Origin of the sequence: Oerskovia sp. Root22, assembly GCF_001429135.1 — a bacterium.
GTDB lineage: Bacteria > Actinomycetota > Actinomycetes > Actinomycetales > Cellulomonadaceae > Oerskovia > Oerskovia enterophila.
In genome coordinates, this window is sequence record NZ_LMIL01000009.1 from 510,518 (window position 1) to 567,268 (window position 56,751).

52 protein-coding genes and 6 tRNA genes (1 of these 58 running past the window's edge) are annotated in these 56,751 nt (G+C 71.8%); 33 read left to right on the forward strand and 25 right to left on the reverse strand.

All coding sequences use genetic code 11. The features are described from left to right. Positions 1-734 precede the first annotated feature (734 nt). From ASE15_RS12730 to ASE15_RS12750, 5 genes are all read right to left on the reverse strand, one after another. Positions 735-809 (reverse strand) — tRNA-Val (locus ASE15_RS12730). A gap of 47 nt (positions 810-856) precedes the next feature. Beyond that, positions 857-927 (reverse strand) — tRNA-Cys (locus ASE15_RS12735). A gap of 36 nt (positions 928-963) precedes the next feature. Then, positions 964-1,035: transfer RNA gene (locus ASE15_RS12740), tRNA-Gly, on the reverse strand. Positions 1,036-1,092: 57 nt separating this feature from the next. Then, positions 1,093-1,163: transfer RNA gene (locus tag ASE15_RS12745), tRNA-Cys, on the reverse strand. A 36-nt stretch (positions 1,164-1,199) separates the two neighbouring features. Then, positions 1,200-1,271 (reverse strand) — tRNA-Gly (locus ASE15_RS12750). A 250-nt stretch (positions 1,272-1,521) separates the two neighbouring features. Here ASE15_RS12750 and ASE15_RS12755 point away from each other — a divergent pair. The 3 genes from ASE15_RS12755 to ASE15_RS12765 all read left to right on the forward strand — a co-directional run bounded on the left by ASE15_RS12755 (position 1,522) and on the right by ASE15_RS12765 (position 3,960). Further along, positions 1,522-2,736, forward strand: coding sequence for a chorismate-binding protein (locus ASE15_RS12755; protein ID WP_082618421.1), 1,215 nt, complete (start codon positions 1,522-1,524; stop codon positions 2,734-2,736). Between the two features lie 4 nt (positions 2,737-2,740). Next, on the forward strand, positions 2,741-3,610 hold the full coding sequence (locus ASE15_RS12760) for an aminotransferase class IV (RefSeq protein WP_056763586.1): 870 nt from the start codon (positions 2,741-2,743) through the stop codon (positions 3,608-3,610). Between the two features lie 278 nt (positions 3,611-3,888). Continuing rightward, positions 3,889-3,960, forward strand: a tRNA-Val gene (locus ASE15_RS12765). A 130-nt stretch (positions 3,961-4,090) separates the two neighbouring features. On the opposite strand, the gene ASE15_RS12770 is transcribed toward ASE15_RS12765, so the two are convergent. The 4 genes from ASE15_RS12770 to ASE15_RS12785 form a co-directional block, all read right to left on the reverse strand. Beyond that, the gene (locus ASE15_RS12770) at positions 4,091-5,536 is read right to left on the reverse strand and encodes an MATE family efflux transporter (RefSeq protein WP_056763588.1); all 1,446 of its coding nucleotides are present in this window, start codon (positions 5,534-5,536) and stop codon (positions 4,091-4,093) included. 100 nt (positions 5,537-5,636) lie between these two features. After that, a complete protein-coding gene (locus ASE15_RS12775; protein WP_056652197.1) occupies positions 5,637-6,083 on the reverse strand; it encodes a MarR family winged helix-turn-helix transcriptional regulator in 447 nt (148 codons plus the stop codon). 285 nt (positions 6,084-6,368) lie between these two features. After that, a complete protein-coding gene (locus ASE15_RS12780) occupies positions 6,369-7,382 on the reverse strand; it encodes a hemolysin family protein (protein WP_056652194.1) in 1,014 nt (337 codons plus the stop codon). Beyond that, positions 7,379-8,791 (reverse strand): hemolysin family protein, encoded by a 1,413-nt coding sequence (locus ASE15_RS12785; protein ID WP_056652192.1) that lies wholly within the window; start codon positions 8,789-8,791, stop codon positions 7,379-7,381. The genes ASE15_RS12780 and ASE15_RS12785 overlap by 4 nt, the downstream gene beginning before the upstream one ends. A gap of 260 nt (positions 8,792-9,051) precedes the next feature. On the opposite strand from ASE15_RS12785, the gene ASE15_RS12790 reads away from it, so the two are divergent. Further along, entirely contained in the window at positions 9,052-9,738 is a 687-nt protein-coding gene (locus tag ASE15_RS12790) for a DNA alkylation repair protein (protein WP_200955957.1), read from the forward strand. A gap of 48 nt (positions 9,739-9,786) precedes the next feature. Next, positions 9,787-10,679 (forward strand): IS5 family transposase gene (locus tag ASE15_RS20410; protein WP_369800610.1). Its coding sequence is split into 2 segments (ribosomal slippage): positions 9,787-10,170 and positions 10,173-10,679, totalling 891 coding nucleotides; the frame shifts between segments, so codons are not numbered across the junction. Between the two features lie 333 nt (positions 10,680-11,012). Here ASE15_RS20410 and ASE15_RS12800 read toward each other — a convergent pair. The 3 genes from ASE15_RS12800 to ASE15_RS12805 form a co-directional block, all read right to left on the reverse strand. Next, the gene (locus ASE15_RS12800) at positions 11,013-11,501 is read right to left on the reverse strand and encodes a hypothetical protein (RefSeq protein WP_056652183.1); all 489 of its coding nucleotides are present in this window, start codon (positions 11,499-11,501) and stop codon (positions 11,013-11,015) included. A gap of 405 nt (positions 11,502-11,906) precedes the next feature. Then, positions 11,907-12,287, reverse strand: a complete 381-nt coding sequence (locus ASE15_RS21215) for a hypothetical protein (protein ID WP_200960553.1) — start codon at positions 12,285-12,287, stop codon at positions 11,907-11,909. Between the two features lie 41 nt (positions 12,288-12,328). Next, positions 12,329-13,216: an AMP-binding protein gene (locus tag ASE15_RS12805; RefSeq protein ID WP_056763590.1), complete on the reverse strand. Its 888-nt coding sequence runs from the start codon at positions 13,214-13,216 to the stop codon at positions 12,329-12,331. A gap of 203 nt (positions 13,217-13,419) precedes the next feature. On the opposite strand from ASE15_RS12805, the gene ASE15_RS12810 reads away from it, so the two are divergent. From ASE15_RS12810 to ASE15_RS12820, 3 genes are read left to right on the forward strand one after another with little or no spacing between them, the layout of a single operon-like run. Beyond that, positions 13,420-15,669, forward strand: coding sequence for an MMPL family transporter (locus ASE15_RS12810; RefSeq protein WP_082618422.1), 2,250 nt, complete (start codon positions 13,420-13,422; stop codon positions 15,667-15,669). 1 nt (position 15,670) lies between these two features. Continuing rightward, positions 15,671-16,960 (forward strand): sensor histidine kinase, encoded by a 1,290-nt coding sequence (locus tag ASE15_RS12815; protein WP_056763592.1) that lies wholly within the window; start codon positions 15,671-15,673, stop codon positions 16,958-16,960. Next, the gene (locus ASE15_RS12820) at positions 16,957-17,628 is read left to right on the forward strand and encodes a response regulator transcription factor (RefSeq protein WP_056652173.1); all 672 of its coding nucleotides are present in this window, start codon (positions 16,957-16,959) and stop codon (positions 17,626-17,628) included. The genes ASE15_RS12815 and ASE15_RS12820 overlap by 4 nt, the downstream gene beginning before the upstream one ends. Here the strand turns inward: ASE15_RS12820 and ASE15_RS12825 are convergent. Next, positions 17,606-19,024 (reverse strand): MFS transporter, encoded by a 1,419-nt coding sequence (locus ASE15_RS12825; protein ID WP_056763594.1) that lies wholly within the window; start codon positions 19,022-19,024, stop codon positions 17,606-17,608. The two genes, ASE15_RS12820 and ASE15_RS12825, sit on opposite strands and share 23 nt — an antisense overlap. Positions 19,025-19,101: 77 nt before the next feature. Between ASE15_RS12825 and ASE15_RS12830 the strand changes: the two genes are divergently transcribed. Further along, complete coding sequence (locus ASE15_RS12830) at positions 19,102-19,794, forward strand: helix-turn-helix domain-containing protein (protein WP_082608973.1); 693 nt, start codon at positions 19,102-19,104, stop codon at positions 19,792-19,794. Between the two features lie 76 nt (positions 19,795-19,870). Here ASE15_RS12830 and ASE15_RS12835 read toward each other — a convergent pair whose 3' ends face one another. The 3 genes from ASE15_RS12835 to nrdD all read right to left on the reverse strand — a co-directional run bounded on the left by ASE15_RS12835 (position 19,871) and on the right by nrdD (position 24,466). Then, positions 19,871-21,463 carry an exo-alpha-sialidase gene (locus ASE15_RS12835; RefSeq protein ID WP_056652168.1) on the reverse strand — a complete coding sequence of 531 codons (1,593 nt, stop codon included), beginning with the start codon at positions 21,461-21,463 and terminating at the stop codon, positions 19,871-19,873. A 128-nt stretch (positions 21,464-21,591) separates the two neighbouring features. Further along, the gene (nrdG, locus tag ASE15_RS12840; RefSeq protein ID WP_056652165.1) at positions 21,592-22,167 is read right to left on the reverse strand and encodes an anaerobic ribonucleoside-triphosphate reductase activating protein; all 576 of its coding nucleotides are present in this window, start codon (positions 22,165-22,167) and stop codon (positions 21,592-21,594) included. Between the two features lie 7 nt (positions 22,168-22,174). Further along, positions 22,175-24,466, reverse strand: a complete 2,292-nt coding sequence (gene nrdD, locus ASE15_RS12845) for an anaerobic ribonucleoside-triphosphate reductase (RefSeq protein ID WP_082608972.1) — start codon at positions 24,464-24,466, stop codon at positions 22,175-22,177. Between the two features lie 355 nt (positions 24,467-24,821). On the opposite strand from nrdD, the gene ASE15_RS12850 reads away from it, so the two are divergent. Together ASE15_RS12850 and ASE15_RS12855 are read left to right on the forward strand one after the other, a co-directional pair. After that, positions 24,822-25,442 carry a putative glycolipid-binding domain-containing protein gene (locus tag ASE15_RS12850; protein WP_056652161.1) on the forward strand — a complete coding sequence of 207 codons (621 nt, stop codon included), beginning with the start codon at positions 24,822-24,824 and terminating at the stop codon, positions 25,440-25,442. A 94-nt stretch (positions 25,443-25,536) separates the two neighbouring features. Next, positions 25,537-26,124 carry a DinB family protein gene (locus ASE15_RS12855; RefSeq protein WP_056652158.1) on the forward strand — a complete coding sequence of 196 codons (588 nt, stop codon included), beginning with the start codon at positions 25,537-25,539 and terminating at the stop codon, positions 26,122-26,124. A gap of 129 nt (positions 26,125-26,253) precedes the next feature. On the opposite strand, the gene ASE15_RS12860 is transcribed toward ASE15_RS12855, so the two are convergent. Then, entirely contained in the window at positions 26,254-27,249 is a 996-nt protein-coding gene (locus ASE15_RS12860; protein WP_082608971.1) for a DMT family transporter, read from the reverse strand. 33 nt (positions 27,250-27,282) lie between these two features. On the opposite strand from ASE15_RS12860, the gene ASE15_RS12865 reads away from it, so the two are divergent. Next, the gene (locus tag ASE15_RS12865; RefSeq protein ID WP_056652156.1) at positions 27,283-27,897 is read left to right on the forward strand and encodes a TetR/AcrR family transcriptional regulator; all 615 of its coding nucleotides are present in this window, start codon (positions 27,283-27,285) and stop codon (positions 27,895-27,897) included. A gap of 72 nt (positions 27,898-27,969) precedes the next feature. Here the strand turns inward: ASE15_RS12865 and ASE15_RS12870 are convergent, their stop codons facing one another. Then, the gene (locus tag ASE15_RS12870; RefSeq protein WP_235534398.1) at positions 27,970-28,560 is read right to left on the reverse strand and encodes a DUF1349 domain-containing protein; all 591 of its coding nucleotides are present in this window, start codon (positions 28,558-28,560) and stop codon (positions 27,970-27,972) included. Positions 28,561-28,722: 162 nt separating this feature from the next. After that, positions 28,723-29,118 carry a DUF2255 family protein gene (locus tag ASE15_RS12875; RefSeq protein ID WP_056652151.1) on the reverse strand — a complete coding sequence of 132 codons (396 nt, stop codon included), beginning with the start codon at positions 29,116-29,118 and terminating at the stop codon, positions 28,723-28,725. Positions 29,119-29,341: 223 nt separating this feature from the next. Here ASE15_RS12875 and ASE15_RS12880 point away from each other — a divergent pair, with 223 nt between their 5' ends. Next, the gene (locus ASE15_RS12880) at positions 29,342-30,010 is read left to right on the forward strand and encodes a DinB family protein (protein ID WP_056652147.1); all 669 of its coding nucleotides are present in this window, start codon (positions 29,342-29,344) and stop codon (positions 30,008-30,010) included. A gap of 27 nt (positions 30,011-30,037) precedes the next feature. Here ASE15_RS12880 and ASE15_RS12885 read toward each other — a convergent pair whose 3' ends face one another. Then, the gene (locus ASE15_RS12885; protein ID WP_162259133.1) at positions 30,038-30,889 is read right to left on the reverse strand and encodes a DUF4184 family protein; all 852 of its coding nucleotides are present in this window, start codon (positions 30,887-30,889) and stop codon (positions 30,038-30,040) included. A 307-nt stretch (positions 30,890-31,196) separates the two neighbouring features. On the opposite strand from ASE15_RS12885, the gene ASE15_RS12890 reads away from it, so the two are divergent. From ASE15_RS12890 to ASE15_RS12985, 20 genes are all read left to right on the forward strand, one after another. Continuing rightward, positions 31,197-31,403, forward strand: a complete 207-nt coding sequence (locus ASE15_RS12890; protein WP_056652140.1) for a hypothetical protein — start codon at positions 31,197-31,199, stop codon at positions 31,401-31,403. A gap of 130 nt (positions 31,404-31,533) precedes the next feature. After that, positions 31,534-33,534 (forward strand): threonine--tRNA ligase, encoded by a 2,001-nt coding sequence (thrS, locus tag ASE15_RS12895; RefSeq protein WP_056652137.1) that lies wholly within the window; start codon positions 31,534-31,536, stop codon positions 33,532-33,534. Positions 33,535-33,615: 81 nt separating this feature from the next. Beyond that, complete coding sequence (locus tag ASE15_RS12900; protein WP_056652340.1) at positions 33,616-34,182, forward strand: HIT domain-containing protein; 567 nt, start codon at positions 33,616-33,618, stop codon at positions 34,180-34,182. Next, positions 34,183-34,833: a phosphatidylinositol phosphate synthase gene (gene pgsA, locus ASE15_RS12905; RefSeq protein ID WP_056652134.1), complete on the forward strand. Its 651-nt coding sequence runs from the start codon at positions 34,183-34,185 to the stop codon at positions 34,831-34,833. Between the two features lies 1 nt (position 34,834). Beyond that, positions 34,835-35,821, forward strand: a complete 987-nt coding sequence (locus ASE15_RS12910; protein WP_056652129.1) for a phosphatidylinositol mannoside acyltransferase — start codon at positions 34,835-34,837, stop codon at positions 35,819-35,821. After that, positions 35,818-37,035: a glycosyltransferase family 4 protein gene (locus tag ASE15_RS12915; RefSeq protein ID WP_056652125.1), complete on the forward strand. Its 1,218-nt coding sequence runs from the start codon at positions 35,818-35,820 to the stop codon at positions 37,033-37,035. The genes ASE15_RS12910 and ASE15_RS12915 overlap by 4 nt, the downstream gene beginning before the upstream one ends. Then, positions 37,032-37,703, forward strand: coding sequence for a hypothetical protein (locus ASE15_RS12920; RefSeq protein WP_056652122.1), 672 nt, complete (start codon positions 37,032-37,034; stop codon positions 37,701-37,703). The genes ASE15_RS12915 and ASE15_RS12920 overlap by 4 nt, the downstream gene beginning before the upstream one ends. Positions 37,704-37,838: 135 nt before the next feature. Then, entirely contained in the window at positions 37,839-38,765 is a 927-nt protein-coding gene (gene pdxS, locus ASE15_RS12925) for a pyridoxal 5'-phosphate synthase lyase subunit PdxS (protein WP_369800599.1), read from the forward strand. Between the two features lie 33 nt (positions 38,766-38,798). Then, positions 38,799-39,434 carry an NUDIX hydrolase gene (locus ASE15_RS12930; RefSeq protein WP_082608968.1) on the forward strand — a complete coding sequence of 212 codons (636 nt, stop codon included), beginning with the start codon at positions 38,799-38,801 and terminating at the stop codon, positions 39,432-39,434. A gap of 181 nt (positions 39,435-39,615) precedes the next feature. Beyond that, positions 39,616-40,266 (forward strand): pyridoxal 5'-phosphate synthase glutaminase subunit PdxT, encoded by a 651-nt coding sequence (gene pdxT / locus ASE15_RS12935; protein ID WP_056652335.1) that lies wholly within the window; start codon positions 39,616-39,618, stop codon positions 40,264-40,266. 7 nt (positions 40,267-40,273) lie between these two features. Further along, positions 40,274-41,032 carry a YebC/PmpR family DNA-binding transcriptional regulator gene (locus tag ASE15_RS12940; RefSeq protein WP_056652119.1) on the forward strand — a complete coding sequence of 253 codons (759 nt, stop codon included), beginning with the start codon at positions 40,274-40,276 and terminating at the stop codon, positions 41,030-41,032. Between the two features lie 86 nt (positions 41,033-41,118). After that, entirely contained in the window at positions 41,119-41,682 is a 564-nt protein-coding gene (gene ruvC / locus ASE15_RS12945) for a crossover junction endodeoxyribonuclease RuvC (RefSeq protein WP_056652116.1), read from the forward strand. A 167-nt stretch (positions 41,683-41,849) separates the two neighbouring features. Next, complete coding sequence (gene ruvA, locus ASE15_RS12950) at positions 41,850-42,497, forward strand: Holliday junction branch migration protein RuvA (protein ID WP_056652113.1); 648 nt, start codon at positions 41,850-41,852, stop codon at positions 42,495-42,497. A 52-nt stretch (positions 42,498-42,549) separates the two neighbouring features. Then, positions 42,550-43,623, forward strand: a complete 1,074-nt coding sequence (gene ruvB / locus ASE15_RS12955; protein WP_369800611.1) for a Holliday junction branch migration DNA helicase RuvB — start codon at positions 42,550-42,552, stop codon at positions 43,621-43,623. A gap of 116 nt (positions 43,624-43,739) precedes the next feature. Next, positions 43,740-44,159, forward strand: coding sequence for a preprotein translocase subunit YajC (yajC, locus tag ASE15_RS12960; protein ID WP_056652107.1), 420 nt, complete (start codon positions 43,740-43,742; stop codon positions 44,157-44,159). 130 nt (positions 44,160-44,289) lie between these two features. Beyond that, positions 44,290-46,044 carry a protein translocase subunit SecD gene (gene secD / locus ASE15_RS12965; protein ID WP_235534401.1) on the forward strand — a complete coding sequence of 585 codons (1,755 nt, stop codon included), beginning with the start codon at positions 44,290-44,292 and terminating at the stop codon, positions 46,042-46,044. Continuing rightward, on the forward strand, positions 46,044-47,162 hold the full coding sequence (gene secF, locus ASE15_RS12970; RefSeq protein WP_056652101.1) for a protein translocase subunit SecF: 1,119 nt from the start codon (positions 46,044-46,046) through the stop codon (positions 47,160-47,162). Before secD ends, secF begins: the two co-directional genes overlap by 1 nt. A 5-nt stretch (positions 47,163-47,167) precedes the next feature. Next, the gene (locus ASE15_RS12975) at positions 47,168-47,740 is read left to right on the forward strand and encodes an adenine phosphoribosyltransferase (protein ID WP_056652098.1); all 573 of its coding nucleotides are present in this window, start codon (positions 47,168-47,170) and stop codon (positions 47,738-47,740) included. A gap of 56 nt (positions 47,741-47,796) precedes the next feature. Then, positions 47,797-50,112: a bifunctional (p)ppGpp synthetase/guanosine-3',5'-bis(diphosphate) 3'-pyrophosphohydrolase gene (locus ASE15_RS12980; protein ID WP_056652096.1), complete on the forward strand. Its 2,316-nt coding sequence runs from the start codon at positions 47,797-47,799 to the stop codon at positions 50,110-50,112. Between the two features lie 118 nt (positions 50,113-50,230). Then, the gene (locus ASE15_RS12985; RefSeq protein WP_056652094.1) at positions 50,231-51,337 is read left to right on the forward strand and encodes an ATP-dependent DNA ligase; all 1,107 of its coding nucleotides are present in this window, start codon (positions 50,231-50,233) and stop codon (positions 51,335-51,337) included. A gap of 89 nt (positions 51,338-51,426) precedes the next feature. Here ASE15_RS12985 and ASE15_RS12990 read toward each other — a convergent pair whose 3' ends face one another. From ASE15_RS12990 to ASE15_RS13010, 5 genes are all read right to left on the reverse strand, one after another. Beyond that, positions 51,427-52,512, reverse strand: coding sequence for an aminoglycoside phosphotransferase family protein (locus tag ASE15_RS12990; protein WP_235534402.1), 1,086 nt, complete (start codon positions 52,510-52,512; stop codon positions 51,427-51,429). 107 nt (positions 52,513-52,619) lie between these two features. Beyond that, a complete protein-coding gene (gene ligD, locus ASE15_RS12995) occupies positions 52,620-53,711 on the reverse strand; it encodes a non-homologous end-joining DNA ligase (protein ID WP_056652090.1) in 1,092 nt (363 codons plus the stop codon). A gap of 4 nt (positions 53,712-53,715) precedes the next feature. Further along, positions 53,716-54,402: a hypothetical protein gene (locus ASE15_RS13000; protein WP_157257651.1), complete on the reverse strand. Its 687-nt coding sequence runs from the start codon at positions 54,400-54,402 to the stop codon at positions 53,716-53,718. Positions 54,403-54,507: 105 nt separating this feature from the next. After that, positions 54,508-56,271, reverse strand: coding sequence for a DUF349 domain-containing protein (locus tag ASE15_RS13005; protein WP_056652085.1), 1,764 nt, complete (start codon positions 56,269-56,271; stop codon positions 54,508-54,510). After that, positions 56,268-56,751, reverse strand: partial view of a peptidylprolyl isomerase gene (locus ASE15_RS13010; RefSeq protein ID WP_056652081.1) — the 3' portion only. The gene runs 233 nt beyond the window's last position; only the last 484 of its 717 coding nucleotides appear in the window; its start codon lies beyond the right edge, outside the window; its stop codon occupies positions 56,268-56,270. Before ASE15_RS13010 ends, ASE15_RS13005 begins: the two co-directional genes overlap by 4 nt.

Here is a 56,751-nt window from a genome sequence, read left to right on the forward strand (position 1 = left end):
GCGACCCTCACCTTGGCAAGGTGATGCTCTACCACTGAGCCACGTCCGCACTGCCGAACCTCGACCGGATCTCTCCGGCGTTTTTCGGCGCGTCACAGACTCTAGCCGAAAGATGGGGCAAGAGTCCAAATCGCCCCAGGTCAGTGCGTTGCGCGGCCGGGGCGGGGGTCGTGGGACGTGGCGAGAGCGAGGGGGCCGACCTGAGGGCCCCGGGCGGTCGCGTGTCGGGCGTCGCGTGGCCGGCGAGCGAGCGGGCGTACTCGGTTTCGCCAGGGTCGGCGTGATCTCGGGGGCTCCCGATGTCCGTGCCCGCGTCGTGGGGCTGCTGCTCGAGCTGGGTCGAGCGCGTGTCGACGAGGGCAAGGGGCGCGAGCCCGTGGATGGATCGAAGGTCACCGATCGGAACGGCGAAGGCCCCGAGAACCCGACGTCGGAAGGGGCCGTGGTCACGCGGCCGCCCGTGGCGCCGCTGGTGCGGCGGCCTGCTCGTGCGGTCCCTGTGCTGGTGGCGTGTCGTGCTGGCCCGCATCGGGCGCGCGTGGTCGGGCCCGTGGGACGTGGGGTGGGGGGCGGTGCTGTGCCCGCGTCGCACGGGTATGACAAAAGGCCGTCCCGGGTGGGACGGCCTTCGTGGTGGTGGGCGATACTGGGATCGAACCAGTGACCTCTTCCGTGTCAGGGAAGCGCGCTNGGGGTATGACAAAAGGCCGTCCCGGGTGGGACGGCCTTCGTGGTGGTGGGCGATACTGGGATCGAACCAGTGACCTCTTCCGTGTCAGGGAAGCGCGCTACCGCTGCGCCAATCGCCCAGGGCTGTTCTGCGAGAGAACAGCACAAGGGATACTGCCTTGCTGAGAGGTGGAGATGGGATTCGAACCCACGTGCACGGCTTTGCAGGCCGCTGCCTCGCCTCTCGGCCACTCCACCAGGGACTCGAACCCGACAAGTCCGRAGACTTATCCGAGCGGACGACGGGATTCGAACCCGCGACCCTCACCTTGGCAAGGTGATGCTCTACCACTGAGCCACGTCCGCACTGCCGAACCTCGACCGGATCTCTCCGGCGTTTTTCGGCGCGTCACAGACTCTGAGAGGTGGAGATGGGATTCGAACCCACGTGCACGGCTTTGCAGGCCGCTGCCTCGCCTCTCGGCCACTCCACCAGGGACTCGAACCCGACAAGTCCGAAGACTTATCCGAGCGGACGACGGGATTCGAACCCGCGACCCTCACCTTGGCAAGGTGATGCTCTACCACTGAGCCACGTCCGCACTGCCGAACCTCGACCGGATCTCTCCGGCGTTTTTCGGCGCGTCACAGACTTTAGTAGACGAGAGCGCTGGGCGTCCAACCGGACCAGGGCTTGCACGCGGCTCGGTAGCGTTGTGGGGTGCCAGCACTCCGAACCAGATTCCCCAGGACCCGCGCCGTTCCGCGGTTTCCTGACGCTCCGTCGGCTCGGATCGAGGTGGCGGAATGAGGCGCGGGTCACGCTCTCGAGCGGCGCAGGGTGTCTCGGAGATGCCCGACGCGCAGCGCTCTGACCTGCGCAGGGACGGATCTGACCCCGCGCTGGGCGGACCTGGCGTGGCGCCGGCGGTCGGTCCCGAGGGGAACGAGGGCTCCGATGCGAGGGGGTTCGCGTCGTTCGCCGGCCGCCACGGTCTCGGGGCCGTCGAGTGCATCGACCTCGCGGTCGACGCCGCCCGTCTCGCCGAAGGGCTGTGGTTCGTCGTCGCCGACTTCGAGGATCCCGCGCACGGGGGGCGCGCGCGGGCATGGCGCTTCGCCGACCACGAGGCACGCGACCACGGGGCGACCGGAGAGGACCTCCCGGCGCGCGTGGCGCCGTCGGGCCGCGAGGGCGCGTGGCGCGGGCCCCACCCCGACACCTGGCGCAGCTCGCTGTCCCGCGACGAGTACCAGGCCGCCGTGGCGGCCGTCCGCCACGCGGTGCACGAGGGGGACGTCTACCAGGCCAACATCTGCCGCGTGCTGGCTGCCCCCCTGCCCGCGGGCGAGAGTGAACCCGACGCGCGGGCGCTCGCCCGGATCCTCGCCGCGGGCAACCCCGCTCCCTACGCGGGCGCGATCCACGTGCCCGCGGCGAGCGGGATCGAGCCCGTGTGGGTCGTGACGGCCTCGCCCGAGCTGTTCCTGCGGCTCGAGGGCGGTGTGCTCTCGTCGGGCCCCATCAAGGGGACTGCGGTCACCGCGGACGGGCTGCGCGAGAAGGACCGCACCGAGAACGTCATGATCACCGACCTCGTGCGCAACGACCTGCAACGCGTGAGCGCACCCGGCTCGGTCGAGGTCACCGACCTCCTGGCCGTCGAGGCGCACCCCGGACTCGTGCACCTGGTCTCGCGCGTGCAGGGGCGTGTGCAGGTCGCCCAGGACGCCCCCGGTGGTCTGTGGGGGCAGGTGCTGACGGCGACGTTCCCGCCCGCGTCGGTCTCCGGTGCGCCCAAGTCCTCGGCGCTGCGGATCATCTCCGAGCTCGAGCGTGGGCCGCGCGGCCCCTACTGCGGGGCGGTCGGCTGGGTCGACGGCGACACGGGCGAGGCCGAGCTGGCCGTCGGTATCCGGACGTTCTGGTGGGCCGACGACGAGCTGAGGTTCGGGACCGGGGCAGGCATCACGTGGGGCAGCGACCCTGCCGAGGAGTGGGAGGAGACAGAGCTCAAGGCCGCGCGGCTCGTCGCGCTCGCCTCCGGCCAGGCTGCGGCAGACTGAGGTCATGTCGATCGTCGTGTGGGTGGATGGGTCCTTCGTCGAGCCGCGGGAGCGGGCGCTGAGCGCGCTCGACCACGGGGTGACCGTGGGGGACGGGATCTTCGAGACGTGCGCCGTGTACGGCGGGCAGGCGTTCGCGCTGACCCGTCACCTGCGGCGCCTGGGCCGGTCCGCGGCCGGCATGGGCCTGCCCGCGCCGGACGAGGCGCGCATCCGCGACGGGGTCGCGCAGGTCCTGGCCGCCGCGGGGGAGAGCGCGGGGCGCCTGCGCATCACGGTCACGGGCGGGTTCGGTCCCATGGGGTCGGGGCGTGAGGACGGCGAGGAGACCATCGTGATCGCCGCGGGTCCCGCGTCGCCCGGCCCGACCTCGCAGGCCGTGCGCTCGCCCTGGGTGCGCAACGAGCGCTCGGCCGTGGCCGGGCTCAAGACGACCTCGTACGCCGAGAACGTGGTCGCGCTCGCCGACGCGGTCGCGCGCGGGGGAGACGAGGCGATCCTCGCCAACACCGTGGGCGAGCTGTGCGAGGGCACGGGAGCCAACGTGCTCGTCGAGGTCGGCGGTGAGCTCCTGACGCCCCCGCTGTCGTCGGGCTGTCTCGCGGGCATCACGCGCGAGCTCCTCCTCGAGTGGGCCGCGGAGGACGGGCTGCCCGTCCGCGAGGCCGAGCTCCCGTTCTCGGTCCTCGACCGGGTCGTGGCTCCAGGGCCCGACGACGGAGCCTCCTCCGGCGTGGGCCTCGCCCTCGCGGGGAGCGTGCGCAACATCCAGCCCGTGGTCGCGCTCGACGGCGTCGCGGTTCGAGCCGGCGAGCTGTCGCTCGCGGCGCGTGAGCTGTTCGACCGCCGGCGGCGGGAGCGCATGGACCCGTGACGGGGTCGGGAGCGCGATGCTGGGGTGAGGTCACGCGGTGCGTGCACGCCGGTGGCGGCCTGCCGGGGTCGACTGCCCGCCCGCTGCGGGCGTGCCCGCGGACCGTGAGAAGCTGCTGAGGCCCGGAAACAGGCCGTTGCGTGACCGGCGGCGCTACGCTGGGGGAGTCCCGTCGAGGCGGGCTGGGAGGCCGGTCCGGAGGCCAGTTCGCGATCTGGGTCGAAATACGGCTAATATCTTCCAGGACGCACGGCCCGACCGAGAGGTTGAGTCGCAGCGGGCGATTGGCGCAGTGGTAGCGCGCTTCGTTCACACCGAAGAGGTCACTGGTTCGAACCCAGTATCGCCCACCGAAAGAGAAGGCCCCTGACCAGCGGAAACGCTGGCCGGGGGCCTTCTGCGTACGTGTGACGTACGAGTCGCGTGCAGAAGGTTCGGCCCGAAAGCACGACAGGCGACTCGCCCTGGTGGGAGACACGGTCAGGCCGCGGCGGGTGCGAGAGACTGCTCGGCGCGCTCTGCGCTGCCCGTGACGAGCCCACGATCGATCGCTCGCCGGGACGCGAGCCACATCACGACCGCGACCAGGAGCACGGCCGACTCTGAGACGGTCAGTGACCAGACGATGCCCGAGAGCCCGAACCAGAGGTTCCCGAGGATCACGATCGGGATGAAGAGCACGCCCTGCGCCAACGAGATCACGATCGCCGGGGTGGCGCGCCCCGTGGCCTGGAAGAGCGAGGTGAGGAGTCCGGTGAACCCGTTCATGACCATCGCGACGAGCTGTGCCGTGAGGATCGTGACGCCGATCGCGAGCATCGACGGGTCGGCCGAGAAGGCGGAGAACAGTGGCCCACGGAAGGCGAGCACGGTCGCCGCCGAGACCAGGGAGATACCGCCCACCGCGAGCGCGGAGACGCGCACGGCCGAGCGGAGACGGTTCCGGTCCCCCTTGCCGTACGCGTAGGCGAGCAGCGGGAGGACGCCGAGCGTGATGCCCATGACGAGGAACTCGGGCACCTGGGCGATGCGGACCGCGACGCCCATGGCCCCGAGCGCGCTGTCACCGTAGGCGACGGCGAGGTTGTTGAGCACCAGGGACGTGACGATCAGGAAGGAGGCCTGGAGCAGCTCGCTCACGCCCACGCCGAAGACGGGCTTGAGCACGGCGGGGGAGAGCGTGAACCACCGTGGAGCGAGGCTCATGTGCTCGCTGTTGCGTTGTAGCCAGCGGACGAAGTAGGCGACGAGGCCGAGGTTCGACAGGCCCATCGCGAGGGCCGCGCCGGCGACGCCCTGGTGCAGCACGAGGATGAGCAGGACGTCGAGCACGACGTTCGCGACCGTGGAGCCGACGAGCCCGATCATGACCTGACGGGCGGCGCCCTCGGCGCGCACGAGCTGTTCGAGGCAGAACGCCGCGGTCAGCACCGGCACGAAGGCGAGCATGACGCCCACGTACGAGCTCGTCGCGGGCACGGCGGCGGCATCCGCGCCGAGGAGCGACACGAGAGGGTTCAGCAGGAGCAGACCGAGGCCGCCGAACACCGCCCCGGCGACCACCGACCCCCAGACGGCGAACGACGAGACGTGCTTGATCTCGCCCGCCGTCGCGGGATCGCGGTCCACCGCGCCGAGCATCCGGGAGACGAGCGCGCCGCCGCCGACGCCGAACACGCCGCCGATCGCCATGACGAGCCCGAGCAACGGCGTGCCGAGCGTGATCGCGGCGAGGAGAGCGCTGTCGTGCAGCGAGCCGATGAATCCGGCGTTGATGACGTTGTAGACGGCGCCGACGATCATCGCGGCCGCCATGGGCACGCACAGGTGCACCAGGGCGCGGACGATGGGCGCGGAGGCGAGGTACCAGTGGTTGGTGCCGACGTCGTCCGTCGTCACCGTGGGGTCTAGGGTGTTCGAGCTCATGACGGCTCCTTTCGGGCAGGTTCGATGGCGCGGCGGCGGACACCGACGCGGCGAGTTGGGGCTGGTCGATCTGTGGGGTGGGGCGGCGGTGCCCTCGTGGCTACGAGCGGGTGGGCTGCGGCAGCTCCGCGGTGATCTTCGTGAGCAGGGCGAGCAAGGTGGCCCGCTCCTCGGGGGTCAGCGGGGCGAGGATCGTCTCGTCGGCCTCGGCCATCGCGACGTCGAAGCCGGCGATGAGCTCGGTTCCCGCCGGAGTGGCGAAGACACGCTTGCGGCGTTCGTCACCGCTCTGCGTGCGGCGCTCGATCAGGCCGCGGCGCTCGAGCCCCTGCAGGAGGCTCGAGACGCTCGCGGCGCTCGTGCGGCTGACCTCTGCGATGTCGCGCTGGATCGCCCCCGGGTTCTGCACGAGGTACCCGAGCACGAAGGCCTGCTCGTGGCTGAGGTCGCGCTCGCGGATCCAGTCCTCGCCGACCTTGCGCTGCGCCCATCCGATCCACCGGACCAGCTCGAGACTGCTGGAGAGTCTGATGCCCTGTTCGCTCATGGTTAGAACACTAACTGTTTGATCTCTAACCGTCAACCATCGAACTGATGGCTCGTACGCTTCCCGCCACCGGGCCCGACGGCGGCGACCTCCCTGACGAACGGCTGACGGCGTCGGACAGCGGCGAGACCTTCCCGGTCCACCTGACGGCGTCCCGAGGCATCCGAGGCATCCCGGAGGCCCGGCAACCGGGCTGCGCGCGACGACGGCGCCCCACCCGGTGCTTCGACCGGGTGGGGCGCCGTCGTCAGGCAGGGCGTCCGGCGCCGAGCAGGGCGCCTCGTGTCAGGCCGCGGCGACCTCCCGCGGGAAGAGCCGCGCCATGACGTCCGACAGCGCGATGACCCCGGCGACCGAGGCGCCGTCGGTCACCACGGCGAGGTGGTTGCGGGTCTCGCGCATCTGGGCGAGAGCCGCGTAGACGGGCACGGACCGTTCGAGCGTGAAGGGCGGCCGCATGAGCTCGGCCGCGGGACGGTCGAGGCCCACGTCGAGGGTGTCGCGCACGTGCACGACCCCCGAGATGCTGGTGTCGTCCCCGAGCAGGATCCGCAGGTGGCCGGACGCTCGCGTGGCCTCCTGCACGTCGTGGACGGTGGCGTCGAGCGGGACCATGGTGGGCCTGCCCTGACCTGTGAGCAGGTCGCCCACGGTGAGGGTCTGCAGGTCCAGTGCCCCCGAGAGCTGGGCGAAGTACGCCGGGTCCAGGGCGCCGACGTTGGCCGAGTGCTCGACGAGGTGACGCAGGTCGTCGGCGCTCTGGCCCGAGGCGATCTGCCCCGTCGGCTCGACGCCGACCTTGACCAGGCACCAGTTGGCCATGTTGTTGAGCCCTGTGAGCAGGGGGCGGGTCAGCCACATGAAGCCGCGCATGGGGATGGCCAGCAGCGTGGCCGAGGTCTCGGGGTGAGCGATGGCCCACGACTTGGGGGCCATCTCGCCGACGACCAGGTGCAGGAACGTCACGATGATCAGCGCGAGGACGAACCCGGCGGCGTCCGCGACCCACAACGGGGCGCCCCACGCCTCGAACGCGGGCGTGAGCCAGTGGTGGACGGCCGGCTTGGTGATGGCGCCGAGCGCGAGCGTGCAGGCCGTGATGCCGAGCTGCGACCCGGCGAGCAGCACGGTCAGCTCGGTCGAGCTGCGCAGCGCGGCCCGCGCCGAGCGGCTGTTGGGGGCGGCGTCCTCGAGGCGGTGCCGCTTGGCGGCGAGCAGCGCGAACTCGACGGCGACGAAGAACGCGCTGAGCGCGATGATGACGACGGTGATGGCCACGACGACCCAGGGGTTGCTCATCGTTCGCCCTCCTCGGTCTCGGGCGCCGCGTCAGGCGCGGCGTCGGGTGCTGGCAGCGGTCGGTCGTCCGTCGGGAACGTCACACGGACCAGCGACGGGACGTGACGCTCGACCTCGACCACGTCCACGCGCATCCAGGCGGGCTCCGGTTCCGCAGCGAGGGCGAGGTCGGCCGGGTCGAGCGGCAGCTCGACGACGATCCCCTCACCCGGTTCGAGCAGCGAGCCGTGCTGGTCGATCACCAGGCCCGCGATCGTCTCGTAGTCTCCCCGCGGCAGGTCGCGACCGATCGCGCGCTCGACCTCGTCGATGTGGGTGTCTCCGGGCATGACCCAGATCCCGTCGTCGTCGCGCGGGGCGATGGTGGGCGTCGCGGGGTCGTGCTCGTCGGTGATCTCCCCGACGAGCTCCTCGGCCAGGTCCTCTGCCGTCAGGACGCCGGCGAACCCGCCGTACTCGTCGATCACGCACGCGAGCTGGTTGCGGGTCTCGGTGAGCTCGCGCAGGGCGTCGGGCAGGCTCATCGCTGTCGGGACGACGACCACGGGGCGCATGAAGTCCTGGGTCGGGACGTCGTCGCCGTGCGTGGTCGTCAGCACGTCGACGAGGTGGACGACGCCCACGACCTGGTCGTCGTCGGCGAGCACCGGGTAGCGCGAGTGTCCCGCCGCCATCCGTGCCCGCACCTCCGCGAGGGTGTCGTCCGCGTGCACGACGTCGACGCGGGCGCGCGGGATCATGGCGTGCTCGACGTCGCGCTCGGGGAAGTCGAGGATGCGGTCCAGGAGGACCGAGAGCTCGCCGGGGAGGTCGCCGCTCTGCCGGGAGTCCGCGACGATGTGCTCGAGGTCACGGGCCGTCGCCGAGTGCTCGACGTCGTGGACCGGCTCGATCCGCAGCGCCTTGAGCAGGAGGTTCGAGGCCTGGTCGAAGATCTTGATGAGCCACCCGAACACGGCCAGGTAGATGGTCGTGGACCGGGCCAGCCACAGGGCGACCGGCTCGGGCCGGGCGATCGCGAGGTTCTTGGGGAAGAGCTCGCCGAAGATCATCTGGACGAACGTCGAGAACACCAGAGCCAGGACGGTGCCCACCGCGATGCCCACGCCGGTCGGGACGCCGACCCCGCCCAGGGCCTCGCCCAGGGACTCACCGACGAGCGGCTCGGCGACGTAGCCGACCAGCAGCCCGGTCACGGTGATGCCCAGCTGGGCGCCCGAGAGCATGAAGGACGTGCGCTTGGTGACGGCCAGGGCACGCTTGGCCCCCGCGTCGCCCGAGCCCGCGCGTGCGCTCAACCGTGACCGGTCGACCGCCATGTACGCGAACTCCTGGGCGACGAAATAGCCCGTCACGGCCGTGATCGCCACGATCACGACGACGCCGAGCAGGAGTGTCAGCACCCACATCAGAACCTGCACCCCCTCGTCGCAGCATCGGTGGCCGGCACAAGGGGGTTCGTACTGTCTGCGTCCATGTCTCTCTCAGATCGCGGGTGGATTCCGTCAGGTCAACGCGGAAGGAGGCCTGAGCGTTCCCAGGATCTCGCACGAGTTCTCCGCTGGGCCGCCCGCAGCCCCACGAGTGGTCGCCACGAGCGCTCGTCGCGGGCGGGAGGCAGAGACGTAGGGTGTGAGCGACGACCGACGGAGCGAGCGAGGAGATCGACATGGCTTCCACTGCCGTGGCCCAGGCGACCGTCAGCGACGTGCTGGCCGAGCTCGAGGCCCTGGAGGACCCCAAGATCCGTGCGGTGAACGAGCGCCACGGGGACGACCACGGCGTCAACCTCACCAGGCTGCGCGCGGTCGCGAAGAGCCTCAAGACCCAGCACGAGCTCGCGGAGCAGCTCTGGGAGACCGGAGACACCGCGGCGCGCCTCGTGGCGATCCTGGTCTGCCGCCCCAAGTCCTGGTCGGCCGCGGAGCTCGACGCCATGCTGCGCGACGCGCGTGTCCCCAAGGTGCACGGGTGGCTCGTGAGCTACGTCGTCAAGAAGAGCCCGCACGTCGAGGAGCTGCGCACCGCGTGGTTCGCCGACCCCGACCCGGTCGTCGCGAGCGCCGGGTGGGCGCTGACGACCGACCGCGTGGCGAAGTCCCCCGAGGGGATCGACCTGTCGGGGCTCCTCGACCGCATCGAGGCCGACATGAAGGACGCCCCCGAGCGCCTGCAGTGGGCCATGAACGAGTGCCTCGCGAACATCGGCATCCACCACCCCGAGCTGCGCGCCCGTGCGGTCGACATCGGTGAGCGGCTCGAGGTCCTCAAGGACTACCCGACGCCCCCGAACTGCACGTCGCCGTTCGCGCCGACCTGGATCGCGGAGATCGTCCGGCGTCAGACGCAGGCCTAGGGCCTGTCCTGTGAATGTTCTCGGCATGTGTCCGGCAATGTCTGGGTTGTGGGTGTTGGGCGTGGTGAGCTGACGGATGCGGCATGGGCGCGGATCGAGCCGTTGTTGCCGGTCGCAACGGGTCGTGGTGGGCGCTGGCGTGATCATCGGCAGGTGATCAACGCGATCTTGTGGCGGTTGCGCACTGGGGCGCCATGGCGGGACGTACCGGCCAAGTACGGGCCGTGGAAGACGGCCCACGAACGGTTGCGGCTGTGGACCGCGGACGGCACGTGGGAGACAATCTTGGACCATGTGCGGGTCAAGGACGACTCGATCGGGAAGATCGAGTGGACCTTCTCGATCGACTCGACGAACGTCCGGGTTCACCAGCATGGCGCCGGTGCCCGGAAAAAAGGGGCTGCAAGACCGACTGGGTCGAAGACCTCGCGGTCACTGATGAGGCGCTCGGCAGGTCGCGGGGAGGCCTGACCTCCAAGATCCACCTCGCGGTCGACGGTCGCGGGCTACCGATGAGCGTGATCCTCACACCCGGGCAGGCCGGGGACAACCCCCAGCTGCTGCCCCTGCTGGACCAGGTCCACGTCAAGCGCGAGGGGCCCGGGCGACCCCGCAAGCGACCCGACCGGGTCCTGGCCGACAAGGCCTACTCCAGCCCGGCGACCCGCCGGGCGCTGCGCGCACGCGGCATCGCGATCACCAGCCCCGAGAAGAAGGACCACGCTGCCAACCGCCAACGCAAGGGCTCAGCCGGAGGCCGCCCTCCCGCCTTCGCCCCCCAGACCTACGCCAGCCGCAACGTCGTCGAACGCTGCTTCAACCGCCTCAAACAATTCCGCGCACTGGCCACCCGCTACACCAAACGCGCCGCCTACTACCGCGCCGAACTCACCATCGCCGCCATCATCCTCTGGCTCCGCGAACCACAGGCCTCGCCCTAGGAGGGTTCCACTGGTTCGATACCGGCGCTTCGCTCAGTCGAATAGGGGGGCCATAATCGCGACAAGCCACCACCCGACTAGCACGACGAGCGGCCCACAGGCAATGGTAAGTACAAACACTCGTCGAGCTCCTCGCGATGTAAAGCCGACCACCCCCGCGAGTAGTACAAATGATCCGATCGCCAAGCTCGCGACGATCCAGTTGTACACGAAGAGGATCAGACAAGCGATGGCGAGGACTAGAGAAATCGCCACGGCCGCGAGAACGCGGCCGTCGTCCGATTCATTCGTCGGCGAGACGGAATCTGGTGATTTCGAGGGGGGCAGCATGACTCAGTTGAAGAGGACGTAGTTGGTGTGGAGCAGGTTGTTGCACGCGCCGCTCTTGGATTGAGTTCGCGACCAGGTATTGCCGCCGCCCGGGTAGCCCACGACCATCGTCTTCGTGTGATTGGTGTAGGTCGTCCCACCGCCAGGGCACGGGAAGGCGGTGTTGGCGAATGAAGCAACAGTATTGGCCGATGCCTGCGGGGTACATCCCCAAGGACTGCTGGTGTTGTACCCCGTCCGGTACCAACCGGTTCCGGCGTACGCGTACGTGCTGTGCTGAGGGTTGGTTGAGGTGATACACGTCCCGGTCGTGGTCCACTGGAGACCCGCGAAGGTTTGTGACACGACGATGAACAGTGGGTCGCGGTACTGGTTCGTCAGCGACTGGTAGAACGTTCCAGCGGCCCGGGCCACCTTGGCCTGTTGCAACGCGTCGAGGCTCTCTCTCGTATCAAAGAACGTGGCGATGGTCTTGGCAGGGACATCGGACACGGGGTACGTGGCTACCAAGTACTCGGATTCGCAGGTCGCCGGATCAAGCGACAGTTGAACACCGATCGTGACCGTCCCGGAGCTCGTGCGCTCTGAGCCGCCCGATGACGACTCGACGCACTCTCCTGACGCATTCCGGTAACCGGAGTCCGTGACGCTTGTGGCCTCGGGTAGAGCTGAGCGGTCAAACGACGGATTAGCGATCGTGCGGTCATCATCTATCGGGCCTTGTGCCCCCGCAGGAAGCCCTCCTCCCACGAGCAGGGCAAATCCCCCAAGTACTGACCGCGCGCTCCGAGCCAACATCTCGACGCCCCCTCATTGCGGCACAACTGGTGGTGATCTGGTACCGCGGACACTAGCAGTCGCCCAAGATCACGCAAGCGGGATCGGTGATATACAGGCTCATCGCAGTTGAGGGTGTAGCGCTGGGGGGCTGAGTAGGTCGGGGACGGGTCGAGGTCCCTCGATGATGGAAGTTCTCACACTGCCCATCTGGAAGACCTCGACGTGCCTGAACTTCTCTTCGATGTTCCTGATCTGACGACCTTCGCGCGGCTGGACGAGCTCGGCCTCGTTGTGGTCGGGCAGCGCCCGTTGATCACCTGACGGATGATCACGCCAGCGCCCGCCACGGCCCGTCGCGACCGGCAACAACGACTCGATCCGCGCCCACGCCACATCCGTCAACTCACCACGACCCACAACCACAACCACAACCACAACCACAACCACAACCACAACCACAACCACAACCACAACCACAACCAGGACATTACCGGACACACACCAACAACATTCACAGGACACGACCTAGCGGCCTCCGGTCACTGCCCGACGGGCGTCGTCGGCCCCTCGGTGCGGCCGCCCCCACCGGTTCGCGCGCCCACGGCCCGGCCACCGCTCGTGACCTCGCGGGCCCACGTCTGGAGCAGGCGTCGTTCGAGGGCCGTCGCGGGCTGGTCGCCGTCGGGCATGCCCGGGGCGAGCAGCGTTGCCGCCGTGAGCGCGGTCCCGCGGCGCGTCGTGCGGAGCAGCAGCGCTCCCGGGACGTAGCCGGCGTCCGAACCGGCTGCGTCCGCTGCGACCAGCTGGTCCGCGACCGTGTCCCGGAGGCGGAGCATCTCGCCGTGGGTGTAGAAGATCCCGCGTGTCTGTCCGTCGGCGTCGGCCGTGAACACGATCGCGGCGTCGGCGGACGGGTCGGCGGCGTCGGGGAGCGCCGCGCGCCGGGGCGCGTCGGGGAGGTCTGCCAGGCGGTGGGTCACCTGGAGCGCCGCGCGGCCGATCGCGGACAACGGGCCCACGGCGATCCGCGCGCGCACCGACGGGCGTCCGCGCGCCGCGCGAAGTCCGGTGACGTCGGCGATCACCACTCTCGGCTGGGCGAGCTGGTAGGCGGTGCGCCGCTGGCGGTGGGTCGTCCCGGTGGTGGTCGCGACCACGACTGCTCCGAGGTGCCAGCAGGCGTACACGACGGCGGTCCGGGTGGGCCCGGTGGGCAGGTGGACCGCGACGCGGTCGCCCGCAGCCACACCGAGGGTGCGCAGGCGCGCGGCGAGCTGGAGCGAACGGAGCGAGAGCAGGTGCCAGCTGACGGCGACCTCGCTGGCGTGAGGCGACCGGCTCCGGCGCACCGCAGGCCTGCGGTCTCCGTGGCGCAGTGCCAGGTCGCGGGGGAGGGAGTGTGCCTGCGGCTTCTCGACGGTCGTCATGAGGTGCTCCTTCGGTGGGGTGCGAGCGACGGTGCTCAGCAGTCTTTCCGCACGTCGGGGGACTCGTCGTCCACCTGCGGGAGCGGCGCCGTAACGCACCTGCGGTATGGGCGGGGGTGACGGAACACCGCGCCTGGACGACGACGTGGAGTGCTCGGCCGACCAGGCTGGGAGCGTTCCCCTCCTCGTCGAAAGGCCTCGTCATGAACTCGCTCGCCCAGTGGTGCTTCCGGAGACGCCGTGTCGTCCTGGGGGCCTGGATACTCGCCCTGATCGGGCTCGCGGTGGCGGCCCTCGGCCTGGGCACCGCGTTCAAGACCGCGGTCGCGCTGCCCGACTCCGAGTCCTCGACCGCCTACGCCCTGCTGGCCGAGGCGGGGGCCGGCGCCGAGACCGAGAGCGGCACCATCGTCTGGCGGACCGAGGGCGACGCGATCGACTCGCCGGCCGTGCAGGAGCAGGTTGCCCGCATGCTGGCGGACGTGACGGCGCAGCCGGGCGTCGAGGCGGTGGTCAGCCCGTACTCCGACCAGGGCGCCGCACAGGTGAACGCGGACGAGCGCACGGCGTTCGCGACGGTCGCCCTCGCGGACGACGCCGACCCCGAGGCGATCCGTTCGATCGCGGAGACCCTCGAGGCCGGCTCGTTCGCCGTCGGGCTCGGCGGGCAGGCCTTCACCGAGCTCCCCAGCCCGTCCGGCGGGACGGAGGCCGTGGGCATCCTGGCGGCGCTCGTGATCCTGCTCCTCGTGTTCCGCTCCGGGTGGGCGGCCTCGTTGCCCATCCTCACCGGTGTCATGGGCGTGGGAACCTCGTTGCTCCTCGTGATGATCGGCTCGCACGCGCTCGACGTCGATGCCACGTCGCTGACCATGGGAGCGCTGATCGGCCTCGGGGTCGGCATCGACTACGCCCTCTTCATCGTCAACCGGCACCGCAAGGCGCTCATGGCCGGGTCGACGGTCCCCGACGCAGTCGCCCTGGCGGTCAACACCTCGGGACGCGCCGTGATCTTCGCAGGGATCACCGTGATCGTGGCGCTGCTGGGCATGTTCGTCGTCGGGCTCGGTGTCCTGACCGGCATGGCGCAGGCCGCGGCCGTGACCGTGCTGTTCACCGTGGCCGCGGCGATCACGCTCCTGCCCGCGCTGCTGGGGATGATCGGCATGAGGATCCTGTCCAGGAAGCAGCGCGCCCAGCTCGCCTCCACGGGCCTCGCGTCGCCGGGGAAGCCGACGGCGTCGGGGCGATGGGCGCTGCTGCTCGACCGTGCCCCCCGACGCATGGTCGGGGCCTCGCTCGTGGTGCTGGTCGCCCTGGCCGCGCCCGCTCTCGGCATGCGCGTCGGCAACGCCGACGCGAGCAGCGACCCGGCAGGTTCGCCTGGGCGTGCGTACTACGACCTCATGACCCCGGCCTTCGGCGCAGGGGTCGACGCCACCCTGGTCCTGGTGGCCGAGGTGCCCGACGCGGCCGCGGCGCAGGCCTTCACAGAGCTCGCCGAGGCCCTGCCCGACGTCGAGGGCGTCGCCTCGGCGCAGGCCGCCCCCGTGCGGCCGGGCCAGAGAATCGCGATCGCCTCGGTGGTCCCGACGACGAGCGCCCAGACGCGCGAGACCCAGGACCTGGTCCACACCCTGCGCGACGACGTCGTCCCCGACGCCGCACGAGGGACGGACCTGCAGGTCCACGTGGGCGGCGAGACCGCGACGAACATCGACATCGCGGACGCCCTGATGAGCAAGCTGCCGCTCTACCTCGGTCTGGTCGCGGTGCTCGGCTTCCTGCTGCTGGTCGTCGCGTTCCGCAGCCTCCTGGTCCCGCTCGTCGGCGCCCTCTCCAACCTCGCGACCCTCGCGGTGGGGCTGGGGGCGATCACGACGATCTTCCAGCACGGCTGGGGCAGCGAGCTGCTCGGCGTGGGCTCCGGTGCGCCCGTGATGTACATCGTCCCGGTGATCGTCGTCGGGGTCGTGTTCGGCCTCTCGATGGACTACCAGGTCTTCCTCGTCAGCCGCATGCACGAGGAGTGGAGCCAGACCCGGGACAACGATTGTGCCGTCCGGGTCGGGGTCACCGAGACCGGGCAGGTCATCGCGGTGGCAGCGTCCATCATGCTCTTCGTGTTCGCCTCGTTCGGCTTCAGCGGCGAGCGGATCGTCTCGGCGATCGGCATCGGTCTGGCCCTGGCGGTCCTGGTCGACGCGTTCGTCGTGCGCCTGACCCTCGTCCCGGCACTCATGAAGCTCATCGGCGCCCGCAACTGGTCCTACCCTCGGTGGGCCGAGCGCATCACCCCGCACCTGTCGCTCGAGGACCCGTCCGAGCCCGTCGCGGGTGTCCCGCTCGTCGTCCCCGAGCCGGTCGCGGTCGGGGCCACCTCGACCGGACCCTTCGCGTCGACGACACTGTGGGACGGGGAGCAGCCCCGCCAGACCTCCGAGGAGCCGTGACGTGAACTACCGAGCACGCTCGTCGCGACCCGCCGGGCGTGCGCCCGCTCCCGTCCGCCGTGGCCACCGGGCACGGTGGACGGGGGCGGTCTTCAACGTCGCGGTGCTCGTGGCGATGCTCGCCACCGCCACGATCCGCCAGGGGTTCGCCGAGCGTCCCAGCCCCCTCCTGCTCGTGCTGGTCCTCGTGTCCTGGCTGCCGCTCACCGTCCGCAACCGCTGGCCGTTCGGTGCCCTGGTGGCCACGCTCGTCACCGAGTCCCTGCACCTGGCGCTCATGCCGCTGATCGACCTGGACCCGCGGAGCATCACCGACATGGGCGCGTTCCAGCCCGTGCCGATCGCGACCACGGTCGCGGCCTACACGTTCGCGTCGCGGTCCTCGCGGCGGGACGGGTGGACGGCCGGTATCGGCTCGGCGGCCGTCCTGATCGCGGTCAGCCACTTCGCCGTCCCCGGGACTGAGCTCGCCACCTCGCTCCTGATGTTCGACGTCGTGATCCTCGCCACCGCGATCGGCGCCCTCGTGGCCGGACGGCGCGAACGGGTGCTGCGCGAGGCGCTCGCCCGGCAGGAGGAGACCCGGCGCGAGGTCGCCGCCGAGCGGCTGCGCATCGCCCGCGAGCTGCACGACGTCCTGGCGCACAACCTCACGCTGGTCAACGCGCAGGCAGGTGTTGCGGGCTACCTCCTGCACACCGACCCGCCCGCGGCCGAGGAGGCGCTGCGGGGCATCACCGAGCACACCCGCCGGGCTCTCGACGAGCTGCGGGCGACCGTCGGGCTGCTCCGTCAGGAGGGGGACCAGGCCGAGGGGCCCGACGAGCCGGCGGCCGACGCCCTGCGTCCCGTCCCCGGGGTCGGCGACGTGGACGAGCTGGTGCGCGGCCTCCGGGCCGCCGGCGCGGACATCGTCAGCACGACGACGGGCACGCCTCGCGCACTGTCCTCCCGAGGAGACCTCGCGGCCTACCGGATCCTCCAGGAGGCGTTGACCAACGCCGCCAAGCACGCCCCGGGCTCACAGGTCCACGTCGAGCTCACCTGGACCGAGGACCGGCTCGTGGTCGACGTCGTGAACGGCGCCCCCGCGGTGGACGCCCGGCCCGGGACCGTCCCGGGCAGCGGGCACGGGCTGATCGGGATGAACGAGCGCGCCACCGCGGCCGGGGGGAGCGTGCGCACCGGGCGCACCCCGGGCGGGGGCTTCCACGTCGTCGCGAACCTGCCCACCACCGACGAGGGCGGGGACATCTCCCCGCCCGGCCCGACCACCCGAGGAGCCTCATGACGATCCGCGTCCTCCTGGCCGACGACCAGGCCCTGCTGCGCGGGACCTTTCGCCTGCTGCTCGAGTCCGCACCCGACATGACCGTCGCCGGGGAGGCCGCCGACGGCGCGGAGGCCGTCGCCCTCGCACGCTCCGAGCGCGCGGACGTCGTCCTGATGGACATCCGGATGCCCGGGGTGGACGGTATCGACGCCACACGCCGCATCACGGCCGACGAGTCCCTCGCCGGCGTGAAGATCCTGGTCCTGACGACCTTCGAGACCGACGAGCTCGTGGTCGCCGCGCTGCGCGCCGGAGCCAGCGGCTTCATCGGCAAGGGCATCGACCCGTCCGAGCTGCTCGACGCCGTCCGCACCGTCGCGTCGGGCGAGTCCCTCCTGTCGCCCGCCGCGACCACGGCGCTCATCGGCCGGTTCCTTGCGCGCGTCCCCGAGCCGGCCGCCGCCACGACGCGCCAGGAGACCCAGCTCACCGCCCGCGAGGAGGAGATCACGGCGCTCGTCGGTCGAGGCATGTCGAACCTCGAGATCGCCGCACAGCTCTTCATCAGCCCGGCCACGGCCAAGACGCACATCAACCGCGCCATGATGAAGACCGGCTCGCGCGACCGGGCCCAGCTCGTCGTGTTCGCCTACGAGACCGGGCTCACGACACCCGGGCAGGGCTGACGGGGCGGTCTGCACGCTTGCGGACCGCGAGAGAGACCACGGTCGCGACGGCCAGGAGGGCCGCCGCGACGAGGAAGGTCGTCTGCATGCCGGCCGAGATCGAGGCCACCGTGGCGCCCTGGACCTCGACCGACCCGGTCGCCGCCGCGAACACGGCGCCCATGGCCGAGGCGCCCGCGATGAGGCCGAGGTTGCGCGAGAGGCTCAGGACGCCCGAGACGGTCCCACGCCGTCGCGCGTCGGCCGTCGTCATGACGGCGGTGTTGTTCGCGGCCAGGAAGAGCTGGTAGCCAGGAGTCAGGACCACGAGCGCGAGCACGTAGCCGGGCAGGCCCCAGGCGGGAGGCAGCACCACGAGCAGGACGGCCCCGGCCGTCATGGTCGAGAGAGCGACGGTCGTCATGGCGCCCGCGCCGGCACGGTCGACGACCCTCCCGGCGACGACGCCGGTCAGCGCCGACACGACCGGCCCGACCGCGAGCGTGAGGCCGATCGCGGCCTCGTCGAGCCCCAGCCCGCCTGCGAGGTAGAAGGGGCCCACGACCAGGGTGCTCATCATCACAGTCGCGACGAGCAGGTTCATGAGCAGGCCACCGCCCACGGCGCGGGAGCGCAGGAGCCCCCACGGCAGGAGCGGTGCAGCCGTCCTGCGCTCGATCGCGACGAGCAGCGCGACGAGGACCGCTGCGCCCACGAGCAGCGGTCCGGCGCCGACCTGTGGGACGGCGTCAGGAGTCATCGCGAGGGCGCCCGTCACCAGGGCCGCCGTGAGCACGAGGGCGCCCGCGACGTCGAACCTCGCGCCCGACCGGACCGGGGCGGGCTCGTCGCCCAGGCCGCGCCAGGTGAGCACGAGGGCGACGCCCGCGAGCGGCAGCATGGCCACGAAGCCCGCCTGCCAGCCCGACGCGGCGATCAGCAGCCCGCCCCCGGCAGGCCCCAGCGCGGTCCCGACCGCCGAGGTCGTCCCCAGCAGCCCCATGGCCGCTCCGGTGCGCGCCTCGGGCACGACGTCCCGCACGAGTGCCAGGGGCAGCGCGATCATGACGGCGGCACCGACCCCCTGCAGCGAGCGGGCGGCGACGAGCGCCGCGAGGGAGGGCGCCAGAGCGCACGCGAGCGTCGCGGCCGCGAACAGACCGAGGCCCCCGAGGAGCACACGCTGTCGCCCGAGGGCGTCACCGAGCCTCCCCACGGCGACCGCGGTCACGGTCATGGCCAGCAGGTACGCCAGGACGACCCACTGCACCCGGCCGAAGGGTGCTCCGAGCTCGTGCGCGAGCGTGGGCACCGCGACGTTCGCGACGCTCGTGCCGAGCGAGGCCAGGAGCGTGGCGAGCGCGAGCGCACCCACGAGTCCTGACCGGGAGCGGGGTGCGTGCGGGGTGAGGTTCATACCGCCGAGGTTGCCGGTTCGACCCGGATCCGGCAATGCTCGTTGCCAGTACTGGGACAGAGTGGTGGGATGGTGCGATGGACGACCCCACGGCAGCGATCGGACGCGCACTCGACCAGGTCGGGCCACGGCTCGGCGCCCTCCGACGGCGACGCGGGATCACCCTCGCGGCGCTCGCGGACACGACGGGCATCTCCAAGAGCACGCTGTCGCGCCTCGAGACCGGGGGGCGCAAGCCCAGCCTCGAGCTCCTCCTGCTGCTCGCCCACGCCTACCGGGTACCGCTCGACGAGCTCGTGCGCGCCCCGGAGACGGGAGACCCCCGCATCCGGCTCACCCCGCGGAGGGTCAACGGCCGGGTGGTCGTGCCCCTGACCCGGCAGCCCGCGAGCCAGCACGCCTGGAAGATCCTCGTCCCGCGCAAGGCCGCCGAGCCTGTGCTCACGACGCACGACGGCTACGAGTGGCTGTACGTGCTCACGGGCCGGCTGCGGCTCGTCGTGGGGGACCGGGACATCGTGCTCGACGCCGGGGAGGTCGCCGAGTTCGACACCCGCACGCCCCACTGGTTCGGCAGCACGGGCCAGGAGGGCGCCGAGGTGCTCAGCCTGTTCGGGCCGCAGGGCGAGCGGGCCCACACCCGCACCGACCTCACCCCGGACGACGCGGTCGGCGGCGAGGACGCGACGAGCGTCACCGCCGCGCCCGGCACCGGTCCGGAGACCCTGCCCGACGGCGCGGTGCCCGACCTCCCTGGCGCCGCGCCCTGACGCGTTGCCCGCGCTCGCCGTCCCGCCCCGCGTCCCGGGGTACGCCCGCCGCGGCCGTGACCCGGGGCACGTCCGGTCACCGCGCGACCGGCACGACCTCCCCGGTCACGGTGTCCGCGCGGAACGCCCGCTCGAAGCGGGCCTGCCCGGCCTGGACCGCGCACTGCATGCGCGCCTCGCCGCGGGCCACGTCGTCCGCGGTCACGGTGTACGTGGGCGTGAAGTACAGGGCGTCCTCGCCGGGTGCGAGGCGCACGGCCGGGAACTGGGCCGTCACGTCCCCGTCGAAGCTCCCGCTCAGCGCGGCCGTGACGGGCTCGTCGCCCTGGGGCCGGAAGCGCCCGGTGAACGCCAGGATGTCGCCGGCCCGCAGGCCCGGCGCGGCCGGGCCGTAGTTGGCGTCCTGGGCCTCGCGCGTGCCGAGCACCTGGTCGCCGTCGTACCCCTGCCCGATCTCCTTCCAGGTGTGCACGCCCCAGTCGCCGCCCTCGGCCGAGATGACGTGCGACGCGCCCACGCTGACCCACTGCGCGGGGCGCCCCGGGGTGATCGAGCGCAGCACCATGGTGAAGTCGCCGCCGTCGTCGTCCACGAACGTCTCGACGGCCTCCCCGAGGGCCGCGGGCGAGAGAGCCTCGGCCTCGACCCGCGCGAAGACGATCTCGCGGTACCCGTCACGCTCGTAGAGCACCCCGAGCGACCCGTCGGCGAGCACGGCTCCCGTCGAGTACGCGCTCGAGCCCGCGCAGATCGTCAGCGCGGGTCGCCAGCTCGCACCCTCGTCGTGCGACACGCTGAGCACGGTGTTGCGGCGCAGGTCGGCGTCGCGGTTGTTCGTCGCGAGCAGGGGAGCGGCCACGTCGGTCACGTCCCCGAGCCGCAGGACGCTCCCGTTGTCGCTCGGGTCGGGCAGGTCGTGCACGGGGTGCAGCGGCCCGTACGAGCGACCGCCGTCGGTCGAGACCGCCTGCAACCGGCACCCCTTCGCGCGCGAGCTCAGCAGCAGGCGACCGTCGCGCAGCTCGACGACCTTGTTCTCGTTGGCCCCGGGGCCCGTGGGCTCGCCCAGCGTCCAGGTGTCGCCGTGGTCGTCCGAGTACGCCGACGCGGCGCGGATCTCGCCGCGCAGGAGCAGGACCATCTGCTGGACCAGGCGCCCGGCGAACGGTCCGGTCTCGATCTGGATCCCGGCGCCTGCCGCGGCGAACAGGCCCGTGACGCCCTGCGGCTTGAGCGAGGCCGTGACGCGGCGGTGGCTCCAGGTCAGGCCGTCGTCGTCGGAGAACGACAGGTCGACGTGCTGGACGTCGTCCTCGGGCTCGAGCCCCTCGACCGCCTCGAAGAACCCCGCGTGGGTCCCCGCGGCGTGGAAGCAGAAGATCCGCCCGGTCACCCTGTCCACGAGCAGGCTCGGGTCGCCGAACCCCTGGAGCCCCGTGCCGACGCGCACGTCCTGCTGGGGCTCCCAGGTGCGGCCGTGGTCGAGGCTGCGCCGGACCAGGAGGTCGATCGTGTTCGGCAGGTCGTCGAGGTTGGGGCGCCCGTCGTAGGCCGCGAGGACGGTTCCCCGCGTGGAGACGGCCAGGGCGGGGATGCGGTACTGGCGGTGTCCGCCGAGGCCGCGAGCGGCCAGCACCTGGTGGGTGATTTCGTGGGGGTTCGTGCGCATCCTCCAGTTCTACCCCGTGGGACGCGGGGATCCACGCCGCGGCGGCCTCGCGCCGCGTCCTCGCGTCCTGCCCGACGGCGTCGCGCACCTCCGCGCGGAAGGTGCGCGACGTCGTCGGGCAGGGGAGATCAGGCGCTCCGCCGGGCCGCGCGCGCGGGCGACCACGGGACCGCGCGGCCCGCGGCGAGCGAGGCCGGGACCGACAGGACCCGCTGGTTCGTGCTCCCGCGGAAGGGGAGCGTGAGGTCGCGTCGCGCGATCTCGAACCGGCCGTCGACCAGGACGTCGAGACCCGCGAGCAGCTCGCGCTGGTCGGGGGAGCCTGCGAGCAGCTCCTCGAAGGTGTAGCCGCTCCAGCACCACACGTCCTTGGACGGGCCGTGCTGCTCGCGCAGGCGCCGCACGAGGCGCAGGCACACGCCCGTGTTGAGGAACGGCTCGCCGCCGAGCAGCGACAGACCCTGCACCGACTCGTGAGCGAGGTCCGCCAGGATGCGGTCCTCGAGCTCGTCGGTGTACGGGGAGCCGTAGCGAAAGCTCCAGGTCGCCTCGTTGAAGCAGCCCTCGCACGCGAACAGGCACCCGCTCACGTACAGGCTGCAGCGCACGCCCTCGCCGTCGACGAACACGAACGGCTTGTAGTCCGCGACGTAGCCCTGGCTGAGGCGCTCCGAGCGCCAGTGGGGCTGCGGGTCCCGCGGCACGACGGCCTCAGTCTTCCGCGGAGCTCGTGCCGGCTGCGGACTCCTCGCAGCTGGCCTCGCCGGCGACTCCGGTCATGCCGGCAGCTCCGACCTCGCCGAGGCTCACGGCCCCGGCCATGTGCTTGACGCGCGAGGAGATCTCGACGTGCCGGCCGTGCACCATGGGCCGCTGCTGCGGGTTGCCCAGGTACCCGCACGTGCGCTTGACGACGTCGCACGTGCGCGGGTCCGTGTTCCCGCAGCCCGGGCACGCGAAGCCGCGCGCGGTCGGGGTGAAGTCGCCCGCGTAACCGCACGCGTAGCAGCGGTCGATGGGGGTGTTGGTGCCGAGGTACCCCACGCGGTCGTAGGCGTAGTCCCACACGGCCTCGAGCGCCTGGGGGTTCTGCTGGAGCACGGGGTACTCGCAGTAGTGGATGAATCCGCCCGACGCGTACTGCGGGTAGTCCATCTCGAAGTCGAGCTTCTCGAACGGCGTCGGGTCCTTGCGCACGTCGTAGTGGAAGCTGTTCGTGTAGTACTCCTTGTCGGTGATGTCCGCGACCTCGCCGAACTTCTCGCGGTCCATGCGGGCGAACCGGTCCGTCAGGCTCTCGCTCGGCGTCGAGTACACGCTGAAGTGGTAGCCGTGCTCGGCCGTCCAGGCCCTGGTGTGCGCGTGCAGCTCACGGAGCACGCGCAGCGTGAGGTCCTTGGCCTCCGGGTCCTGCTCCCAGGCACCGCCGTAGAAGGCCGCGGCGACCTCGTAGAGCCCGATGTACCCGAGCGAGACCGTCGCGCGCCCGGCGCGGAAGAGCTGGTCGACGTCGTCGTCGGGCGCGAGGCGCTCGCCGAACGCGCCGTGCACGTACAGGATCGGGGCGTTGCCCGGCACGGCCTGCTTGCAGCGCTCGATCCGGTACACGAGCGCGTCGCGCACCGTGACCAGGCGCTCTTCCAGCAGCGCCCAGAACGTCTCCTGGCTGCCCTGGGCCTCGAGGGCGATACGGGGCAGGTTGAGCGTCACGACGCCGAGGTTCATGCGGCCCTCGACGACGTCGTTCCCGTCCTCGTCCTGCCAGCCCTGCAGGAACGAGCGGCAGCCCATGGGCATCTTGAAGCTGCCCGTGAGCTCGACGATCTTGTCGTAGCTCAGCACGTCGGGGTACATGCGCTTGGTGGCGCACTCGACCGCGAGCTCCTTGATGTCGTAGTTCTCGTCGCTCGGCTCGAGGTTGAGCCCGCGTCGCAACGTGTAGATGAGCTTGGGGAAGATCGCGGTGCGTCCCTCGGCCCCCAGACCCTTGATGCGGATCTGCAGGATCGCCCGCTGGATCTCGCGTTCGAGCCAGCTCGTGCCGAGCCCGAACCCGACCGAGGTGAACGGGGTCTGCCCGTTCGAGGTGAACAGCGTGTTGATCTCGTACTCGAGGCTCTGCATCGCGTCGTAGATGTCCTTGGACGTCTTGGCCCGTGCGTACGCGTCGTGCGTCGAGGCGTCCGGGAGCCACCGCTCGGCCTCGACGAGGTGCTTGGCGTGGTTCAGCGCGGCGTAGGGCGCCAGGAGCTCGTCGATCCGGTTGACCGAGCATCCGCCGTACTGGCTCGAGGCGACGTTCGCGATGATCTGCGTGATCTGCGCCGCGGCCGTCTGGATCGAGCGGGGCGGCTCGACCTGGGCGTTGCCGATGCGGAAACCCTCGGACAGCATGGTCCGGAAGTCGATCAGGCAGCAGTTCGTCATGGGCGCGTAGGGGTGGTAGTCGAGGTCGTGGTAGTGCAGGTCGCCCTTCTGGTGCGCGTTGGCGACGTGCGGGGGCAGCATGCGCAGCCCCACGGCCTTGCCCACGGCACCGGCCGTCAGGTCGCGCTGGGTGTTGAAGACGTCCGAGTCCTTGTTGGCGTTCTCGTTGACGACCGCCGAGTCCTTGCTGATCAGACCGACGATCGAGTGGTTGAGGTCGGTCGACCGGCTGCGCGCGAAGTCCCGCTGGACCCGGTAGTCGATGTACGCCCGCGCCACCTCGTACTCGCGGGACTCGAGGAGCTCGTGCTCGACGACGGCCTGGATCTCGTAGATCTGGACGACCTCGGCGAAGCGCACCGAGATCTCCGCGACGACCCGCGCGAGCACGCCGTCGAGCGTCTGCTCGACGAACGGCGTGAGGTCTCCGTGGACGTCCTCGTAGGCCTTGCGAAGGGCCGCCCGGATGCGGGCGTCGTCGAACGCCAGGCGGCGCCCGTCCCGCTTGAGCACTGTCAGGGACGTCGCTCCCCGTGACGCGACGTCCTCGTCCTGCGCGACCTCGACCGGGCTCATGTGCAACCACAACCTCTCGACGGACGCCTCGGGCCGGCACGACCTCGCCGGCACGCCGAGGCGCGATGGGAACTAGATGTAGTAGCAATTACACCCGTGTCATCCCACATGTAGTGGCCAATCCCGGGCGAGCCGGGACCTTCCTCCCTGAGGTCGGGACGTTGGTCACCCGCGTCGTCGGACCAAGGGCCCGCGTGCGAGCGGACGCCGACCGGCGGTCGCGCGCACGTCGCCCCTGGTGTCGCAGGACAGCCCGCGCGGCGTCCGGGTGTCGGGCCCGTCGGAAGCCTGGTAGACCGGCAGGAGCAGGGCTGGCAAGAGGCCCGCGCACCGCTCGTGACGAAGGAGTGCGGAGATGACCCGTCGACACGTCTCGTGGGTCGGGGAGGACGACCCCGACCGCGTGGACACGGCGGTCCTCTCGCTCGGGGCAGACCGGTTCGAGTGCCTCGGGACCTCACGGGGACCGACCTACGTGACGGCCTGGTCCCTGACCACCGGGCCGCACTGGGTCACGCGCAGGCTCGAGGTGACGGTCCGGGGTCAGGGCTGGTCCCGCGACCTGCAGCTCGAGCGTGCGGGATCAGGGGAGTGGGGCGCGGAGGTCTCGCACTCCGGGGCGGCCCCGGTCGACCTCGCGACCCCCGGCATCGAGGCCCCGTCGTCGCTCGCGGGCGCGCTCGACTGCGACCTCGCGCTGTGCCCCGTGACGAACTCCATGCCGATCCTGCGCCTCGGGCTGCTGGGCGCCCGGGCGCCGGTCACGCCGACCTTCTTGACCATGGCCTGGGTCGAGGTCCCCTCGCTGCGGGTCGTGCGCAGCGAGCAGGTGTACGCCGCGAGCTCCCCGTACGACCCGGCGGTGGGGCGCGGGGTCGTCACCTACACGAGCGCGACGCGCGACGTCACGGCCGACCTCACGGTCGACGCCGACGGCCTCGTGATCGACTACCCGCACCTCGCACGCCGGGGCTGATCGCCCCCGCGTCTCCGCGGCGCGCTCTTCGCCCGACCGGAGCGCACCTGCCTGCAGCACGAGCTGGTCGGACCGCACCCACCTGGAGGAGCTCATGGACGAGGCGACGCACGGCTGGGAGCTCATCGAGCCACCCGTCGCGGGGGACGAGGTCGCGACGCTCCTCGGCTCGCTCGAGCGTCAGCGAGCGACGTTCGCGTGGAAGGTCGGCGGCCTCGACGCCGAGGCGCTCGCGGTCAAGGTCGCGGCGTCCGAGATCACGCTGGGAGGGCTCCTCAAGCACCTCGCGTTCGTCGAGGAGCTGTGGTTCTCGACCACGCTCCACGGCCGCGCACCGGGCCGGCCGTGGGACACGGTCGACTGGGACCGGGACCCGCAGTGGCCGTGGACCTCGGCGGCCCAGGACAGCCCGCAGGACCTGTACGACCTGTGGCGCACGGCTGTCGTCCGGGCGCGCGCGGCGGTCGACGAGGCGCTCGCCGACGGCGGGCTCGACCACCGGGTCGTCTGGCAGCCCGGGAGCGACGGCGAGAAGTCCAGCCTGCGCCGCGTCCTGGTCGACCTGATCGAGGAGTATGCCCGGCACGTCGGGCACGCCGACCTGATCCGTGAGTCGATCGACGGCCTGGTCGGGGAGGACCCGCCCGGCGTGCCGGGGCTCTACCCGCTGCGCGGGCGCTGAGCCGTGTCCGGAGCGTGGGCGCGGTACTCGGCTCGGCGGGTCGGAGCGGGTGGGTGCCGTCGAGCACGCCGACACGCTCCGAAGGGCTTCTTGGTGGCAGCCCCGGGAGCGTCTTCTCGGCGCGCGGCGTCAACGCGTCAAGCGTGCGTCGGGCCGCCCCGGAGCGATCGTCTCGCCGTCGCCTGGATCCCCCGAGCACGGTGCTTGCACCGGCGGCTCGGCGTCCGGTGCCGTGGTGGTCTCGTAGGCCAGCACGACGGCTACACCGGCGCCGCAGAGCACGAACCCGACGAGAGTCGTGGCCGTCAGGGTCTCGCCGAGCAGGGTTGCGCCCCCGGCGGCCGTCGCGGGTGCGATCAGGAACAGGAGCGCATTGAGCGCCGTGACGCCGACACGACGCAGCAGCCACCAGTAGAGGCCGTAGGCGGCCAGCGTCGGGAACGCGGCCGCGAATCCGGCCGCGAGCCAGAACGTCGCCGATGCAGGGGGTGCGAGCGTTCCCGTCGCGGCAGCGAGCACGACGAGCGCCACGGCTGTCACGACGACGTGCACGGTCAGGGTCGTGAGAACTCCTGCCTGCGCCTTCGATCGGCGCTGGAGGAAGGTGGCGACGATCAGGCAGGACATGGCAAGAAGGGGCAGGAGGTAGACCGAGGGGTGCGCTGACGAACCCTCGAGCTGCGACCGCACGACCAGCAGCACTCCCACCCCACCGATGGCGAGCCCGGCCCACTGGGCCCCACGCACTCGGAGGCCCAGGAGCGGGCCCACGAGCACGGCGACCACGAGCGGTTGCACGGCGTCGATCAGCGCGACCGTGCCGGTGGCGACACCTGACGCGATCGCGGCATAGACGAAGACGCAGTAGCCGAACTGTGCGAACAGGCCGATCAAGGACTGCCGTCGGAGCACGGTCACGCTGACGCCGCGGGTGAGGCCGGTGGCGAGGGCCACGGCGAGCAGGGCGCCTGCCAGCGGGACGAACCGCCAGACGAGCAGCGTGAGCGGCGAGACCTCGACGGTGGCGAGTGCCGGGACGAGGAATCCTGAGCTCCAGGTCGCCACGAAGGCACCTGCTGCCAGCAACGTCGTGCTGCGATGTAGTAGACCGATCTGTTTACTCATTCGCCGACTATACAGATTGGTATAGTTGGCGTCATGCCGGTTCCCGAGCTCGCTCCGCTGACACCAGGTGCCCGTCGTGTTCTCGACGCTGCGTCACGACTGTTCTATGAACGCGGTATCCACTCGGTCGGTGTCGACACGATCGCCGAGTCCGCGGGCGTCACCAAGAAGACGCTGTACGACCGGTTCGGCTCCAAGGAAGCGCTCGTGGTCGCGTACCTCCAGCACAGGGACGCCAGGTGGCGGGGCCATGTCGAGGCCCACCTGGCGCTGGTGCCGGAACCGGGCGTCGACCGCGTGCTGGCGATCTTCGACGCGGCCGTCTCCTGGTCCGACGAGAACAGCCCCAAGGGCTGCAGCGCCATCAACGCGCGCGCCGAGATCGGGGACGGGCATGACGGGCACCCGGTGTTCCCCGAGGTCTCGCGCCAGAAGGCATGGCTGCTCGGGCAGTTCGCCGACCTGTGCAGGGAAGCCGACCTGCAGGATCCCTCGTCCATGGCGAGGGCGATGATGCTGCTCTACGAGGGTGCGATCGTCACGGTCGGGATGGAGACCTTCGCTCACCCGTTCGAACGAGCGCGCACCGTCGCACGCATCTTGCTCGAGTCGCAGCCGCCCCTGGCCGATCAGGTCTCCACGCCCTAGCGGCCCCTGTTCCGTCCACTCCTGGCGGGCAGGGCGGCGTCAGGTTCTCCGGGGCGTGCGGAATCGGGGTGATCAGCTCCCGTCACGCAGGTCGCCCGGCGCACTGTCCTCCAGGACGATCCGGTCGAAGACCGCGGTGCACTCCTCGCCCATGGGCGCCTGTGCGAGGAAGCCGATGCTCACGGGCAGGTCGGTGTAGAGCCGGAAGAGCCGGACGAACTCCCAGGTCTCGCCGTCGCGCGAGGCGTGGAAGGCCCACGCGGGCCCCGTCCGCACGATCCGCAGGTGCACCGTCTCGTCGTCGACGTCCCACGAGTTGCAGTCGTCGGTGAACTCGTTCGTCACGGTCGATACGACCATGGCCTGCCCCTGCGGAGACTGCTCGAAGCAGAGCTTGGCCCAGTGCCGCTCGTCGGCCCACAGGACCAGCGCGCCCGCGTCGAAGGTCGTGCGCCGGGTGGTCACCCGGACCCGTGCGGACAGGGCGAGCTCGGCAGCGGCGTCGAACACCAGGGCCGGGGCCGCGTGCTGGGGCGGGGCGCCCAGGGCGTCGTCGGTCCAGTCGGTGCCGGCCGGCGCGGTGAGGGTCACGGCGTCGCCGTCGACCTGACCTGCGCCTTCGTGGGACAACCAGTGCAGCGTGGGGAGGGAGATCTTCGTCACGCGCACACCCTACCCACGTGAGCCCGCGACGTGGAAGCGCTCCCGCACCGCGCGTGTCCCGCACCGTGCGACGCCCGGAATCGCATCGTGCGACGAGGAGAGCCTCAGCTTGGTCGACGACGTCGCGCCCGCGGCGCAGGGCCCCTCGGGCGCCCCTGGCGGCTAGTTCTCGCGCGGCTCGAGGCGGAACGTCGCGGCGGCCGCCGTGGCTCCGGTCACCGAGCCGACGATCGCCGGACCGTAGCGGTCGTACTTCGCGTGGTAGGCCGCGTCGACGGCCGGGTGCACGGTGCCGGGAGGCTCGACGAACGCGACGTCCTTCTCGATGCCACCGGCGCGGACGCGGCCTCGCGGGTCGGCCAGGGCGCGGCGGAACCATCCGTTCTCGCGGCCGTAGGCAGAGCGTACGTAGACGTCGTCCCCCACGCGCACGACCCAGATCGTCACGTACGGCCGCAGCGTCCCGTCGGGCCGCGCCGAGGAGACCTGCAGCTCCTCGGCCCGGCCGATCCTGTCCAGCTCCTCGGCGGTCCAGGCCGCCGTCGTCGGTCCCGTCATGGTGATCGCTCCTCGTGTCGGTCGATGGGTCGGTGCACGTCGTGGCCCGGACCAGGGTCCGGGGCAGGCCGCGGTATCGAACCTACGGCTGGAGGGTCCCGCGTGGGAGGTCGTGCTGGTACCAGGACCGGGACGTCACGACCGCCCGCCGATCTCTGGGTGACGACAGGGCAGGGACGCCCCACGCCTTGCCACCCCTCGGGCGTGGCAGCAGACTCGACCGATGGAGAGCACCGAGACCGGCGCGGCGTCCGCACCGACCGACGCCGTGGTCCGACCCGACCACAAGGCCACCCTGCACCGGTACCTCCAGGCCGCGCGCGACGCGCTCGTCTGGAAGGTCGAGGGGCTCGACGAACGGGCCGCACGCTGGCCCTGGACGCCCACGGGGACCAACCTGCTCGGCCTCGTCAAGCACGCTGCCGGGGTCGAGTTCGGCTACTTCGGGCAGACCTTCGGGCGCGAGTGGCCCACGCCCGACGACGTCCCGTGGATGGCCGAGGACGCCGCCGACGGAGAGGACAACGCCGACATGTGGGCGACGGCCGAGGAGTCGATCGGCTCGGTCGTGGACCTGTACCGCCGCGTCTGGGCGTTCGCCGACGAGACGATCGCGACCCTGGACCTGGACGCGACCGGCCGGGTGCCCTGGTGGCCCGACGACCGTTCCGGGATCACGCTGCTCCAGGTCATGGTGCACGTCACGAGCGACCTGGCCCGCCACGCGGGGCACGCCGACATCCTGCGCGAGCTCACCGACGGGAGCGCGGGTCTCCGGGCGGACAACGACAACCTCCCGCCGCTGTCGGCGCACGACTGGTCGGCCCATGTCGAGCGGTTGCGAGCCGTCGCGGACGAGGCGCAGCACCGCGCGGACGCGCGCCGCACCTGACCGGAGCGCCCGGTGGAGCCGACGGCGTCACGCGCGTGACGTCGTCGGGCCCCCGTGGTCCTGGGGCGGGACGGGAGCGCCCACGACCACGGGCCTCCTGGCCTCCCGACGGGAGGCCGCCGTCCGCACGGCCGCCCACGCGACCACACCCAGGCCCGCGCCGAGCACCGGGTAGGTCGCGGCGAGGCGGGCGAGCGAGAAGACGGTCACCGCGTGGTCGGTCGCGAGCAGCCGCGCGACCGCTCCGAGCATCCCCGCCACGGCGCCGGCCGTCATGCTCAGGACCGCGGAGCGCAGGTGCTGCGGGGCGGCGACGGGCAGGGAGGCCCGCCACCAGCGCACCACGAGCGCCACGAGCACGACGAACCCGACGAACGAGCTCCCGTGCTGGAGGTACTTGTACACCGCGACCCCGGCGACCGGGGTCCGCAGGACGTCCCAGGTCTGGACCGCGGTCCCGCGCAGGTGCGTGAAGTCGTCCCAGAGGACGTGGGTGAGGGTCCCCGCCACGGCGAACCCTGCGACGGCCACCGCGATCACCAGGGGGCCCGCGGCGCGGGTCGACACGTCGGGGGAGAGGGGCCTCCGCCGGGGCAGCGCGGCCAGGTAGGGCCCGCGGACCACGAGGACCCACAGGGCCGTGCAGGCCACGGCGAGGGCGAGGTCGACGGTCACGATGCCCAGCAGACGGTGCGTGGCGTGGGCCAGCTCGTCGGTCCCGGGCCACAGCACGTCGAAGAACAGGGGAGCGTCCGGGACCATCGCACCGATCGCGGACGCGGGCAGTGCCCAGAGAAGGAGAGCGGGGGAGAGCGTGCGCCTCGCCGACCCTCCGGCGAGGGGGAGTGCGACCAGGGCATGGACAGGGGTGTAGGGCACGGGCGACATGATGCCTGCTCGTCGCGTCGGCCGGTACGGGCTGCCAGGAGATGGGCTGGAGCGCCAGAGTCGGACATCTCACACTTTGTGGACACTTTCTGGTTCGGAGAAAAATAGTGTGCCAAGCGCGCATCTTCCAACGGACCACCTCCATCTGCGCCTCACCACCAAGCCCAGACGAGGGGGGCTCCGGGTGATCTCAGCTCGACCGGGCGTGTCCTGCCCAGGAAGGATCTGCGGGGCGGCGGTAGTTTGCCCTGTGGTGGGGCACGAGCCCCGCCGCAGGACGTGACGCGAGGAGCCGAACATGGGTATCGACGAGGCGAAGGACAAGGCTGCGGCCGCTGCCGGCGAGGCCAAGGAGGGCCTGGGCGGCCTGCTCGACAAGGCCAAGGAGTTCCTGACCGACGACCGGATCGACGACGTCGCCGAGAAGATCAAGGGAATCGCGCCCGACTCGGTCGACGGCCACGTCGACACGCTCGCCGAGAAGGCCAAGGAAGTGAACGACTGACCGGGCGAGGAACGCACGGTACCGGCCGAGGTCGGTAACATCGGAGGGCGCCGCCGTCTGGCGGCGCCCTTTCGAATGCCCTGTTGAGCTGCTAGGAGCGCGCACCGTGTCAGACGTCGTATCGTCACCTTTGTCCATCACTCTCGACGGGGAACGGACCACGGTGGAGACGGGGACGACCGGCGCGGACCTGTTCTCGGGCCGCCGCGAGGTCGTCGTCCTCCGCGTGAACGGTGAGCTCAAGGACCTCGACACCCCCGTCGCCGAGGGCGACGAGGTCGAGGGCGTGACCATCGACTCGCCCGACGGGCTCGACGTGCTGCGTCACTCGGCCGCGCACGTCCTGGCCCAGGCCGTGCAGCAGGTCAACCCCGACGCCAAGCTCGGCATCGGCCCGCCCGTCCGCGACGGGTTCTACTACGACTTCGACGTCGAGACCCCGTTCACGCCCGAGGACCTCAAGGCCCTCGACAAGGTCATGGCGCGCATCATCAAGGACGGGCAGACGTTCAAGCGTCGTGTCGTCACCGACGACGAGGCCCGTGCCGAGCTCGCGAACGAGCCCTACAAGCTCGAGCTGATCGGCCTCAAGGGCTCCGGCTCGGCCGACGACGCAGCGGGGGAGGGCGTGTCGGTCGAGGTCGGCGCCGGCGAGCTCACCATCTACGACAACGTCCGTCGCGACGGCACGGTGGCCTGGAAGGACCTGTGCCGCGGCCCGCACCTGCCCAGCACGCGCCTCATCGGCAACGGCTTCCAGCTCATGCGCAGCGCGGCCGCCTACTGGCGCGGCAGCGAGAAGAACCCCCAGCTCCAGCGCGTGTACGGCACCGCCTGGCCCACCAAGGACGAGCTGCGCGCGTACACCGAGCGCCTCGCCGAGGCCGAGCGTCGTGACCACCGCCGCCTGGGCGTCGAGCTCGACCTCTTCTCGTTCCCGGACGAGATCGGCTCGGGGCTCGCGGTCTTCCACCCCAAGGGCGGGATCATCCGCAACGAGATGGAGGAGTACTCGCGCAAGCGCCACATCGAGGCGGGCTACTCGTTCGTCAACTCCCCGCACATCACCAAGGAGAAGCTCTACCAGGTCTCCGGGCACCTCGACTGGTACGCCGAGGGCATGTACCCCCCCATGCACCTCGACGAGGAGCGCGACGCGGACGGCACGCTGCGCCGCGCCGGGCAGAACTACTACCTCAAGCCCATGAACTGCCCCATGCACAACCTGATCTTCGACGCGCGTGGGCGTTCGTACCGTGAGCTGCCCCTGCGCCTCTTCGAGTTCGGGACGGTCTACCGCTACGAGAAGTCCGGCGTGGTGCACGGCCTGACCCGCGCCCGCGGGTTCACCCAGGACGACGCGCACATCTACTGCACGCGCGACCAGATGAAGTCCGAGCTCACGAACGCGCTGAACTTCGTCCTCGACCTGCTCAAGGACTACGGGCTCGACGACTTCTACCTCGAGCTCTCGACGCGCGACCCCGAGAAGTCCGTCGGCACCGACGACGCCTGGGAGGAAGCGACCGAGACGCTGCGCCAGGTCGCCGAGGAGTCCGGGCTCGACCTCGTGCCGGACCCGGGCGGCGCCGCGTTCTACGGGCCCAAGATCTCGGTCCAGGCCAAGGACGCGATCGGCCGCACCTGGCAGATGTCGACCATCCAGCTCGACTTCAACCTGCCGGAGAAGTTCGACCTCGAGTACCAGGCCTCGGACGGCACGCGTCAGCGCCCGGTCATGATCCACCGTGCGCTGTTCGGCTCGATCGAGCGCTTCTTCGCGGTGCTCACCGAGCACTACGCGGGTGCGTTCCCGGCCTGGCTCGCGCCGGTCCAGGTCGTGGCCGTCCCGGTCGCAGAGCCCTTCAACGACTACCTGGCCGACGTCGTCGCCCAGCTCGCCGCGCAGGGCATCCGCGCCGAGGTCGACTACTCGGACGACCGCTTCGGGAAGAAGATCCGCACGGCCAGCACCCAGAAGGTGCCGTTCGTGCTCATCGCCGGTGGCGAGGACGTCGAGGCCGGTGCGGTCTCGTTCCGCTACCGCGACGGACGCCAGGACAACGGCGTGCCCGTGGCCGAGGCCATCGAGCGGATCGTGTCTGCGGTCCGCGAGCGCAGCCAGGTCTGACGCGTGACGTCGGACGGCGCAGGGACGGGGTCGGGGTACTCCGTGGAGGGTCCGGAGGGGCATCCGCGGTTCGACGACGGGATGGACCGGTTGTGGACGCCGCACCGGATGGTCTACATCGGCGGTCAGGACAAGCCGGTCGACGACCGGTCGTCGTCGTGCCCCTTCTGCCGGATCCCTGCGCTGTCCGACGAGGACGGGCTGGTCGTGGCGCGGGGCACGTGGTGCTTCGTGGTGCTCAACCTGTACCCGTACAACCCGGGCCACCTGATGGTGTGCCCGTACCGGCACGTGTCGGACTACACGGACCTGACCCCCGAGGAGACCGACGAGCTGGCGCGGTTGTCGCAGCAGGCGATGCGCGTGACGCGTGCGGTGTCGGGCCCTGACGGCTTCAACCTGGGCATGAACCAGGGGGCGGTCGCCGGGGCCGGCATCGCGGCGCACCTGCACCAGCACGTGGTGCCGCGCTGGTCGGGAGACGCGAACTTCCTGCCGATCGTGGCCCACACCAAGGCCGTGCCGGAGCTGCTGGGGGACACCCGCGCGCGGCTCGCGGCGGCCTGGGAGGCTCATGGTGCGCCCGGCCCAGGACCGACGAACGACGACCCGGCGTCTCCTGCGACGCCCACACTCGAGGAGAGCTAGATGTTCGGGCGACTTCGCGCCGTCGTGACGCGTTTGTTCACGCCGGTCGCGGCCTTCCTGCTGCGGATCGGGGTCTCCCCGGACGCGGTGACGATCGTGGGCACGGTGGGCGTGGTGGCCTCCGCGCTGTGGCTGTTCCCCACGGGGCACCTGTTCGCGGGGACCATGGCGATCATGGTCTTCGCGTTCTCGGACGCCCTGGACGGCGTGATGGCGCGGCTGTCGGGGCGCTCGGGCCCGTGGGGGGCGTTCCTGGACTCGACGCTGGACCGGCTGGCCGACGCCGCGATCTTCACGGGGCTGATCGTGTGGTTCGTGCGCACCGAGAACACGTGGGGCATCACGGTGGGGCTCGCGTGCCTGGTCCTGGGGTCGGTGGTCCCGTACGCGCGGGCGCGGGCCGAGGGGCTGGGCATGACGGCCGCGGTCGGGATCGCGGAGCGGGCCGACCGGCTGGTCGTGACGCTCGTGGCGGCCGGCCTGGTCGGCCTGGGGCTGCCGGTGACCGTCCTGGTCGTGGTCCTGGCGGTGCTCGCGGCCGCGAGCGCCGTGACGGTGGTGCAGCGCATGGCGACGGTGCGTCGTCAGGCTGTCGCTGCTGCCGGGGCCGCCTCTGCGGGGGACGCTGCGGCGTCCGAGGGTGGTGCCTGAGGTGGGGGTGAGCGCGGACAAGGCGTTCACGTTCGCGTGGCGCAACGCGCACAAGGTGCCGGAGCCGGTGCTGCGTGGGTTGTTCACGGTGATCGCGGACGTGGCGTGGGCGACGCGGCGGGGTGGTGTGCCGCAGCTGGAGAAGAATTTGGCGCGGGTGCGCCCGGGGTTGGACGCGCGGGGGCTGCGCCGGTTGAGCCGGGCGGGCATGCGGTCGTACATGCGCTACTACCGGGAGGCGTTCACGCTGCCGGGGGCGTCGCCTGCGCAGATCGAGGCGCGGGTGCGTCTGGAGGGGTACGAGAACTGCTTGCAGTTCACGTCGCAGGGTGTGACGCCGTTGCTGGCGCTGGGTCACATGGGCAACTGGGACCTGGCGGGGGCGTATGCGACGCCGCACATCGCGCCGGTGCTGACGGTCGCGGAGCGGCTCAAGCCCGAGGAGCTGTTCCAGGAGTTCTTGGCGTTCCGCAACTCGTTGGGGATCGAGATCCTGGCGTTGGGCGACGGCGACGTGTTCCGTGAGCTGATGCGCGGGGCGCGCGGGCCGGGCAAGCTCATCCCGTTGCTCGCGGACCGTGACCTGACGGCGCGGGGCGTGGAGGTGGACCTGTTCGGTGAGCGAGCCCGGGTCGCTGCGGGGCCTGCGGCGCTGGCGGTCTCGACGGGGGCACCGTTGCTGACGGCGTCGATCCGGTACGAGCGTCTGACGGGTCCCCGTCGCCGGGCGGCGGGGACCCCGTGGGGGATCGTCATCCGGTTCTTCCCGCAGGTCGCGGTCCCGGACGGGGTGCCGCGCAGCGAACGGGTCGCGGCGGTGACGCAGGCGTGGGTCGACCACCTGGAGGAGGCCATCGCCGCGGACCCGGAGGACTGGCACATGCTGCAGAAGGTGTTCGTGGCGGACCTGGACCCGGACCGGTACGCCCGGACCCGGGCGAAGGACGCGCAGGGTGCGACTGGTGGAGGGGCGGTGGGCTCGGCATGAGCCTGAAGATCGGGATCGTGTGCCCGTACTCGTTCGACGTGCCGGGTGGGGTGCAGTTCCACATCCGGGACCTGGCGGAGGCGCTCATGGCGCAGGGGCACGAGGTGTCGGTGCTGGCCCCGGCGGACGAGGACACTCCCATCCCGGACTACATCACGTCCGCGGGCCGTGCGGTGCCGGTCAAGTACAACGGGTCGGTGGCGCGCATGACGTTCGGTCCGGTCACTGCTGCGCGGGTGCGCCGGTGGTTGGACGCGGGCAAGTTCGACGTGCTGCACCTGCACGAGCCGGTCACGCCGTCGTTGAGCATGCTGGCGCTGTGGATCGCGCAGGGGCCGATCGTGGCGACGTTCCACACGGCGTTGATCCGTTCGCGCGCGCTGCAGGTGGTCTACCCGTTGGTGCGCCAGAGCCTGGAGAAGATCTCGGCGCGCATCGCGGTCTCGGAGGACGCCCGGCGCACCCTCGTGGAGCACATGGGGGGCGACGCGGTCGTGATCCCCAACGGCGTCTACGTCGACACGTTCGCGGACGCCGCGCCGTCGGCGAAGTGGCAGGGGACCCCGGACGCGCCGACCATCGCGTTCCTGGGGCGCCTGGACGAGCCGCGCAAGGGTCTGCCGGTCCTGACGGCCGCGATCCCGCGCATCCTCGAGGCCGTCCCGGGGGCCCGGTTCCTGATCGCGGGCCGCGGGGACCAGGGTCGCGCGGACGCGCTCGAGGCGTTGGGGGAGTCCGCGAGCGCCGTGGAGTTCCTGGGGTCGATCTCGGACGAGGAGAAGGCGTCGCTGCTGTCGTCGGTGGACGTGTACATCGCGCCGCAGACGGGTGGGGAGAGCTTCGGGATCGTGCTGGTGGAGGCGATGAGCGCGGGGGCGTGCGTGGTCGCCTCGGACCTGGGGGCTTTTCGGCGGGTACTGGACGAGGGGCAGGCGGGGGCGTTGTTCCCGGTGGGGGACTCGGTCGCGTTGGCGGACACGGTGCTGCGGGTCCTGGCGGACCCGGCGGGCCGGGAGCGGTACTGCGAGCGGGCGATCTCGTTCGTGCGCCGGTTCGACTGGTCGACGGTGACCGCGGAGGTGCTCGCGGTGTACGAGATGGCGTTGGCGGCCTCGGACGCGGTGATCCCGGTGCACGAGGATCCGGCGTCGTTGCGCGGTGGTCGTCGGCTGGGGTTGTGGCCCCGTGCTGAGCAGGAGAGGAACCCGTCGTGACGTGGTCGGAGATCGCCATCATCGTGGTGGCCGTGGTCCTGGTCGCGGGGTGGGCCCTGTGGGTGGCTGCCTCGCGTCTGGACCGGTTGCACCGCAAGGTCATGGCCTCGCGCCTGGCGTTGGACGCGCAGCTGGAGCGGCGGGCGTCGGCGGCGCTGGACCTGGCGGGGGCGGGGGAACTGGACCCGGCGAGCTCGGTCCTGGTCGCGGAGGCGGCGTACGAGGTGCTGGACGACGACCTGCGCACGCGCGAGGTCGCGTCCGTGGTCCCGGGCCTGGCCGAGCTGGTGGCCTCGCCGGGGTCCGCCGCCGGGCCCGACGGCGCCTCCTCGCTCGCGCGGGCGCCTCGCCTGCTGGCGGGGGTGGGCGCCGAGCGGGCGCGGGCGGAGAGCGACCTGTCGGCGACGTTGCGCGCGGCCCTGGAGGACCCCGAGGAGGTACGGGAGATCCGTGCCTCGCCCGTGGGTGCCGAGCTACTCGCGGCGCTGGCCGGGGCCTGGTACCGGGCGCAGATCGCGCGTCGCTTCCACAACGAGGCCGTGGCCCAGACCCAGCGCCTGCGCCGCACCTGGTACGCCCGGGCGTTCTCGCTCGCCGGGCACGCGCCCATGCCGGTCACGGTCGAGCTCGACGACGCCTGGCCGCCCGCGCTCGACCGCAACCCCTGACCGGCCGGTCGGGTTCGGGGGGCTGCCCGAGGGGTGGGCGGACCTCCGTAGACTGGGCGGTGACGTGCAAGCATGTCGGCGGCGCGAGCGTGACCCCTGTTCGCGCGTCCCAACGTGAAGATGTGAGGTTTCGCGGTGTCCGTGGAGAATTCCGGCGAGAACAGCCCCCAGGTGACCGGCGACGTCGTCGGCTCGGCCAAGGTCAAGCGCGGCATGGCCGAGATGCTCAAGGGCGGCGTCATCATGGACGTCGTCACGCCCGAGCAGGCCAAGATCGCCGAGGACGCGGGCGCGGTGGCCGTCATGGCCCTCGAGCGCGTCCCGGCCGACATCCGCGCCCAGGGCGGGGTCTCGCGCATGAGCGACCCCGACATGATCGACGGCATCATCGCCGCGGTCTCGATCCCCGTCATGGCCAAGGCGCGCATCGGCCACTTCGTCGAGGCCCAGGTGCTGCAGGCCCTCGGCGTCGACTACATCGACGAGTCCGAGGTCCTGACCCCGGCCGACTACGCCAACCACATCGACAAGTGGGCGTTCGACGCGCCGTTCGTGTGCGGGGCGACCAACCTGGGCGAGGCCCTGCGTCGCATCACCGAGGGCGCGGCCATGATCCGCTCCAAGGGCGAGGCCGGCACGGGCGACGTGTCCAACGCGACCACGCACATGCGCACCATCCGCGGCGAGATCCGCCGCCTGACCTCCCTGCCCGAGGACGAGCTGTTCGTCGCGGCCAAGGAGCTCCAGGCCCCGTACGAGCTCGTCAAGGAGATCGCGGCCACGGGCAAGCTGCCCGTGGTCATGTTCACCGCGGGCGGCATCGCGACCCCGGCCGACGCGGCGATGATGATGCAGCTCGGCGCGGAGGGCGTGTTCGTCGGCTCGGGCATCTTCAAGTCCGGCAACCCCGCCCAGCGCGCCGCGGCGATCGTCAAGGCCACCACGTTCTACGACGACCCGGCCGTGCTCGCGGACGTCTCGCGCGGCCTGGGCGAGGCCATGGTCGGCATCAACGTCGACGACATCCCCGTCCCGCACCGCCTGGCCGAGCGCGGCTGGTGACTCCCGCCCCGCTGCTGGTCCGGTGACCCCACGATGACCAGCACGCCAGGCCGGCCCCCCGGCCGCGTCCCGACCGGGGCGGGCGCACCCGTCGCGCCCGCCCCGGCGGCGTCTGCCACTCCGGGGCCGCCCAGCTCCCTCGGACCCGACTGGGTCCTGGGCGCCGACGGCATGCGCCACCGGCGCGGGGCGCGCGTCCTGCTGCTCGACGACGCCGGGCGCGTCCTGCTCGCCCGCGGCCACGACACCGACCAGCCCGAGCGGTCCTGGTGGTTCACGGTCGGCGGCGGGATCGAGCCCGGCGAGAGCGACCGTGACGCCGCCGTGCGCGAGGTCCTCGAGGAGACGGGCCTGCGCCTGGACCCCGCCGACCTGCAGGGCCCCGTGTGGACCCGGTCGGCCGTCTTCGACTTCTACCGCGAACGCTGCCGCCAGGACGAGGTCTTCTACCTCGCCCGCATCACCAGCACCCAGGCCGCGGTGCCCCTGACGCGCGAGGGCTGGACCCAGATCGAGCACGACGTCGTCGACGAGATGCACTGGTGGGCCCTGGCCGAGCTGCGCGAGGTCACCATCGAGGTCTTCCCCGCCGGGCTGCCCGACCTCCTCGAGCCGCTCCTCGACGGGTGGGACGGACGGACCCGCCACCTCGGTGAGGCCACCGAGTAGCCGACCACGCCGCACCGCGCGGAGGACGCGGGTGCCGTACGGCACCCGCGTCCCGAGGCGCGCCGCGCCCGACCGGGGCGCTCGGACCCGGCCCCGCGTCCGGGCCGCACCCGCCCTCCGGCCGCGAGCGCCGTCGTCGGGCACCCCCGCACCGCGCGGCGGGCGGCGCGTACGATGGGCGATCGTGAAACCGGTCATTGGAGTCCTCGCCCTGCAGGGCGACGTCCGTGAGCACGTGGCCGCCCTCGAGGTGGCCGGTGCGCGCGCCGTCACCGTGCGGCGCCCCACCGAGCTCGCCGCGCTCGACGGCCTCGTGCTCCCCGGCGGTGAGTCGACGACGATCGACAAGCTGCTGCGGATCTTCGAGCTGTTCGACCCGCTGCGGGCCGCGATCGCCGCAGGTCTGCCGGTGTACGGCTCGTGCGCGGGCATGATCCTGCTCGCGGACCGGGTGCTGGGGGCGACCCACGACCAGCAGACCCTCGGTGGCCTGGACGTCACGGTGCGCCGCAACGCGTTCGGGCGTCAGGTCGACTCGTTCGAGTCGTCCGTGGAGATGACCGGGGTGCCGGGCGGGCCCGTGCCCGCCGCGTTCATCCGGGCCCCGTGGGTCGAGCAGGCCGGCCCGGGGGTCCAGGTCCTGGCGCGCACGCGCCACCGGGGCGCCTCCGTGCCCGCTGCGCCGGGCGCGGTGCCCGCCGCGGGCGCGGGCGAAGACGCAGGTAGAATCGTCGCAGTACGTCAGGGAACGTTGCTCGCCACCTCCTTCCACCCCGAGATCACGGGCGATGCGCGGGTGCACGAGCTCTTCGTCGCAATCGTGAAGGAGTAACAGGGGTATGTCAGGACACTCCAAGTGGGCTACGACCAAGCACAAGAAGGCCGTGATCGACGCCAAGCGCGGCAAGCTGTTCGCCAAGCTCATCAAGAACATCGAGGTCGCGGCCCGCACGGGCGGCGGGGACCTCGCCGGTAACCCCACGCTCTTCGACGCCGTCCAGAAGGCCAAGAAGTCCTCGGTCCCCAACGACAACATCGACCGCGCCCTCAAGCGCGGCTCGGGCCAGGAAGCCGGCGGCGCCGACTACCAGACGATCATGTACGAGGGCTACGGCACGGGCGGCATCGCCGTCCTGGTCGAGTGCCTCACGGACAACAAGAACCGTGCCGCCGCGGAGGTCCGCATCGCGTTCACGCGCAACGGGGGCCAGCTCGCGGACCCGGGCTCGGTGTCCTACCTGTTCTCCCGCAAGGGCGTCATCGTGGTCCCCAAGGAGGGCACCACCGAGGACGACGTGATGGAGGCCGTCCTGGAGGCGGGCGGCGAGGAGGTCACGGACGAGGGCGACACGTTCGAGGTCCTCACCGAGGCCACCGACCTGGTCGCGGTCCGCACCGCGCTGCAGGACGCCGGCATCGAGTACGACTCCGCGGACGTGGTCTTCCACCCGTCCATGGAGGTCGAGGTCGACGCCGAGGGCGCCCGCAAGATCCTGCGCCTGATCGACGCGCTCGAGGACAGCGACGACGTGCAGAACGTCTACGCGAACTTCACCGCGAGCGACGAGGTCATGGCCGAGCTCGAGAACGACGACTGACCCACCACCCGGTGTGACCAAGGGCTCCCGCGCGACCGCTCGCGTGGGAGCCCTTGGTCGTGGGTGGCGCGTGAGAAGGTGAGCGCGTGCGCGTGCTCGGAGTGGACCCAGGCCTGACCCGCTGCGGCGTGGGCGTCGTCGACTCGTTGCCCGGGCGGCGCGCGCAGATGGTCGCGGTCGGGGTCCTGCAGAGCCCCCCGGACATGTCGGTGGACCTGCGCCTGCTCACGATCTCCCAGCGCCTGGACGCCTGGATGGACGAGCACGTCCCGGACGTCGTGGCCGTCGAGCGGGTCTTCGCCCAGCACAACGTGAGCACCGTCATGGGCACCGCGCAGGTCGCGGGGCTCGCGATGGTCGCCGCGGCCCGGCGCGGGGTCCCGGTCGCGATGCACACCCCCAGCGAGGTCAAGGCGGCCGTGACCGGCACGGGCCGGGCGGACAAGGTCCAGGTCCAGCGCATGGTCGCGCGCATCCTGGGCCTGGCCGAGCTGCCCAAGCCCGCGGACGCCGCCGACGCCCTGGCGCTGGCGATCTGCCACATGTGGCGCCCCGCGGGCGCGCTGCAGGGCGGCGACCGCCACCAGCTCACCCCTGCCCAGCGGGCGTGGGCCGCGGCAGAGCAGGCCTCGCGCGGCCCGCGCCGCTAGGTGCCCGCGGCAGGGGCACGTGCCGGGGGAGCGCGGTGCGTCGAGGTGCCCGACGGCGAGGCTCACCCGGGCGCACGCCCGCCCGTTGCTAGAGTGGCCGCAGTTTCGTACAGGTGTTCGGGATCGGTCGCGCGCGGCCGGGGCCCGCGAGGATGCATGGAGGCACAGTGATCGCTTCGCTGTCGGGAACGGTGGCGAACGTCCGCCTGGACCGCGCTGTCATCGAGGTGGGCGGCGCCGGGGGAGCCGTGGGGTACCTCGTGCACGCGACCCCCGCGACCCTGTCCACGCTGCGCGTGGGCGAGGCGGCCCGCCTGTCCACGAGCATGGTCGTGCGCGAGGACTCGTTCACCCTGTTCGGGTTCGCCGACGACGACGAGCGCACCGTCTTCGAGGCCGTGCAGACCGTCAGCGGCGTCGGCCCGCGCCTGGCCCTGGCGATGCTCGCTGTCCACACGCCCGACGCCCTGCGCCGCGCCGTGGCCTCCGAGGACATCGCCGCGCTCATGCGCGTGCCCGGTATCGGGCGCAAGGGCGCCCAGCGCATCGCGCTCGAGCTCGGCGACAGGCTCGGGGCCCCCACGGGCACCGGCGACGGGACCGCCGAGGAGGCGGCAGGCACGGGCGCCGCCGTGGTCGACGACCAGCGCGACCAGGTCGTCCAGGCGCTCGTGGGGCTCGGCTGGAACCCCAAGGCCGCCGAGGACGCGCTCGCCACGGTCCTGGCCCAGGCCGGCGTCGACGTCGTCGCCCCCGACGAGATCGCCGGCGCCCTGCGCGCCTCGCTGCGCGTCCTGGGCGGCCCCCGTGGGTGACTTCGACCGGGTCGGGTACGCCGAGGGCGAGGAGCCCTTCACGTCCGAGCGGATCGTGGCGCCGGCCGCGGACGACCTCGAGCGCGCGGCCGAGGCCGCGCTGCGTCCCCGGCGGCTCGAGGAGTTCGTCGGCCAGCTCGTCGTGCGCGACCAGCTCTCCCTGGTGCTGCAGGCCGCGCTGGCCCGCGGAGCGACCCCCGACCACGTCCTGCTCTCGGGCCCTCCCGGGCTCGGCAAGACAACCCTCGCCATGATCATCGCGGCCGAGCTCGGCGCGTCCCTGCGGGTGACGTCGGGCCCCGCGATCCAGCACGCGGGCGACCTCGCCGCGGTCCTGTCCTCCCTCGAGGAGGGCGAGGTCCTGTTCATCGACGAGATCCACCGGCTCGCGCGCCCCGCCGAGGAGCTGCTCTACGTCGCCATGGAGGACTTCCGGGTCGACGTGGTCGTGGGCAAGGGAGCGGGGGCGAGCGCGATCCCGCTGGCCCTGCCGCCGTTCACGGTCGTGGGCGCCACCACGCGCGCCGGGCTGCTGCCCGCGCCGCTGCGCGACCGGTTCGGGTTCACCGGGCACCTCGACTTCTACTCGCCCGACGAGCTCCAACGCGTCCTGGTCCGCTCGGCCGGCCTGCTCGGCGTCCGGCTCGACGCCGACGCCGCCCACGAGATCGCCGGCCGCTCGCGCGGCACCCCCCGCATCGCCAACCGCCTGCTGCGCCGCGTGCGCGACTGGGCCCAGGTGCGCGGCGACGGCTCGCTGGACCTGCGGGCCGCGCGGGCGGCGCTCGAGGTCTACGAGGTCGACGAGCTCGGCATGGACCGCCTCGACCGGGCCGTGCTCGGCGCGCTGTGCACGCGCTTCAACGGCGGCCCCGTGGGGCTGAGCACCCTGGCCGTGACCGTGGGCGAGGAGGCGGAGACCGTCGAGACCGTCGTCGAGCCGTTCCTCGTGCGCGAAGGGCTGATCGGGCGCACCCCGCGCGGGCGCGTCGCGACCGCGGCCGCCTGGGCGCACCTCGGGCTCACACCCCCCGACCCCCTCGCGCCCCGCGGCCCGGGCGGCCTGACAGGGGGACGGAACGGCTCGGGACGGACGGGGCGAACCCTGTTCGACACCGGGGCCTAGACTGGGGGAGTCTGAGCGGCGGAACTCCACGGTCGTACGGTTCGTTGGTGATCCGTACGCGTGCGCCTAGACTGCCGCGCAGATCCCAGCACAGAACAGGAATCGGTTACCCCGTCATGGACTTCAGTCTCATCCTCATCCTCGCCCTCGCCGCAGGTGCGATGTTCCTCATGACCAGCCGGTCGCGCAAGGCCCAGAAGGAAGCAGCAGCCTTCCGGACCAACCTGGCCCCCGGCCAGGAGGTCATGACCGGTTCGGGCCTGTTCGGCACCATCGTCGCGGTCGACGAGGAGAAGGACATCATCACGATCGAGTCCACCCCCGGCAACCAGTCCCGCTGGCTGCGGGCAGCGATCGCCAAGCTCGTCGAGCCGCCCGTCGCCGAGGACCCGGCAGAGGACGACGAGGACGGCTCGGTCCTGGGGGACACCGACTCGACCTCGACGGTCGACGACGTGCTCGACGTCCCGGACGACCTGTCCGGACTGACGGACAAGCCGGGGGACAAGCGGGACGACGGCACCGACAGCAAGTGACACACGTCGCGCCCCGATCCCGGGGCGCGACGTCGATCCGCGTCATCGCACGCTCGATGTCGCGCGCACGAGAAGAGACGGATAGTTGGCCACCTCCAACACACGACGCGCCAGGCCCGTACGTACCCTGGTGATCCTCGCTGTACTGATCGTCGCGTTGTTCGCGTCGATCTTCGCCGGCACCAAGTGGTCGGACGCGAGCACCACGCCCGGACTCGCCCTCGACCTGGAGGGCGGCACGCAGATCATCCTGACGCCGATCGCCTCCGAGGGGCAGGTCACCGACGAGACGATCCAGCAGGCGATCAACGTGATCCGCCAGCGTGTCGACTCCTCGGGAGTCACCGAGGCCGAGATCACCAGCCAGGGCAAGAACATCGTCGTCGGGCTGCCCGGCACCCCGAGCGACGAGACGCTCGACCTCGTGCGGAAGTCCGCGCAGATGCGCTTCCGCCCGGTCCTGACGTACGGAGCACCCACCCCGGTGGCCTCCGAGACGCCGGCCGAGGAGCCCACCGAGCCCACCGCGCCCGTGACCCCCACGAGCCCCAGCGACCTGGCCCAGATCACCCCGGAGATCCAGGCCCAGTTCGACGCGCTCGACTGCACCGACCCCAAGAACCTGACGGGCGGCACCGGTGACGACGCCGACGCCCCGCTCGTCACGTGCGCCGACGACGGCACGGTCAAGTACATCCTGGGCCCGGTCGAGATCGAGGGCACCGAGATCTCCAACGCGAGCTCGGGCCTCGGCACCACGGCCCAGGGCGTCAGCACCGGCCAGTGGGTCGTCAACATCGAGTTCAACGCCGAGGGCACCAAGGCCTTCCGCGACACCACCACGCGCCTGGTCGCGCTGCCTGCCCCGCAGAACGCGTTCGCCATGGTCCTCGACGGGCTCGTCATCTCCGCCCCGACGGCCAACGTCGCGATCCAGGACGGCAAGGCCGAGATCTCCGGCAACTTCACCCGCGAGAGCGCCGCGCTGCTGGCCAACCAGCTCAACTTCGGTTCGCTCCCGCTGACCTTCGAGGTCCAGAGCGAGCAGCAGATCTCCGCGACGCTCGGCAGCGAGCAGCTCGAGAAGGGCCTCATCGCCGGCGCGATCGGACTGCTGCTGGTCGTCATCTACTCGCTCTTCCAGTACCGGGCCCTCGGCCTGGTCACGGTGGCCTCGCTCGGCATCGCGGCCGTGCTCACCTTCGGGGTGATCCTGCTGCTGTCCTGGACGATCGGGTACCGGCTCTCCCTGCCCGGCGTCGCGGGCATCATCGTCGCGATCGGCATCACCGCGGACTCGTTCATCGTGTACTTCGAACGCATCCGCGACGAGCTGCGCGACGGACGCACCCTGAACTCGGCCGTCGAGAAGGGCTGGGACCGCGCACGGCGCACCATCCTGGCCTCGGACGCGGTCAACTTCCTCGCCGCGGTCGTGCTGTACTTCCTCGCCGTGGGCGGCGTGCGCGGCTTCGCGTTCACGCTGGGTCTGACGACGCTGATCGACCTGATCGTCGTCTTCATGTTCACGCACCCTGTCATGCAGCTGCTCGCACGCACCAAGTTCTTCGCGAACGGGCACCCTGCCTCGGGCCTCGACCCGCGCCGCCTCGGCGCGAGCGCCCGGTACGCCGGGCGCGGACGGGTCGCCCGGCCGGGCGCCGAAGGCACCCAGGACGCACCCGTGAGCGACGCGTCGAGCGACGAACCCTTCGGCAGCCCCACGCGGGAGAAGGTCGGCGCGAGCGTCGGCACCGCCACGGCGGGCGAGGGGACCCGGCAGACGATCGCCGAGCGCCGCGCGGCCGCACGGCGCGCGGCCGAGTCCGGCTCGACCACCACCGACTCCTCGACCGAGGGCGACAAGAACGAGGAGAACCTCTGATGGCGCAGGGATTCGCCCAGTGGGGCAACGACCTCTACACGGGGCGCAAGTCCTACCAGATCGTCGGCAACCGCCGCCGCTTCTACATCGTCGCGATCGTCATGGTGCTCCTGTCGTTCGGGGTCCTGCTCACCAAGGGCTTCAACCTCGGCATCGACTTCCGTGGCGGCTCCGAGTTCGTCGTCTCGAACGTCAGCGACACGAGCCAGCAGCCCGCGATCGACGCCGTGTCCGAGGTCGCCCCCGCCGAGGTGCCGCGCGTCACGACGGTCGGCGGCAGCGCCATCCGCGTCCAGACCGACCGCCTGACGGCGGACGAGGTCACCGAGGTGCGGGACGCGCTCGCCGGCGCCTACGACGTGACCGAGAACGACGTCACGACCGCGTTCATCGGCCCCAGCTGGGGCAAGGACGTCTCGCAGAAGGCCATCACGGGCCTGATCGTCTTCCTCGCGCTCGTGGGCGTGGTCATGACGATCTACTTCCGCAACTGGCGCATGGCCGCGGCCGCGCTCATCGCGCTCTTCCACGACCTCATCATCACGGTCGGGATCTACGCGGCGATCGGCTGGGAGGTCACCCCGGCGACCGTGATCGGCTTCCTGACGATCCTCGGGTACTCGATCTACGACACCGTGGTGGTCTTCGACAAGGTCCGCGAGAACACGGCCGGCATCCTCGACCAGACCCGCAGCACCTACGCCGAGCGCGCGAACCTCGCGGTCAACCAGACGCTCGTCCGGTCGATCAACACCTCGGTCGTGGCCCTGCTGCCCGTCAGCGCCATCCTGTTCATCGGCGCGTTCCTGCTCGGCGCCGGCACGCTGCGTGACATCGCGCTCGCGCTGTTCGTCGGCATGGCCGTGGGTGCCTACTCCTCGATCTTCCTGGCCACACCCCTGGAGGTCTCGCTGCGCGAGCGCGAGCCCGCCATCAAGGAGCACACCCAGAAGGTCCTGGACAAGCGCGCCGCGCTCGTCGCCGAGGCGGCCGAGGGCACGGGCGGCGCCTCGCGCGACGCCCAGCTCGCCGCGGCCGGGGTCCAGGCCACGGGCCAGCTCCAGCCGGGATCGCACCAGGGCGTCAAGGCGCAGCCGCGACGCAAGCGGGGGCACTGACCCTCATGAGCACCAGCAGCATCCTGCCCGTCGGACTGACGGGCCTGGGGTCCGAGCGCGCGGCCGAGGTCCTCGGACTGATCCGCGACGTCCCGGACTACCCCCAGCCCGGCGTCACGTTCCGTGACATCACCGGTCTGCTCGCCGACGGCAGGGCGCTGGGCGACGTGGTCGACTCCCTCGCGGCATTCGCCGCGGGGGGCGTCGACCTCGTCGCCGGTCTCGAGGCCCGCGGCTTCCTGATCGGCGCACCGCTCGCCACACGCCTCGGGGTCGGCTTCCTGCCGCTGCGCAAGGCCGGCAAGCTCCCGCCGCCCACCGAGACCGTGACCTACGACCTCGAGTACGGCACGGCGTCGATCGAGCTGCGCACGGGCACCCTCCCGCAGGGCGCGCGCGTCCTGATCGTCGACGACGTCCTGGCCACGGGCGGCACCGCCGCCGCGGGGGTCGAGCTGGTCGAGCGCTGCGGGGGCGTCGTCGCGGGGGTCGCGTTCCTCCTCGAGCTCGACGGCCTCGGCGGGCGCGCGCGGCTCGCAGGCCACCAGGTCGACACGCTCCTGCGCGTGGAGTCGTAGGATTGCCACTCCGACGGACGTCGAGATTCTCCGGCGACCAGGGAGAGGAGGCACGCATGAGCGAAGAGACACGGACGGGTCGATCGTCCGGTGAGAGCGGGCCGTCCTCGGCGGCGCGCGTACGCTCGCGCCTCGTGCGGTTCGGTGTGCGGGGGAGCCAGGGCGGCACGCCCGCCCTCGAGCCGGTGCTGCAGGCGGTACGTACCAACCACCCCAAGTCCGACCTCTCGGTGATCGAGCGGGCGTACGCGACGGCGGAGAAGGCCCACCGCGGCCAGATGCGCAAGAGCGGCGACCCGTACATCACCCACCCGGTCGCGGTCGCCACGATCCTCGCGGACCTCGGCTTCGACGGCGCGACGCTGGCCGCCGCGCTGCTCCACGACACGGTCGAGGACACCGAGTACTCGCTCGAGCGCCTCACCGAGGAGTACGGCGAAGAGATCGCGATGCTCGTCGACGGCGTCACCAAGCTCGACAAGGTGACCTACGGCGACGCGGCCCAGGCCGAGACCGTGCGCAAGATGGTCGTGGCCATGGCCCGCGACATCCGCGTGCTGGTCATCAAGCTGGCCGACCGCCTGCACAACGCCCGCACCTGGAAGTTCGTGCCGTCCTCCTCGGCCGAGCGCAAGGCGCGCGAGACCCTCGAGATCTACGCGCCCCTGGCCCACCGCCTGGGCATGAACACCATCAAGTGGGAGCTCGAGGACCTGTCGTTCGCGACCCTCTACCCCAAGGTGTACGAGGAGATCGTCCACCTGGTCGCCGAGCGCGCCCCGGCCCGCGAGGAGTACCTCGCCGTGGTCCGCGAGCAGGTCACGGCGGACCTGCGCACCGCCAAGATCAAGGCGACCGTGACCGGCCGCCCCAAGCACTACTACTCGATCTACCAGAAGATGATCGTGCGCGGGCACGACTTCGCGGAGATCTACGACCTGGTCGGCGCACGCGTCCTCGTGGACACGGTGCGCGACTGCTACGCGGCGCTCGGTGCGCTGCACGCGCGATGGAACCCGGTGCCGGGCCGGTTCAAGGACTACATCGCGATGCCCAAGTTCAACATGTACCAGTCGCTGCACACCACGGTGATCGGCCCCGGCGGCAAGCCCGTCGAGATCCAGATCCGCACGCACGACATGCACCGCCGCGCGGAGTACGGCGTCGCTGCGCACTGGAAGTACAAGGAGATCGCCAAGGCGAGCGGGGCTCCCGAGCCCGCGCAGAACGACATGGCCTGGCTGCGCCAGCTCGTGGACTGGCAGCGCGAGACCGCGGACCCCTCCGAGTTCCTGGACTCGCTGCGCTTCGAGATCGGCGGCGCGGAGGTCTACGTCTTCACGCCCAAGGGTGACGTCATCGCGTTGCCCGCGGGGTCGACCCCGGTCGACTTCTCCTACGCCGTGCACACCGAGGTCGGGCACCGCACCATGGGCGCCCGGGTCAACGGTCGCCTGGTGCCGCTCGACTCGACGCTCGAGAACGGCGACGTCGTCGACATCCTGACGTCCAAGTCGGAGACCGCCGGGCCCAGCCGCGACTGGCTCGCGTTCGTCAACAGCCCCCGCGCGCGCAACAAGATCCGCCAGTGGTTCTCCAAGGAGCGCCGCGAGGAGGCCGTCGAGCACGGCAAGACCGCGATCGCCAAGGCCATGCGCAAGCAGAACCTGCCCATCCAGCGCCTGCTCAGCCACGAGTCGCTCGTGGCGCTCGCCAACGAGATGCGCTACCCCGACGTCTCGGCGCTCTACGCCGCGATCGGCGAGGGACAGGTCTCCGCCGCGAGCGTCGTGCAGAAGCTCGTGCACGCCATGGGCGGCGAGGACGGCGCGTCCGAGGACCTCGCGGAGGTCGCGCGCCCCGGGCACACCTCGCGCCGCCCCCGCACGGGCGACCCGGGCGTGGTCGTCAAGGGCGTGGACGACATCTGGGTCAAGCTCGCCAAGTGCTGCACCCCGGTACCTGGCGACGAGATCATCGGCTTCATCACGCGCGGGCAGGGCGTCAGCGTCCACCGCGCGGACTGCGCGAACGTCGTCGGGCTGCGCAACCAGCCCGAGCGCATCGTCGAGGTCGACTGGACCACGGGCAGCAACGCCCTGTTCCTGGTCCAGATCCAGGTCGAGGCCCTCGACCGCTCGCGCCTGCTCTCGGACGTGACCCGTGTCCTGTCGGACCACCACGTCAACATCCTGTCCGCGACGGTCTCCACCTCGAACGACCGGGTCGCGATGTCCCGGTTCGTGTTCGAGATGGCCGAGCCCGGGCACCTGGCCACGGTCCTGTCCGCGGTCCGCAAGATCGACGGGGTGTTCGACGTCTACCGCATCACGGGCTCCAAGGCGGCCGAGCAGCCTCAGCTGCCGGCCTGACCCCGCGCGCTTCGAACGCCCCACCTGCCCGACGACGTCGCGCACGTGGGGCGTTCGTCGTCCACGCGAGGGGCCCGCTCGACGGGTGCCACGGTGCCCCCGGTGGCAGCATCGGGGGATGGACCTGCCCGTGCTCCCGCCTACGCTGCCCATGCTCGCCAAGTCGGTCTCGGGCGTCCCGGACCCCGCCGCGGTCGACGGCGGGCTCGTGTTCGAACCCAAGTGGGACGGCTTCCGCGCGATCGTCTACCGTGACGGCGACGAGGTCCGCCTCGACAGCCGCAGCGCCAAGCCCATGGAGCGCTACTTCCCGGACGTCGTGGCGGCCGTGCTCGGCGCGTTGCCCGAGCGGTGCGTGGTCGACGGCGAGATCGTGCTCGCCCAGGGCGGCAGGCTGGACTTCGAGGCACTCCAGCAGCGCATCCACCCCGCGGCCTCGCGCGTCGCCCGCCTGGCCGCCGAGACGCCCGCGAGCCTCGTGGTGTTCGACCTGCTGGCGCTGGGGGACGACGACGTCACGCAGGAGCCGCTGAGCCGGCGCCAGGAGCTCCTCGCGGGGCTGGGGCTCGACGGCCCGCACGTGCACCTGACCCCCCGCACGACGGACCGTGCGGTGGCCCAGGACTGGTTCGCGGTCTTCGAGGGCGCGGGCCTCGACGGTGTCGTCGCCAAGCCGCTCGCCGCGCCCTACCAGCCCAACAAGCGGGTCATGCTCAAGGTCAAGCACGAGCGCACGGCGGACGTGGTGCTCGCGGGATACCGGCTGCACAAGTCCTCGACCCCCGAGGACCCGCTCGTGGGCTCGCTGCTGCTGGGCCTGTACGACGACGCGGGAGCGCTGCAGTTCGTCGGGGTGGCGGCATCGTTCCCCATGGCGCGACGGGCCGAGCTCGTGGCGGAGCTGGCGCCTCTCGTGCTGGACCCCGGGAGCCCCGAGGCCGAAGAGCACCCCTGGGCGGGGTGGGAGAGCCCCGGGTCCGGACGCATGCCCGGCGCGCAGTCGCGGTGGAGCGGCACCAAGGACCTGTCGTTCGTGCCGCTGCGCGTCGAGAAGGTCCTCGAGGTGGCCTACGACCACATGGAGGGGTCCCGGTTCCGGCACACGGTCCAGCTCCGGCGCTGGCGCACGGACCGGGAGCCCGGCTCGTGCACGTACGAGCAGCTCGAGGAGCCCGTGAGCTACCGGCTCGACGAGCTGCTTCCGGGGGCGCCGGGGGCAGCGTGAGCGGACGCCGTCGCCGGCCGATGCACCCGGGCTCGGTGGTCACGGAACCGGAACGACGCAAGGACCGACTGCGCAGGCATCGGCGAGTGTCACTCCTGTCCACCGAGCGGCTGGGGGCTTGGTAGGGACGGGGAAGGAGCGAGCGCTGGGCCGGACCGGGTCGGGACTGCCCCGGGATACCGCGCCTGCAGGTCGCCGTCGAACAGTCGCCAGCAGAAGTCGTTCATCCGGGCCGCCGTGGGAGCGTGCCGGGCCAGGACGCGCGCCACTGCCACCGGCACCTCCGGCGGGATGTCGCCGCTCGCGCACCGACGCACGGTGGCGTTGCGTGCAGCAAGGCCGCCGCTGGCCGGCAACGGCACATCGCACACCGTGGTGACCAGCCAGTTGACCAGTCGCATCGCCGCGTAGTCGGCATCGTGGTCGACGTGGTCCGCGACGAAGTCACGCTCGGCGTCGGACAGGTCGAATCGAGGCGAGGTGGCCAGCCCGAGGTCGACGAGGTAGATCTGATCGTCGTCGACCCGCAGGTTGCCGAAGTGTCCGTCCATGTGCAGGACCTCCCTGCGACGCAGGAACGCGACGGCCTCGAAGAGCTGCCGCTCGAACGTCTCGACGCTCTCCGCCGGGTTCTCCAGCCTCTCGACCAGCCGGTCGGGGAGGTGCTCGAGAAAGAGCACGAGGCTGGAGGTCGCGTCGGCCAGCTCCTCGAAGCGGGTCCGGACTGCCGGGTCGCCTCCGAACTGGGCGACGACCGCCTCGATGTCCCGATGCTCGGGCGCGACCGGTGGGCGTCCCGGGAGCACCCGCCAGTGGTGCAGCAGGGCGAAGGACTCCGACTCACCGTCGAGGACACCTTCGGTGACGGTGACGTTCGCGGCCAGCTCGCGCCACGCGCCGAAGCCCGGGCCGGCGAGTCGGTGCATGCCGTACTGACAGAAGGTCGGCAGGTCGAACAGGTTCGCCGTGCTGTGCGGATGCGCCAGTTCACGGTCGGTGATCGGGACTCGCTTGGCGAACACCGTGATGCCGTCGACGTCGAGCACGCAGGTGCCACCGCCGACGCCCACCGCGCTGGTCGGTGCATCACGGAGGAACGCGGACAGCTCGTCGTCGTCGCGGGCGGCGAGCGAGGCTGACGCGAGGTCGTGACGGGCACGACGGGTGCTGAGCATCACGCCATTGTGCCCGCAGCTGAGCAGTGAACTCCGGGGCCAGGCGCTGGACCGGCGGCCTGGACCCGAAGAGACGTGCACGAGCGGTCGAGGCACGCGGAGAGCGGTCAAGCCTTCTCGTCGTGCTCCTCGTGCCGCGAGGCGTCCTTGCTGGGCTGGACCCGCTTGGGCTCGCCCGCCATCTTGGGGTGCTCGGGAGGGTAGGGCAGGTCGCCCAGCCCGTGGTCGCGCTCGTCGCGCGCCGCGAGCTCGAGCGCTGCCTCGAGCGAGTACCGCTCGCCCGGGCTCGTCGCGTCGAGGCGTGCATGCAGGTCGCCGACCTCGGCGAAGCGCGCCGGCATGGTCAGGACGTCGAAGTCGTCGGGCCCGACGTCGGGCACCTCCTCCCAGTGCAGGGGAGCCGAGACGGTGGCGCGGGCGTTGGCACGGATCGAGTAGGCCGAGGCGATCGTGCGGTCGCGGGCCATCTGGTTGTAGTCGACGAAGATCTTCTCGCCCCGCTCCTCCTTCCACCACTTCGTGGTGACCTGGTCCGGCAGGCGCCGTTCGAGCTCGCGCCCGATGGCGATGGTCGCCCGGCGTGCCTCGACGAAGCCCCAGCTCGGCGTGATGGGGACGAACACGTGCAGACCGCGCCCGCCTGACGTCTTGGGGAACCCCTCGAGCCCCAGCTCCGTGAGCACCTCGCGCAGGTGAGGCGCGACCCTGGCCGCGTCCGTGTAGTCGGTCCCGGGCTGGGGGTCCAGGTCGATGCGGAGCTGGTCGGGAGCCTCGACGTCGGCCCCCGTGACCGGCCACGGGTGGAACGTGAGGGTGCCGAGGTTCGCGGCCCAGAGCACCACCGCGAGCTCGGTGGGCCGCACCTCGTCGGCGGTGCGGCCGCTGGGGAACGCGATCCGGGCGGTCTCGACGTAGTCCGGGGCCCCCTGGGGCAGCCGCTTCTGGAAGAACGCGTCGCCGCTGCTGTCGGTGCGCGTGCTGAGCCTGGCCCCCTCGAACACGCCCTTGGGCCAGCGCTCGAGCGTCGTGGGCCGTTCGCGCAGCGCCGCGAGGATCCCGGGACCGACCGACTGGAAGTACGTGACGACGTCGAGCTTGGTGAGGCCGCGGCCGGGGAAGACGACACGGTCCGGGCTCGTGACGCGCACGGTGCGTCCGTCGACGTCGAGCTCGACCGCCGGGGTCGTGGAACGAGGCATCTGTTCACGGTAGACGGGGGCCGGGCTCGCCGCCTGCGGGCGCGGCCCGCAGGCGTCCGGAGAGTGCGCCCAGGACCCGGCGGGCCCTGGGCGCGCCGGTGCGCCGAGACCGCAGGTCGAGCGCGTCCCGGACCGCGTCGAGGTCGAGCCCGCACCGTGCCACGAGCGCGACCAGGACGGGGCCGCTTGCCCGCGGGTCGTGCAGGCACGCGAGGTCCAGGGCCGTGCGCTCGATCGTCGTCACCAGGACGCCGCCGATCAGCGCGACCTCGGTACGCAGGAGGGCGCTCTGCCGCGGGGCTCGTCCGGGCAGCGGTGGCGGGCGGTGGACGCCGAGCGGGTGGATCACCTCGACCGTCGAGGGAGCCGGCGTCCCGCCGTGCACCCATGCGGCGCTCAGGCCGCCGATCACGGTGCGCTCGGGCACGAGGTGAGCCAGGGAGGCCGCACGGACTGCGGGGGTGAGCGGCGTCGTCGGGCGGACGGCGACGTCTCCCCGGACGCGCACCAACGCCCCCGAGCGGACCAGGTCCGCGAACGCGACGGCACCGCCGACGTGCGCCGGCCGCACGAGCTCGGGCGCGGGCGGCACGCGGACGGCCATGGCGACGTCCGCCGGGTGGTGCGGTCCAGCAGGTCCGGTGCCCGGTGGGGCGGGCGCGTGGGCGCGGGGAGCGGTGCCGGTGGACATGGGGCCAGCCTGGCGCCTCGTCCGGACATGCGCGAGGGGCCCGGTCGGACCTGTGGAAACTCTCGTCGTCCACAGGCCCGCCCGGGCCCCTCGGATGGTGCAGGATCAGCCGCGGGAGTCCTCGGCGGCCTTCACGACCTGCTCGAGCCAGGCGCGGCGAGCCGCGATCGAGGACTCGATCTCGGCGATCTTGCGCTTGTCGCCCTTGGCGGTCGCAGCGGCCAGGTCCTCCTCGAGGCCCGCGATCGCGGACTCGAGCTGGGCGGCCGCGCCCTCGGCGCGCGCACGCGTCTCAGGGTTGGAGCGCGACCACTGGGACTGCTCGGCGTCGCGGACCGCGGTCTCGACCGCGCGCAGGCGGGCCTCGACGCGCTGGATGTCGGCGCGAGGAACCTTGCCGGCGTCCTCCCACTTCTCCTGGATGTCCCGCAGGGCCGTCTTGGCCTGCGCGAGGTCCGTCACGGGGACGAGCTTCTCGGCCTGCTCCAGCAGAGCCTCCTTGACGACCAGGTTCTCCGCGTACTCGGCGTCCGTGGCGGCGTTGAGCGCGTCCCGGGCCTCGAAGAACGCGTCCTGCGCTGCACGGAAGCGGGCCCACAGGGCGTCGTCGTCGCGGCGGTTGGCGCGCCCGGCGGCCTTCCACTCGGTCATGAGGTCGCGGAAAGCGCCGGCCGTGGCGCCCCAGTCCGTGCTGTTCTGCAGGGCCTCGGCCCGCTGCACGAGCTTCTCCTTGACCTCCTTCGCGGAGGAGTTGCGCTGCTCGAGCTCGGCGAAGTAGTGCCGACGCTCGCGGTCGAAGGCCGTGCGGGCGTGGCTGAAGCGCTTCCAGAGCGCCTCCTCGCTGGCCCGGTCGATCCTCGGCCCGTTGCGCTGGGCATCCTTCCACTGGTCGAGCAGCTTGCGCAGCTCCTCGCCCGCGGGACGCCACTGGATGCGCGCCGGGTCCGTCGAGGCGATCTTCTCGGCTGCCTCGATGATCTCGGTGCGGGCGGCGAGCGCCGCCTCCTTGGCAGCGTTGCGCTCGGCCTCGAGCTCGGCGCGGCGCGCAGCCGCGACCGTGCGCAGCGACTCGACGTGCGCGCGCAGGCCGTCCAGGTCGCCGACGGCCGAGGGCTCGGCGGTCTCCTCGCCGAGCTTGGCGAGGGTCGAGTCGATCTCCTTGACGGACAGGTCCGTACCGGTCAGCCGGGCCTCGAAGAGCGCGACCTTGGCCTGCAGGTCCAGGTAGCGACGCACGTAGAGCGCGAGCGCCTCCTCGGGGGTGACCCCGGGGAACTGCCCGACGCTGCGCTCGCCCGCGGCCTCGGTCACGTAGACCGTGCCCTCCTCGTCGACGCGGCCGAACCCGGCCGCGGACTTCGCGGCGGCGCTGTCGTCAGGGATGACCGCCGCGGCCGCGGCCGGGGCGATCGACGCGGCGGCAGGGGTCGCAGCAGCCGGGGCACCCGGGCGCGGGGGCCGGGGCACCGGGACGGCGCTCGGCTTGGGCGCGGGGCTGGGCTTGGGGGCCGGGGCCGCCTCAGGGGCGTCGGCCGCGGGAGCCTGCTCGGCCTCGGCCTCGGCCTCGGCGACGGGGGCCGGTGCGGCGTCCGTCTCGTCCGCTGCAGGTGCGGCGTCGGTGACCTCAGCGTCGGTGTCGGCCGTGGCCTCGGAAGGAGCCTCGTCCGCGACGGGCGCGGCTTCCTCGACGGAGGGGGCCTCGTCGGCTGCTGCCACGGGCGCGTCGGTCTCGACGGTCTCCGTGGCGGCGGGTGCCTCGGCGCCCTCGGCCGGTTCAGCGACCGCCGGCACCTCGACCTGCTCCGTTGCGGTGGCCTCCTCGGATGCCTGCGCCGGAGAGTTCGCGTGGTTCTCGGTGCTCTCGCTCACTGGGTCTCAACTCCTTCGATGGTGACCGGGGTCGCGGGGGAGCCGTCAGGGGCCCCGTCCGCTGTCCCCGCGTCAGCGACTGCTCGGACGACGTCCAAGCCGGATGTGATCTTGCCGAAAACTGTGTACCCACCGGTGTCGGTCGGCAAGGTGGTGTCCTCGTAGACGAGGAAGAACTGGCTGCCGTGGGAGTCCGTGGTCTGGGCACGGGCCATGGCGATGGTGCCCGCGGGGAAGAACCCGTCCTCGGGCGTGTTCTCGACGGGCCCGAACGAGTAGCCCGGACCCCCGGTCCCGGTGCCCGTGGGGTCGCCGCACTGCAGGACGAAGATCCCCGAGGTCGTCAGGCGGTGGCACTGCGTGCCGTCAAAGAACTCGCCCTGGGCGAGCGAGACGAAGCTCGCGACGGTCTGAGGAGCGGCCTGCCCGTCGAGCGTGAACTCGATGTCGCCCGCGCTGGTGCGCAGCTCGCCCGTCCAC

Bases quoted from the DNA above. Each gene is read 5' to 3' on its own strand.
- ASE15_RS12755 (WP_082618421.1), top strand. From the start codon at position 1,522: ATGCCCGACGCGCAGCGCTCTGACCTGCGCAGGGACGGATCTGACCCC.
- ASE15_RS12760 (WP_056763586.1), top strand. From the start codon at position 2,741: ATGTCGATCGTCGTGTGGGTGGATGGGTCCTTCGTCGAGCCGCGGGAG.
- ASE15_RS12770 (WP_056763588.1), bottom strand. From the start codon at position 5,536: ATGAGCTCGAACACCCTAGACCCCACGGTGACGACGGACGACGTCGGC.
- ASE15_RS12775 (WP_056652197.1), bottom strand. From the start codon at position 6,083: ATGAGCGAACAGGGCATCAGACTCTCCAGCAGTCTCGAGCTGGTCCGG.
- ASE15_RS12780 (WP_056652194.1), bottom strand. From the start codon at position 7,382: ATGAGCAACCCCTGGGTCGTCGTGGCCATCACCGTCGTCATCATCGCG.
- ASE15_RS12785 (WP_056652192.1), bottom strand. From the start codon at position 8,791: ATGTGGGTGCTGACACTCCTGCTCGGCGTCGTCGTGATCGTGGCGATC.
- ASE15_RS12790 (WP_200955957.1), top strand. From the start codon at position 9,052: ATGGCTTCCACTGCCGTGGCCCAGGCGACCGTCAGCGACGTGCTGGCC.
- ASE15_RS12805 (WP_056763590.1), bottom strand. From the start codon at position 13,216: ATGACGACCGTCGAGAAGCCGCAGGCACACTCCCTCCCCCGCGACCTG.
- ASE15_RS12810 (WP_082618422.1), top strand. From the start codon at position 13,420: ATGAACTCGCTCGCCCAGTGGTGCTTCCGGAGACGCCGTGTCGTCCTG.
- ASE15_RS12820 (WP_056652173.1), top strand. From the start codon at position 16,957: ATGACGATCCGCGTCCTCCTGGCCGACGACCAGGCCCTGCTGCGCGGG.
- ASE15_RS12825 (WP_056763594.1), bottom strand. From the start codon at position 19,024: ATGAACCTCACCCCGCACGCACCCCGCTCCCGGTCAGGACTCGTGGGT.
- ASE15_RS12830 (WP_082608973.1), top strand. From the start codon at position 19,102: ATGGACGACCCCACGGCAGCGATCGGACGCGCACTCGACCAGGTCGGG.
- ASE15_RS12835 (WP_056652168.1), bottom strand. From the start codon at position 21,463: ATGCGCACGAACCCCCACGAAATCACCCACCAGGTGCTGGCCGCTCGC.
- nrdD (WP_082608972.1), bottom strand. From the start codon at position 24,466: ATGAGCCCGGTCGAGGTCGCGCAGGACGAGGACGTCGCGTCACGGGGA.
- ASE15_RS12850 (WP_056652161.1), top strand. From the start codon at position 24,822: ATGACCCGTCGACACGTCTCGTGGGTCGGGGAGGACGACCCCGACCGC.
- ASE15_RS12855 (WP_056652158.1), top strand. From the start codon at position 25,537: ATGGACGAGGCGACGCACGGCTGGGAGCTCATCGAGCCACCCGTCGCG.
- ASE15_RS12860 (WP_082608971.1), bottom strand. From the start codon at position 27,249: ATGAGTAAACAGATCGGTCTACTACATCGCAGCACGACGTTGCTGGCA.
- ASE15_RS12865 (WP_056652156.1), top strand. From the start codon at position 27,283: ATGCCGGTTCCCGAGCTCGCTCCGCTGACACCAGGTGCCCGTCGTGTT.
- ASE15_RS12875 (WP_056652151.1), bottom strand. From the start codon at position 29,118: ATGACGGGACCGACGACGGCGGCCTGGACCGCCGAGGAGCTGGACAGG.
- ASE15_RS12880 (WP_056652147.1), top strand. From the start codon at position 29,342: ATGGAGAGCACCGAGACCGGCGCGGCGTCCGCACCGACCGACGCCGTG.
- ASE15_RS12890 (WP_056652140.1), top strand. From the start codon at position 31,197: ATGGGTATCGACGAGGCGAAGGACAAGGCTGCGGCCGCTGCCGGCGAG.
- ASE15_RS12900 (WP_056652340.1), top strand. From the start codon at position 33,616: ATGGACCGGTTGTGGACGCCGCACCGGATGGTCTACATCGGCGGTCAG.
- pgsA (WP_056652134.1), top strand. From the start codon at position 34,183: ATGTTCGGGCGACTTCGCGCCGTCGTGACGCGTTTGTTCACGCCGGTC.
- ASE15_RS12915 (WP_056652125.1), top strand. From the start codon at position 35,818: ATGAGCCTGAAGATCGGGATCGTGTGCCCGTACTCGTTCGACGTGCCG.
- ASE15_RS12930 (WP_082608968.1), top strand. From the start codon at position 38,799: ATGACCAGCACGCCAGGCCGGCCCCCCGGCCGCGTCCCGACCGGGGCG.
- ASE15_RS12940 (WP_056652119.1), top strand. From the start codon at position 40,274: ATGTCAGGACACTCCAAGTGGGCTACGACCAAGCACAAGAAGGCCGTG.
- yajC (WP_056652107.1), top strand. From the start codon at position 43,740: ATGGACTTCAGTCTCATCCTCATCCTCGCCCTCGCCGCAGGTGCGATG.
- secF (WP_056652101.1), top strand. From the start codon at position 46,044: ATGGCGCAGGGATTCGCCCAGTGGGGCAACGACCTCTACACGGGGCGC.
- ASE15_RS12975 (WP_056652098.1), top strand. From the start codon at position 47,168: ATGAGCACCAGCAGCATCCTGCCCGTCGGACTGACGGGCCTGGGGTCC.
- ASE15_RS12980 (WP_056652096.1), top strand. From the start codon at position 47,797: ATGAGCGAAGAGACACGGACGGGTCGATCGTCCGGTGAGAGCGGGCCG.
- ASE15_RS12985 (WP_056652094.1), top strand. From the start codon at position 50,231: ATGGACCTGCCCGTGCTCCCGCCTACGCTGCCCATGCTCGCCAAGTCG.
- ASE15_RS12990 (WP_235534402.1), bottom strand. From the start codon at position 52,512: ATGCTCAGCACCCGTCGTGCCCGTCACGACCTCGCGTCAGCCTCGCTC.
- ligD (WP_056652090.1), bottom strand. From the start codon at position 53,711: ATGCCTCGTTCCACGACCCCGGCGGTCGAGCTCGACGTCGACGGACGC.
- ASE15_RS13000 (WP_157257651.1), bottom strand. From the start codon at position 54,402: ATGTCCACCGGCACCGCTCCCCGCGCCCACGCGCCCGCCCCACCGGGC.